This window comes from Flavobacterium circumlabens (assembly GCF_004345565.1).
In the GTDB taxonomy this organism is placed as follows: Bacteria; Bacteroidota; Bacteroidia; order Flavobacteriales; family Flavobacteriaceae; genus Flavobacterium; species Flavobacterium circumlabens.
In genome coordinates this window covers 1,018,632-1,076,302 of sequence record NZ_SLWA01000001.1, presented here as the reverse complement: position 1 = coordinate 1,076,302, position 57,671 = coordinate 1,018,632, and the positions used below count along the sequence as shown (strand labels likewise).

Below are 57,671 nucleotides of genomic sequence, written 5' to 3'. Positions count from 1 at the left end.
GAATTTATTAGCAATAAAAGCGTAACCTCTTGGAGAAGGATGAATCCCGTCTAAAGAAAAAGTCCCTCCAAAAATAAATGTTGAAGTAAGTGTATAGCCATTTGCAGGAATTCCACCATTATCTATTTCCCCCAGGAAGGCATTAGCATCAACAAATGCAAGTCCTTTTGAGTCTGCTAACGATCTTATAATTGCATTATAAGAATCTGTTGCTATTTTTAATTCAGCAACTTCCGTTGGAATCAAAACAAATTTATCCTGTAAAGGATAAGTAATTCCAAATTTATCTAAGGGAGCCGGCGGAGCAAATCCAACACCTGAATTGGCCGCAGTAGGCGCTTTACCAATTGCAGACTGAGTTGTTAAAAGAATCAAATCGGATGAAGTAGCCTGACGTGCCTGTCCAAAAACAGCACCGTAGAAAGCAGCTGTCTGAGCACCTAATGTGGGCGTAAAAGCCGCCGTAAGCTGTGCTGATAAATTAGTTAAAGACTCATCTTTTATCAATAATGGATTTGACGCAGTAGTTGATAATAAATTAATTCTGTCACCTGCTCCAAAAAACGTTAATGCATTTTTAAGCGGACCATACAATTGTGCATTAAGCGCATTGACTGTAGCTACGCCAACTGCCGTATTTCCAGCACCCAAAAGGGATACCGATAAAGGATTGTGAGGAACAGTTTTGAAAAACGGAATTGAAGTTACATAAGGAATATTAGCCACAACACCTTTTGCTCCCGAAGAAGTTAAAGTTGTAACTAATGCGCCATAAGTACCATCAAAACCAACACCCGGAGCTCCAGTTACAGGAGTAATTGGGTTGGAACCATCTCCCCCTGATGTAGCATATCCTAAAACATCATTATTTCCTATCCATAAAGAAAAAAATGTAGGTGTCTGGCTCATTGCATACGCCAATACCGAAGTAGTTCCGTTAGGAGCAAAACGCACATAATAAGGGTTTGCTGTTCCATTAGCTAAACCAGCCGCTGCACCATAAGTAGGTGACAACAAATGAAAACTTTTAGCACCTGGAACTCCGGTATTATTATAAGGCCCTCCACCCGCAACTGCCGCATTAAACACTTCTGTCGTTGATACTCCCGAAACAGGATCAACAGTTGGACTTGGATGAGTTGCAGACACTGAACTATTAAAATACAATCTAGGACCAAAAGCCGGATTTACCTGCCCTCCAAAAAGCAGTCCACCAACATTATCGTTTGTGTAAGGAATTTTAAAATCTCCTCCACCCACTAATTTAAATTGTTGCGCCATAATATTAGTATAAGCCCCTTCCTGCCCTCTTTTAAAAAGAGCCCCATCACTAAAACCGGAAGTCAGAGAATTCCCCAAAGCAACATATTTAGAAAAATTTGCTGTACCGGCAGTCAAAGGTGCTCCATCTGATGAATCTGCAACTACAGCTTCATCATCGCTATTACAGGCCATAAAGGTCAATGAAACCAGTAAAAGCCATTTTAAATTCTTTTTCATAATTTATATATTTTAAAATTATTCTTTTCTAATTTCTTCTTTTAGAAAAGTAAATAATGTAATTGTTTTATTTAAAATCGTTCGATTAAGGATTGATTGTCCAGGAAGCAAAATATTGCTGACCAATTAATCCGGCACCAATTACCTGAGCATATTCTTTTCCTCCAATGTTTGAAGCTCCTAATTTAAAAACTGATTTTAATTTTGGAATTCCATAATTGATCTGGGCATCGATTACCGTAGCTGACTCAATTATACCATCAGCAAAACTTGATTCCCAAGTATATTCACTATTCCATCTTCCGCTAATATTAAATCCGAAATTTTCAAATAATCTCTCATTACCAAGAGACACCTTAACTCTGTGTTTTGGTGTATTAAATCCAGCTTCAAAACTTGGGTCTTTTGCTTTATCAAAATCAAATTGAGCGTAATTATAATTTACTCCTAATTCAAAATTTGCAATTATTTTCTTAGAGAGACCTGCTCCGAATCCAAATGATTTAATTTCAACATCTGTATTGGTGTACAACTGATAGGCTCTGTAATTTCCGTTTTGAAGTGCATGCAATGTTGTCGCACCAGCATTTGTTGGACTAGGCGCATCTTGTGCTGTACCGTAATACGGCGCAACTACATTCAGATTACCAATAAAATTATTATATACATTGTAATAAGCGTTAAGATCTATAGAAACATCTTTAACAAAAGAACGGTACCCAAGTTCAAATGCCTTAACCTCTTCCGGTTTCACATAATTTACGTTGGTCTTTTTAAGCAATGCAGCACCGGCCACAGGGTTACTTCCTGCCAATGCACTAAAAGCATTCACGGAACTTGCCGTATATGAATTACCATAGGCTTTTAAACCGTCCATTACCACTGTTGTACCGCCTGCAAAACCCTGACCGGCAGCTGTAGAAACAGGCAATGTCTCTCTGTAGCGTGCTAAGTTATCAGGTGCAGAACCTAACAATACAGCACTCCCTACATTAAATCCTATATATTGATCCTGAGTGGATGGGTTTCTAAAACCAGTTTGGAACGAACCTCTGAAATTATGATTCTTTCTTTCTCCTGCAGAATAAACAAGAGATAATCTAGGAGAAAAATTTCCATCGAAATTTTTTGATTTATCATAACGAATAGACCCGGTAAACTTCAGTCTTTCGTCCATAAATTTTTTCGCCAATTGCGTATAGGCTCCATATTCATTATAATTAATAGGACCATCGGCATCAGTATAGATTCTGCCGTGAGAATTTAACTCATACAATCTAAAAGATCCCCCTACCTGAATTTCAGCAAATTTTATGATGTCTTTAAAATTATAATTTGCATCTGAATGATAGATTCTCGAATTATCAACCAGCTTTGAACCTGTTAGCACACTTTCATCAGCAATTACCTGACTGAAAGCATTTTTAAAAGCCATTGTTCCAGGTAAAAACCGACCCGTATCTGCCGTTGCTCTCGCGGCAGCATGAGCATTTTCCGGCGTCATTCCGGCTAAAGTAGACTGAACATAGGCTCCAGCATATTGACCAAACCAGGTTTTATCGTCTTTCCATTTTCTATTGACATTGATCCCTGTAAAAACCATATCATAAGAATGTCCGCCGTCTTCTGAAGTGGTATATCCTCTCACGAAAAAATTCTTTCCTTTAAGTTCTATTTTATGCTGCTGCATAAAAAAGTCATTTAAATAATATCTGTTGGCTCCCTGGTAAACAGCATTTCCGGTACCGAATTTACTTTGCCAGATAATTTCTAATCTTTCATCACCAAAAGGTCTTCCATGCAATGAAAAATCAATTTTAGTATTTCCTGCTTTGTTATTGGTAAGATCAACTTCATTATAACCTGTTCTGCTGACATTGGTATTAGGCAATAAATTTACAGCAGCAGCAGGAATCAAACCTAAAGTAGCCAGAGACTGACCAACTCCTTTTATATTTGTCGAAACTTCATCTCCATATACATTTATTCCATCGTAATTGATATTACTTCTATCGATTCCGCTAATTGTTTTGTCATTATAATTTGTGGCATACCAATCTGTAGCCTGCATATACGTAAAGTTTGCTTTAGCCGCAAAATACTTATTAAAAGCATGCGAAAATCTCACCCCTAAATCATAGTAATTATTGGTACCTGCAGCTTCTTGCGACGTCACTCCATATTTAAAATAAGCAGATACACCCTGATAAATGAATGGACTTTTACTATTCATAAATAAAATTCCGTTAAAAGCATTCGCCCCATACAAAGCAGAAGATGCACCTGGCAGCAACTCAACACTTTGAACATCTATTTCCGAAACACCAATCAAGTTTCCTAAAACAAAATTCAGAAGTGGAGACGAATTATCCATTCCATCAACCAATTGCATAAAACGAGTATTGGCTACGGTAGCAAAACCTCTTGTATTGATTGATTTAAAAGACATACTACTGGTATTCATCTGTACCTCTTTCAGGTTTTCCAAACCATCATAAAAAGTAGGTGAAGCGGTCTTTTTAATATCCTGAATTCCCATTCTTTCAATAGTAACCGGAGATTCCAGTACTCGTTCAGGAGTTCTGGATGCCGAAACGACAATTTCATCTAATTTAGTTTCTTCACTTTTTAAGACAACATCCAGATTTTGATTTAACGATGTAACATTAATCGTTTTTGTTTCAAAACCCACAGCCGATACTTTAATAGCAAAAGGCGGTTTGGCAGATGTGCTTAGTTTAAAAGTACCGTCAAAATCAGTAGAAGCTCCGGTGGAACTTCCGACAACATTAACATTGGCACCTGGAATAGATTGTTTGTTACTATCGGTAACAGAACCAGTAATTGTATTCTGCGCAAAGGAAATTCCGCAGAAAAACAACATAATTAGCAAATAGACTCTCATTTGGTTGGTTTTTTTGTTAGTTTATCCTACCAAAATACAAATAATTTTAATATGTATAAAAAAACGTTAAATAAAATTCATATTTACCAAGTTTTTAAGTTATATTTTAACTATTCCTCAATGAGTTTTATTAAATTAAAATCAAATATCAAACCTTCCCTATCTCAATTACTATGCATACATATTATTTTTGAAGGAAAAATTGCGGATTTACTAAAAATACAGGCCTAAGAAAAAAAATCTGATAATAAAAAAAAGCGAGACCTAAATCTCACTTTTTTAACATTCGCTGCAACTCACCTATTTCCTTATTGGAGGCAATATATAATACTAATAATTACTCTTTTGGATAAATCATTAAAGACTAATAAATTAGCTTAAAATTCAATTTTAAGACCAATTTGATTGGCACTTGCCACCAAAGTGGTTTTAGGCCCCGGTTTATATTGTTCCGCCAAACCGTCATTATATTTCGCAATAGCTGATTTAATCTTTTTTGGATAACCAATTTTAATTGGAATCGAGGCGATAATCATTGCACCTCCAATAATTGCAGCTGTAAAACTGGTTGGCTTAGACTGAATCGAAGGATTGTATCCGTTTCCGGGATAGGTGACTGTAGTGTCATCTTTGGTTAAACCGACAATCAAATTGGCAATCACAAGACTGGTTCCACCATAAAAAAGGACATTCCCCCATGTTTTTTTGTTTCGCCCGGCATTGTAAAGAGATAATGCTTCCCTGTTACTATTCAAAACGGATCTCACCTGATCGGATGATAATTTGTTCTCTCCTTCATAAACAGTTCCACCACTTCTATAGGTTAATTGCTGAGAAAAACCAGCTATAGTCATTACTAAAAATAATGCCGTAATCATTCCTTTCATCTTTTTACAATTTATTGTTTTAAGCGGCGAAATTAACCATTAAATGAATCCTTACAAGAAAAATGTTAACAAAAAAAACGGTCATAAAAAAAGCGAGACTAAATCTCGCTTTTTCTAAAACTATTATATTTTAAGTATGTTATTCTACAGTAACCGATTTCGCCAAATTACGTGGCTGATCTACATTACAACCTCTCATGACAGCTATGTGATAAGAAAGCAACTGTAAAGGTATAGTTGTAATTAACGGTGACAATGCATCTGAGGTCTCCGGGATCTCAATTACATAATCGGCTAATTCTCTAACCTGAGTATCGCCTTTGGTCACAACAGCGATAATTTTACCGCTTCTTGATTTTATCTCCTGAATGTTACTTACAATTTTATCATAATGACCTTGTTTAGGTGCAATAACAATAACCGGCATGTGTTCATCAATAAGAGCAATCGGCCCGTGTTTCATTTCAGCTGCAGGATATCCTTCAGCATGAATATAAGAGATCTCTTTAAGTTTCAGCGCCCCTTCAAGAGCAACCGGGAAATTATAACCACGTCCTAAATACAAACAGTTTGGAGCATCTTTAAAGGCCGCAGCGATTTCTTTTGCTCTGTCATTTGTTTCCAGTGCCTCAGCTACTTTTTCAGGAATTATTTCTAATTCTTGCAAGTATGTGTGATAATCTGTATTTGATAATGTCCCCTTAGCCTTACCTAATCTCAAAGCGATCATTGTTAAGACTGTAATTTGTGTTGTAAATGCTTTTGTTGAAGCTACCCCAATTTCAGGACCTGCATGGGTGTAAGCACCTGCATGACTTTCTCTTGAAATAGAAGAACCCACGACATTACAAACTCCAAATACAAAGGCTCCATTTTCTTTTGCCAATTTAATAGCTGCCATAGTATCGGCTGTTTCTCCGGATTGAGAAATAGCAATAACTATATCATCTTTATTTATAATTGGATTACGGTACCTGAATTCAGACGCGTATTCTACTTCTACCGGAATACGTGTAAACTCTTCAAAAACATATTCAGCTACCAAACCTGCATGCCATGAAGTTCCACAGGCAACAATCAGAATCCGTTTAGCATTCAGGAATTTTTCAATATTATCCTCAACACCGGCCATCTGAACAATTCCTTTATTGGCATTAAGTCTTCCTCTGTAAGTATCCTTAATTACACTTGGCTGCTCATATATTTCTTTAAGCATAAAATGATCATAACCCCCTTTTTCGATTTGCTCCAAATTCATTTGAAGTTCCTGAATATAAGGGTCTACCAAAGAATCATCTTTTATTTTTCTAACTTTAAGAGGCTTGTGCAATCTGATATTTGCCATCTCACCATCTTCCAGGTAAATAGCATTTGAAGTATATTCAATAAAAGGCGAAGCATCAGAAGCAATAAAAAATTCTCCTTCTCCAACACCAATAGCCAAAGGGCTGCCTAATCTTGCAGCAACAATTTCATTTGGATTTTTCTTATCGAATACTGCAATTGCGTATGCGCCTACAACCTGATTTAAAGCAATCTGAACTGCTTTACCTAACTTAATTCCTTCTTTCTTTTGAACTTCTTCGATTAAATTTATCAGTACTTCTGTATCTGTATCAGATTTAAAAGTATATCCTCTTTTAATCAACTCTTCTTTAAGAGGAGCATAATTTTCAATAATTCCATTATGAATAATTACCAGTTCTCCCGAATTCGAAAGATGAGGATGAGAATTCACATCATTCGGAACCCCGTGAGTTGCCCAACGTGTATGACCAATCCCTATAGATCCATTTATAGTTAAATCATTATCTGCCTTAGCTTCAAGATCTGAAACTTTTCCTTTTGTCTTACAAAGTTTTATACCTGATTCTGTATCATATAACATGACACCCGCACTATCATATCCTCTGTATTCAAGACGCTTTAATCCCTTTATAATAATGGGATAAGCCTCTCTGTGACCTATATATCCAACAATTCCACACATATATATTTATTAATTTGGTTTCGTGTAGTAAACTTCAAGCTTCAGTCTTTTATTTTCCGGAACTGTAGATTTCCCTCCAAATAATATGGTTCCTAACGGACTCAAAACTGATGCTCTTGGTGCATCTGTAATAACGGTGTTTTTCAATTGTAATTTATTTGAAGCCACCGTGTTTATATCTCCTGAAACAACTAAACCTAATTTAACATTAACTGCTGTAGTGGTTTTTATAATATTTCGAATATGATCTGTTAATCTAATTTTATAAGTTGTACCTCTTTTACTTGTAGCGTCGATATTAATTATACCGCTATAAATCACTTTTCCAAGTGCCGCTCCACTACCGGTTCCATCTGTCAAATAATCTAAAACAGGAACATTATTGGTTAAATCATACAAATAAACCCTCTTAGATTCGTAAACGCCGGCCATTTTATCGGTATCAATATGAAAAACTAAATTAGCCTCATTAACCAGCCATTTATTATTTCTGATTTCTGTCAGTTTCGAACCAAAAGCATTAAGCTCAATAACAGCAAGTGATCCCTGACCGCCTTTCAAATAAAGAGACTCATCACCATCTGTTTTATTTTGATCTGTAAGCGCAGTTTGATAGGCAGGTGTCTTAACATCATCCAGTAAACTGGCCGTTGTACCTGTTAGGTTAATCACTAAAGACCTATCCTCTCTTACTGTCTCTGCATCGGTTGTAATATCAGTTTTAGCTGTATATTTTATGGTAATCTTACCTTTAGAAAAATCCATTAAAGCCATATTACCTGCACTGGATCCTGATTTTTCGACCTTAAAATACAACCCTTTAAAATATTGCTGAAAAACATCGCTTGCAGAAAGCACTGAAGCAGACGCATTTAATATTTTAGTTTGAAAAAACGTCTTATCCAGATTTAAACGCATTTGCGGAGCAAATCGGGTTGTCGTTTCAACACCCGTCTTTTCATCTTTAGTTACATCCTTAAGTTCCGTTGGGTTAAAATAAAACTCATCATTCTCTGCTTTAACATTCTTACTATTATTCAAACGTTTAATACCACCATCCGGCGTTGGGTTTTCTATTTTAAATTTGTCAAAATCGGCATTTTGATTCGTATAATATAACTGCGGAAACTGAGACCCATTATCAAAATAAGAAGATCGCATCTGAACTCCCGATTCATAAACACTCAATTTAATAAGCTTATCTTCAGGCTTTCCGTAAATAGAATCCAATACATATGTAGTATCTCCCTTATCATTTGTACTTATGGCATGACTAAAATAAGGTATAGTAAGCTGAACACTTACTATTTGCGGTTCCGCACCAATAGACGGGGCGTAACTTTCAAGTGAAACCTGAGTAGCAAAACTTGCGGTTCTGGCTCCAAAAACCTTATCATCATAAATACCCAAAGCATTATTTACCAATCCGTTTGACTGAATTGGGGAAATTTCCTGATCGTAAGCCACAACATCATATTTCTCAGGTTCTAATCCGAAATGGTCATCACCAATCAAATTATCACCAATGGCGTTAAAATCTTTGTCACAAGAATATAAAAGAACAACCGTTGCTATTAATAGAATTTTCTTAAAAAAAGAAGTATTATACATGTTTTATAATAATGTTAAAATTTAAAGACCCATACTTTTGTAGAAATTTGTATACGCTTCTGCGAATGCATCTTTCGTGGCGAAAGGTAAAAAAGGTTTTCCTGAAGATTCTATAAATTTTGTTAAACTTGAAGATACGTTTGGTGATGCGATAATTACGGCATCAGAATGCAAGATGCTCGCCTTTAGCACGTTTTCGTAATTTGGCACTTCCAAATCCGCTATAGCGTCATGCGGAACACCATCAAACTTCACTTTATTAATCATTTCTAAATCCAGATTTTCATCAAAAGACTGACCGTAAACAGAGGTCACAATTTTGGTTTCAGAAAACAAAGCTTCATTTTTGTAATAATGCTTCATGTAAATCGGAAGCATAGCTGCTAACCACCCATGAACGTGAATAATATCAGGAACCCAATTGAGTTTTTTTACTGTTTCTACAACTCCTTTAGCAAAAAAGATAGCTCTCTCGTCGTTGTCAGAATACAAAACCCCTTCTTCGTCGGCAAAAGTTGCCTTACGTTTAAAATATTCATCATTATCGATAAAATATACCTGAATTCTTTCTTTCGGAATTGAAGCTACCTTAATAATCAATGGCATATCTAAATCATTCACTACCAAATTCATTCCTGAAAGTCTAATTACTTCGTGGAGCTGATGTCTTCTTTCGTTGATATTCCCATATCTTGGCATGAAAATTCTTATCTGTCCTCCCTGATCATTAATCATTTTCGGAACGTCATAAGACATTAAGGAAACCTCATTTTCAGCCAAATAAGGCACGACTTCAGATGATACATATAATATCCTCTTATCTTTCATAATAGTATTTTACTTAATTTTTGGTAATAAAAACGTTGCAAAATTACAAAAATTTATGCAGTTATTAACTAATATATTATGTTTGCACTAAATTTTAATAATACCGCCATGCATATTTTCTACGGTAAAGTAGCTTTGATAGCTTATTTGAAAACTATCAAAACCACAAATTCGACCATCGGGTTTGTACCAACAATGGGCGCTTTACACCAAGGGCATCTGGCTTTAATGCAAAGATCCCTTAAAGAAAACGACGATACCGTAGTGAGTATTTTCGTCAATCCTACTCAGTTTAACAACCCTGAAGACCTGGCAAAATATCCCAGAACCATTGAAGAAGACATCAAGAAAATGCGCGTTCTGAGCGACAAAATGATTTTATATGCACCCTCTGTAGAAGATATATATGAAGGAAATACTGTTTCCCAGAATTTTGATTTCGACGGATTAGAAAATCAAATGGAAGGAAAATTCAGACCCGGACATTTTAATGGTGTCGGGACAATTGTAAAACGTTTATTTGAAATTGTAACTCCGACAAATGCCTATTTTGGAGAGAAAGATTTCCAGCAATTGCAAATTGTCAAAAAAATGGTCGAAAAGAACCATATGCCTGTTAATGTCATAGGCTGCCCTATTTTCAGAGAAGAAAATCAACTGGCGATGAGTTCCCGTAATGAGCGCTTAACTGCTGAGGAAAGAAAAGAAGCGGCCATCATTTATAAAACGTTAACAAAAGCAAAGGAAATATTCCAGACCAGTACGCCGCAGGAAACAATAGAATTTGTTGAAAATTCTTTCAAAAACAATGAAAGATTTGAATTAGAATATTTTGTCATTGCTGATGAATCCACATTATTATCTGTCGATCATAAAAGTAAAGACAAAAAGTACCGTGCATTTATAGCGGTATTTGTTAATTCTATAAGACTCATTGATACCATTTCATTAAATTAATTTACCTTTGCACCATGCAAATTCAAGTTATAAAATCAAAAATTCATCGTGTAAAAGTAACGGGAGCCGATTTAAATTATATTGGCAGTATTACTATTGACGAAACATTACTGGAAGCTTCAAACATTATTGAAGGAGAGAAAGTAGCTATTGTGAACATTAATAATGGCGAGCGCTTTGAAACTTATGCTATTAAAGGAGAAAAAAATTCAGGAGAAATTACCCTGAATGGCCCTGCAGCAAGAAAAGTTCAAAAAGACGATATTATTATCATTATATCCTATGCAACCCTGGAATTTGAAGAGGCCAAAACCTTCAAGCCATGGATCATTTTCCCTAATGAAAACGACAATTCGTTAACCTAAATTTTTCTTTTACACCTTATTTCTTCAGCGATTGACAAAATTATTTTTGCCAGTGAAGACTTCTTTTGCCCTTTGTCAAAGTAAACTTTAAGCAAAATACTGTATTGCTATTTTTAGAATCCCAAAATAATAAAAAAGCAAATAAAGTGTTATATTGCTACACTATTTCAATACTTTTAAATCACTGAAATATCCCAAATCATGAAAAAAGTTTACTTATTACTTACTTTAATTTCTGTTTCTGTTTTTTCACAGAAAAAATTTGACAACATTACATCCGAAAAACTAGGAGAGGAAAGAAGAATAACTATTGGACTTCCTGCCTCTTACGAAGCCAATCCTGAAAAAAAATATCCGGTTTTATATCTGTTAGATGGCGATTATTTATTTGATCCCTTCTCCGGAGCATTAAGTTATGGTTCCTATTGGGGAGATTTACCCGAAGTGATTATAATTGGTATTCATCAAAATAAAAATGACGAACGCGAAGACGATACCACAATTGACCAAAACACCGGACTTCCCTTTGAAAAAGGAGCTGATTTTTTTGAATTTGTCGGTGCCGAACTGGTTCCGTACATCGAAAAAAAATATCGTACATCCCCTTTCCGAATTATTGCCGGGCATGATGTAACGGCAAGTTTTATCAATTTTTATCTCTATAAGGAACAGCCTCTTTTTAATGCTTACATTGCTTTTAGTCCGGAACTTGCCAATAAAATGGAAGTTCGAATCCCTGAAAAATTTGCTAAAGTAACGGAACCCTTATTTTACTACCTATCTGCAGCAGACGGAGACAATAAAAAAATCAAGGAACCTATCGAAAAGTTAGACAGTAATATTAAAATTGCCAATAATCCGCTAGTGAATTATAAATACGATTTATTTAAAGGCACAACACATTATACAGAGGTTTTACACGCAATCCCGAGCGCTTTATATCAAATATTTGAAGTCTACAGACCTATAGATTCTGCTGAATACAACAACAAAATTGCTATTCTTGAAACAGGTTACGCTGATTATCTGGAGAATAAGTACAATGTAATGTCTAAAGTTCTGGGAGTTCAGATTCCGGTAAGAATGAGCGATTTCAAAATCATAGAAACACTTATTCTAAAAAAGAATGCCTATGATGAATTGGGTAAAATGGCCGAAATCGGAAATGTAAATTATCCGAAAGCCATGTTGGGCGAATATGAACTGGGATTGATGTATGAAAAAATGGGCGATCCGAAAAGAGCTTCTAAAAAATACCAAAATGCTTCTCAGATGGAGCCAATCGGAGATTTGAATAAAGATGTAATGTACGAGAAAATCGACGAGATGAATACGCTTTCAAAAACAACTAAATAATGTCGAAAGTTAAAACTTCTTTTTTTTGTCAGAATTGCGGAACTCAGTATGCCAAATGGCAGGGACAATGCAATGCCTGCAAAGAATGGAACACTATTGCTGAAGAAATTATCCAGAAACAGGAAAAAGTGGCCTGGAAAAGCGAACCCAGTTCAGGCGGCAAAGCTCCGCGTCCGTTAAAAATTAACGAAATTGACTCGACTCAGGAAATTCGAATGGATACTACTGACGGCGAATTGAATCGTGTTCTGGGTGGCGGAATTGTTCCCGGCTCATTAATCCTTCTGGGCGGAGAACCCGGAATTGGGAAAAGTACCCTTTTACTGCAAATCTCCTTAAAATTACCTTATAAAACGCTTTATGTTTCCGGTGAAGAAAGTCAGAAACAAATAAAAATGCGCGCCGAAAGAATTACTCCCAACAGCGACAATTGTTATATCCTGACCGAAACAAAAACGCAAAATATATTCAAACAAATTGAAGCTATTGAGCCTGAAATTGTAATTATTGACTCTATTCAGACTTTGCATACGGATTATATCGAGTCCACTGCCGGAAGTATTTCGCAGATTCGGGAAACTACCGCTGAGCTCATCAAGTTTGCCAAAGAAACCAATATCCCGGTGATCTTAATCGGACATATTACGAAAGACGGAAACATTGCCGGACCAAAAATCCTGGAACATATGGTCGATACCGTTTTACAGTTTGAAGGCGACCGAAATCATGTCTACCGAATCTTACGTGCGTTAAAAAACCGTTTCGGATCAACTGCCGAGCTGGGAATTTACGAAATGCTGGGAAGCGGTTTGCGGGAAGTAAGTAATCCGTCGGAAATTTTAATATCGCACAAAGACGAAGAAATGTCGGGAACTGCTATTGCCACCACTATGGAAGGCATGCGTCCGCTGATGATCGAAATCCAATCGCTTGTAAGTACCGCTGTTTACGGAACCCCACAGCGAAGCACAACAGGTTACAACGCTAAAAGACTTAACATGATTCTGGCCGTTTTAGAAAAAAGAGCCGGATTTCGTTTAGGCGCAAAAGACGTTTTTCTAAATGTAACCGGTGGAATTTCTGTTGACGATCCTGCTATAGACTTAGCCGTTGTGGCTGCCATTTTATCTTCCAACGAGGACATTCCGGTCACCAAAGGTTTCTGCTTTGCAGGTGAAGTGGGTTTGTCAGGAGAAATTCGCCCGGTAAACCGGGTGGACCAAAGAATTCAGGAAGCCGAAAAATTAGGATTCAACACTATATTTGTTTCCAAGTACAATAAAATTGCTTTAAAAAACGCAGGAATCAAAATTGAACTGGTGGCTAAAATCGAAGATGTAGCCAGTATTCTTTTTGGTTAATTTTTTATAAAACCTACTTTATGAAATTCCCCAAACAAAAAATAATAAAAGCACTCTTAATACTTGCCCTGGTATTAGCAGTGCTTTTTTCAGGATTTTACTTTTTTCGCGATTCACTGCTAAAACAGGCAATTGCTAAAGTAACGCACAAAATGAATGTCGAATACAACAGTACTTTTTCTGTAAAATCGGCTACGTTTGACGGATTATCGGGGATCAGGCTGACGGATGTGATTTTGGTTCCTAAAAATGCTGATACTCTTTTTAATATTCAAAAAATTGAAACCAGCATCAGTCTGTCCAATTTATTAATTGGTGATGTTCAGGTTGGGACATTAAAAGTCAATAACGGGTATATTCAATTAGTCAAAAAAGGAAAAATCCGCAATTTTGATGCTTTTTTAAAAAGAGATCAATCCGACACTGATAAAAATGAGAAACGCAAATATGCTGCTTTTGCCTATCGCATTATTTCAAAACTACTGAATCTGGTTCCGACAGATATGAAGCTGGAGAATTTAAATTTCAGAATTGATGATAACGGCAAAAAAACGTCTATTGCCGTAAATAAGCTTGTATTAAACAACAAGCAACTCGAAACGAGCCTTCATGTCCAAAGCAAAGATTTCGATCAGCGCTGGAACATAAAAGGATTTGCAGATCCGAGAAACAAAAAAGCAGATATCCGTTTTTTCAATCTGGATACCGGTGCCATAAAAGTTCCGTATCTGGACGAGCGCTACAACCTGAAAGCCAGCTTTGACTCGATACGCCTCAACGTGGCAAATATCGAAAAAGACGGCAGCGAATTGCATATTGACGGCTATACTTCTATTTCAAATTTAAAAATCAGCCACCCGAAAATTGCCAGCAAAGATGTTGTGATTAAAAATGCACGTTTTGATTACCGCTTTTTATTAGGAGATGATTTTATCTCGATCGACAGCACTTCAACCATGCAGCTGAATAAAATAAAAGTCCGTCCTTACGTTTCTTACAATACTGAAAAAGATACCGTTTACACTTTAAAAGTTGACATTCCGAAGATGAAAGCGCAGGATTTTATCGTTTCTCTGCCTGATGGATTGTTTACGCATTTCCAGGGAATGGAAGCTACCGGAAATTTTGATTACAAACTGGATTTCAAATTCAATAAAAACAAACCAAATGCACTTGTTTTTGACAGTAAACTAAACAAAGAAGATTTAAGAATCACAAAATACGGCGAGGCCGATCTTAACAAACTGAACGGAGAATTTGTGTATCGCGCGATCATTCAAAATGTATTACAGCGGCCTGTTTTGGTTGGAAATGCAAATCCGAATTACACCCCTCTGGATCAGATTTCACCTTATTTGCGAAAATGTGTACTGACGACAGAGGATCCTTCTTTCTTTTCGCATCGTGGCTTTATTAATGAAGCTTTCAAGCAATCGATCTTAAAGAACATCAGAACCAAAAAATTCTCCCGCGGTGCCAGCACCATCAGCATGCAATTGATTAAAAATGTTTTCCTGACCCGCGAAAAAACAGTTTCGCGCAAACTGGAAGAAATTTTACTGGTTTATATTTTAGAAAACAACCGAATTGTAAGCAAAGAACGAATGCTGGAAGTGTATTTCAATATTATCGAATGGGGACCAAATGTATACGGAATTGGCGAAGCAAGTCATTTTTATTTCCAGAAAAGCCCATCGGCATTGAGTTTAAATGAATGTCTCTTTCTGGCAACGATTATTCCGAAACCCAGAAAATTCATGTATCAGTTTAACGATCAGGGAAATTTAAGAGACTACGCGGTTAAAAATCAGAAATTCCTAAGCAACTTAATGTTACGTCGTGGCGTTTTAATTTCCGAAGATACAATTGGCGGACTTTCTCCGGTTTATATTTCAGGAAATGCACGTTCTTTGCTACGCATTAAAGCCCCGGATTCAACAGCAGTTCCGGTTGATTCTTTAGCTATTGGAGATGAATTTGATTTGTAAACACGGATTATCACGAATTACTGCAATTACTTAAATGTAAAAATTCCACAAATTATCACAGATTAACCCGTGACAATTTGTGGAATTCTTGTTTATTTTAAAACAGTACTTATGGAGCCGGATCAGGAATAATTGCCTGAACGGCTGCAATTTCAGTCAAAATTTCTTTTGACAAAAACACATCTATCGTATCGATGTTTTCTTTTAATTGCTCCATAGTGGTCGCACCAATAATGGCACTTGTCAAAAAGGGCTGTTGCAACACAAATCCCATGGCAAGTTCCGTTAGGGTTAATCCGTGTTTATGAGCGATTTCCTGATATAATCTTGTCGCTTGCGTACATTGATCGCTATTGTAACGCGTGTACTGCGGAAAAAGATTGATTCTTGCCTTTGGATGGGCTTCTCCGGTTAAAAATTTACCGGTTAAAACACCAAACGCTAAAGGAGAATAAGCCAATAATCCCACGTTCTCATATTTGGAAACTTCGGAAGAACCTACTTCAAAAAGACGATTTAATAAATTATACGGATTTTGAACTGTTTTGATTCGTGGAAGATTGTGGTACTTGCTTTCTTCCAGGAAACGCATGATTCCCCATGCATTTTCGTTAGAAACGCCAATATGTTTTATTTTTCCTTCTTTGATTAAGCCATCAAAAGTTTCCAAGACTTCCCTGAAATTATCTTCCCACACGGCATCATGATCTTTGAAGTTGCGTTGTCCGAAATAATTGGTTGGTCTTTCCGGCCAATGCATCTGATACAAATCGATATAATCTGTCTGAAGGCGTTTTAAGCTGTTTTCTAAAGCATATTTAATACTTTCCGGAGAGAAATCTATTTTATCACGCATGTAGGTGAAATTCGGGTTCGGACCCGCAATTTTGGATGCCAAAACCACTTTATCGCGATTTCCTGATTTTTTAAACCACGTTCCAATGATCTTCTCTGTACTTCCGTACGTTTCCTGACGTGCCGGAATCGAATACATTTCGGCTGTATCAAAAAAGTTAACGCCTCTTTCGAGTGCATAATCCATTTGGGCATGTCCTTCGGCTTCTGTATTTTGCTGGCCAAAAGTCATTGTACCAAGGTTGATTTTACTAACTTTTATATCGGTATTGGGTAACGTTGTGTATTTCATTTGTTTTAAGGTTCAAAGTTGCAGAGGTTCAAAGGTACAAAGGGAATAACCAAATGAAAATATGACAAAAGTTAAAAAAGTTACAAAGTTCGCTGTATTGCTTCAAGGAGAATAAGGCTATTCTGATGTTTTAAATAAAAAGGTACAAAGTTGCAGAGGCCCAAAGGTACAAAGGAAATCACAAAACAAAATATGACAAAACTTAAAAGCTAACTGTTAGATTTTAAGAGTGAGGCTCTTCGATATTTTTAAATAAAAAAAGGCCCAAAGTTAAAACTCTGAGCCTTTGTTCCTTTGAACCTTTGTTCCTAAAAAGAACCTTAGTTGATGCTATTCAACATCTCCGCAATTTCATCTAATCTTGGCGTTAATATAATCTCGATTCTGCGGTTTTTGGCTTTTCCTTCCGGAGTTTCGTTGCTGGCCAGTGGTGAAAATTCACTGCGCCCTGCTGCCGTTAGTTTTTGTTTGTTGATTTTAGTGTTTTCGCTTAGGATATTTACAATGGCAGTGGCTCTTTTGGTAGACAGATCCCAGTTGTTTGCAATTGGTCCTGAACCTGCGTACGGATCATCGTCTGTATGGCCTTCGATCAAAACAGAAAGATCAGGATTATCTCCTAATACTTTTCCTAACTCGACTACTGCTTTTCTTCCTTCGGTTCCAACCGCCCAGCTTCCTGAATTGAAAAGCAATTTGTTTTCCATGGAAACATATACTTTTCCATTTTTTTGTTCCACTGTCAAACCTTTTCCTTCAAAACCATTTAAGGCTTTTGATAAGGTTTCTTTCAGTTTTTTCATGGCTGCTTCTTTGGCGGCAATCATAGCTTCCAGCTCGTTTAAGCGACTTGCTGTCTTATCTAAACGTGCTTGCTCTTCGGCTAATTTTTTAGATTTTGCTTCTAATTGCGCCAGCAATTCACGGTTTTTATTCATGTTGCTTTCCAGGGCATCGTTGCTGTTTTTTTCGAGAGCATTGTAGGAATCCTGAAGCACTTTGTACTTTTTCTGTTCCGCAGCCAGATCGGCTTTTTGTTTTTCAAGATCTGATTTTGTGCTGGCCAGATCTTTGGTTAACTTATCACGATCCAATTCCAATTGATTTTTTGATTTCTTTAAATCGGAATTTTCGTCAGCAATAGAGCGGTTTTCTTTTTTCAGATCTGAATATTTCGATTCAAGATCATTGTAAATTTTCTTAGAAACACAAGAAGTAGTGGATAAAGCTAAAACTAACAATCCGATTGAGGCTTTTTTAATCATTTTATTTACTTTTTATTTGAGGCGTTTACTAATTTAAAATTTCCTGTCTGCGAAATAGCTTGGTATGAGCATTTAACGATGCTGTTTTCTTAACAAGAACAATACCAAAATTACTCGATTTCGACTAAAACCGGACAATGGTCAGAATGAATGGCATCCGGTAAAATAACAGCGCGTTTCAGTCGGTGTTGCAAAGAATCGCTTACCAGATTGTAATCGATACGCCATCCTTTGTTATTTCCGCGTGCTCCGGCGCGATAGCTCCACCAGGAATAATGATGTGCCTCTTTGTTGAAATGGCGGAAACTGTCAATAAAACCGGATTTCATAAAACCATCTAACCACGCGCGTTCTGACGGCAAAAACCCGGAAACGGTTTTATTACGAACCGGATCATGAATGTCTATCGCTTCATGGCAAATATTGTAATCTCCGCAAATTACCAAATTTGGAATGGTAAGTTTCAGCTCATTGACATACGTCTGAAAATCATCCATAAACATAAATTTATGATCCAGTCTTTCGATATTTGTTCCGGACGGAAGGTACAGACTCATTACAGAACAGTCGTCAAAATCGGCACGAAGGTTACGTCCTTCAAAATCCATATGATGAATTCCGGTTCCGTAAACGACATTGTTGGGTTTTATTTTAGATAAAATTGCCACACCGCTATATCCTTTTTTTGTTGCCGGGTAGTAGTACTGATACGGATAACCCGCTGCCGTAATGTCATCTACGGGAATCTGCTCCTGGGTGGCTTTTATTTCCTGAAGACAAATAACATCCGGATTGGCATGTTGCAGCCAATCGATAAATCCTTTTGAAATTGCGGCTCTGATTCCGTTTACATTATAAGAAATAATTTTCATTACAGTTTTTTTTTAGGATTTCAAATGTAATAAAAAAGTGGAAAGTTTGTGTTTGAAACAGCAAAAAGTAGAGTTTTTTGTTATCTTTGTTCGCTGCTCTAATAAATTAAAAATAGTACATGGGTTTAGTTACCGCGAAAGAAGTTGCAAAGGCAATAAATGTTGACAAGTACGGAGTACTGGGTACTTTTTCAGGCTGGATGCTTATGAAGGTTCTTAAGATATCTACCCTGAACAAGATTTACGACCATAATAAACATTTAGAGGATGTTCCGTTTTTAAACGGGATTTTGGATGAAATGGAAATTAAATTCGAAATTCCTGAAGAAGATTTAAAGCGTTTACCAAAAGATGGCGCCTACATTACCATTTCAAATCATCCTCTGGGAGGGATTGATGGTATTTTATTATTGAAATTAATGCTTGAAAGAGAGCCTAATTTTAAGATTATTGCCAACTTTTTACTACACCGAATTGTTCCGCTTAAAAAATACATCATGCCGGTGAATCCTTTTGAAAATCACAAAGATGCCAAATCAAGTGTGGTTGGAATTAAGGAAACATTACGTCACTTAAGTGATGGGAAACCTCTTGGAATTTTCCCTGCCGGTGAAGTTTCAACTTATAAGGATGGAAAATTAGTCGTTGATAAACCCTGGGAAGAAGGAGCCCTGAAATTAATCAGAAAAGCAAAAGTTCCAGTTGTTCCCATTTATTTTCATGCTAAAAACAGCAGATTATTTTACTGGCTTTCTAAAATTGACGATACTTTACGTACCGCAAAATTACCGTCTGAATTGCTCACGCAAAGAGACCGCGTTATAAAAGTTCGTATTGGGAAACCGATCTCTGTAAACGAGCAAAACGAAATTGAATCGTTTGAAGAATACTCTGAATTTTTAAGAAAGAAAACCTATATGCTTGCCAATCCTTTTGAAAAGGACAGCAAACTGCTTGACACGGCAAGTTTAAAAATCCCGAAAGCACCCAAAAAAATCGTTACTCCGGCAAGTGAGTCAGCAATGATTGACGAAGTAAATGCATTGAGAAACAGCGATTGCCGTTTATTACAAAGTAAAAACTACGAAGTCTTTTTTGCAAGAGCCAAAGCGGTTCCGAATATTCTGCATGAGATTGGCCGTTTACGGGAAATCACTTTCCGTGAAGTGGGCGAAGGAACAAATGAATCTATAGATTTAGACAAATTCGATCAATATTATCACCATATGTTTTTATGGGATGATGAAACCAAAAAAATCGCAGGTGCCTACCGTATGGGATTGGGTTCTGAGATTTATCCGAAATTTGGAATTGAAGGTTTCTATCTGAATGATCTGTTCCGATTTGAGCCTGAATTACACGATATGATGCATAAATCGATCGAAATGGGACGTGCTTTTATCATCAAGGATTACCAGCAAAAACCAATGCCTTTATTCTTGTTGTGGAAGGGAATTATTCACACTACCCTTCGTTATCCGGAACACAAATATCTGTTGGGCGGCGTAAGTATCAGCAATCAGTTTTCTGATTTCTCAAAATCTTTGATGATTGAGTTTATGAAATCCAACTATTACGATCCTTATATTGCACAGTACATCCACCCTAAAAAAGCATACAAAGTAAAACTGAAAGATGCAGACAAAGACTTTATTTTTGACGAAGCCGAATCTGATCTGAATAAATTTGATAAAATTATTGACGAATTAGAGCCGGGAAATTTACGTTTGCCTGTTTTGATTAAAAAGTACATCAAGCAGAATGCACGCGTAGTGGCTTTTAACGTCGATCCTTTGTTTAATAATGCCATAGATGGCTTAATGTACATCAGAATCGCAGATATTCCTGAAAGCACCATGAAACCCGTTATTGAAGAGTTTCAAATAGAATTAGAGCGTAAACTATCTGAAAAAGAAGATTAACCCTTTAATCACCAAATAAAAAAACCCGTTTCAATATGAAACGGGTTTTTTTATTTTATAGAATGCAGGTTAGGCTACTTCCTTTCCAATGTCATCCATTTCATCAAACTCATCTTTGGGATCTGAACCATATTCATTTGTGCCATCATCTCCTTCGGTACAAAGTACTATAAAAAGCCAAATCACACCTACTAAAGGAATAATTAAAATAAATAAAAACCAGCCGCTTTTGCCAACATCATGTAATCTTCTGATCATTACGGCAAGTCCGGGAATAAAAACCGCCAGACTGTATAGACCCCTAAGGATTCCAAGTTCACCAATACCAGATGTTAATCCACAAAAATACTCCAGTATTCTTAAGATTACAGATATAAGTATAGTTGCCAGAGCATAGTACCAATATTCACTTCTTCTGGCTCTTCCGTTAAAATTTGCGTAATTTTCAAAAACTACTTTTTTGTACCATTCAATCATAATCGATATCTCTTAATTTTCCCTACTACTCAGGATTTTCAGTTAACTCCTTTTACTTTTGTTATTTCATCAAAAGTTCTTTTCTGAACAAAAAAAATACAAGTTCTCTCATTTGAAAGAACTTGCATTTTAGTAAAGAAAAAATCCCATTTAGTAAATGGGATTTATATGTTTTAGAACCAGCCTTTTTTACCAACCTGATACGTCTGGTAAAAATCTTCGTCTGATTTTGTAAGATAAATGATTCCTTCAACGAAACCAATTATTCCTGCAATACCACAGGTTACAATACTTAAAACGAGTTGAATTACTCCTTCCTGAGTGTACCCTAAAACGAATTTATGAATTCCTAAATATCCGAAAATTATCCCCAAAACTCCTGCAAGAACTTTTTTATTTTCCTGTCTTACAGTTGGGGGAGTATTCCATGATTCTGGTTTTGTCTCTTCCATGTTATATTTCTTTTAAAGATTATTAAAGTTCAACTTTTCCAATTTCATCAATAGTGTCACTATCGCTTTTAGGATCAGTACCATATTCGTTTGTTCCTTTATCTCCCTCAGTAGCCAACAATATAATATTATAAATAGGGATAAGAATGTACCAGCCACTTTTACCAACATCATGCATTCTTCTGATTGCAACTGCAATTGAAGGAATGAAAACCGCTAAACTATAAATATTTACCAGAGGAGCCAGGCTAGGAGATATCAATGCGAAAACCAAACCTAATACAAAACCTAACACAAAACTGATAATTAGATTTGCCAAAAAGAACATCCAGTATTCTTTTCTTCTCGCTCTGCCTTCAAAATTTGCGTAATTTTCAAAAACCACTTTTTTGTACCATTCAATCATAATAAACAATATTAGTTAAGTTAATTCCTACTCTTAAGGATTTTCGGTTACTCCGTAATTCTCAAAGACAACCTTTATTTAGATTAATTCTTCGAAAATAAGAAACAATATTATTAAAAATTACCTAATAAAACTAATTATGAATGGAATATTTAGAAGAAAACGCTCGTTATTTAAATCTAAAATTAAAGTTAATTAATCCTGTAAACTGCCTTTATTTTATCTACAATTACCTGTGCAAGTCGCTCATGGCTCTCAAATGTCCATCCGGCTATGTGTGGTGTTAACAAAACGTTTTTAGCGTCCAGTAAATACTGATAGGCTTCCGGTGTATTATTATCCTGAAAAAGGGTTTCAAAAGACAACTTTTCATATTCCAGAACATCAAGACCTGCTCCCAGAACTTTTCTTGCTTTCATGGCTTCTACTAAATCTGCCGTAACAATATTTTTACCACGGGAAGTATTTATAATCCAGAAGGGCTTTGCAAAGGCGTTTATGAAATCGGTGTTTACCATTTTATCCGTTTCCGGAGTCCACGGAAGATGTAAACTCAGCACATCTGCTTTTTGCTGTAATTCGTGCAATGAAACCTGTGCAGCGTTTTCGTCACCGACATTTTCTAAAATATCATAACAAAGAACATTAACCTCAAATCCGCGAAGTTTTTTGGCAAATGCTTTTCCCATGTTTCCATAACCGATAATACCTACTGTTTTACCGTCAAGTTCATGTCCGCGGTTGCTTTCCCTGTTCCAGTGTCCGGCTTTTATTTCTGCATCGGCCTGATTTAAATTATTAAACAAGGAAAGGATTACGCCCAAAGAATGTTCTGCAACAGCGTTGCGATTACCTTCCGGCGCAGCTATTAAATGAATTCCGCTGGCTTCGGCATATTCACAATCAATGCTTTCTAAACCCGCACCCACTCTGGCAATAAACTGTAAGTTGGCTGCTTTATCGAGAAAAGTTTTATCGATTTTAAAACGACTCCGAATGACGATTCCGTTATAATCCTGAATTTTGCTTTCTATTTCTTCTTTAGAAGATTTAAAATCAGCATGGTTTTCAAAACCGGCTTCTTCCAGTTGATTCCAAAGAATCGGATTATTACTGTCGATATGTAGAATTTTTGCGCTCATAAATTAAAACTTTATTAGGAAAACAAAGTAACAAAAAAATTGCCGTTTATTATTTTGACAAAATTAATTCCCTAAAAAATGCGTAAATTCGCATAAAAGTGAATATGAAAACAATTGGTTTAATTGGAGGTATGTCCTGGGAAAGCTCTTCTTTATATTATCAAATCATAAATCGAACGATTCAGGAAAAATTAGGAGGTGTTCATTCTGGTAAATCGCTGCTGTATTCTGTAGATTTTAATGAAATTGCAGTATTGCAAAAAGAAGGAAACTGGGAGAAATTAGCAGAGTTGATGATTGAAGCGGCACAAAAACTCGAAAAAGGCGGTGCCGATTTTATTGTTTTATGCACCAACACGATGCATAAAGTATCGGATGAAATAGAAAAAAGCGTATCCATTCCGTTAGTGCATATCGTTGACGCCACTGCCGAAAAGATTCAGGAGAAAAATATAAAAAAAATAGGCTTGTTAGGCACGTCGTTTACAATGGAACAGGATTTTTTTAAACTTCGTTTACTTGAAAAACATAATATCGAAACCATAATCCCGAACGAGAAACAAAGAGCAGATATACACCGCATTATATATGAAGAATTAGTAAAAGGAATTATAAACGTTGATTCGAGAAATCTCTTTCTGGAAATAATTACCGATTTAATTCACAAAGGGGCCGAAGGAATCATATTGGGCTGCACAGAAATCGAATTATTAATTACCAATGAATACACTGACGCTGAATTGTTTAATACTGCTGCAATTCATGCCAAGAAAGCTGTCGAATTTTCATTAGAATAAAATATTAAAACTCAACAATGAAATTAACCAAAACTTTTAACGCTTTTTTTGAAAACGAAAAATCCGGAGGACTTCTTTTACTTTTTGTGACGATTGCCTCGCTTATTCTTGCCAATTCTTCTTTTCAAACGGAGTACATTTCTTTCTGGGAAAAAGACCTGGGACATCATTCCATAACCCATTGGATAAATGATGGCCTGATGACTATTTTCTTTTTACTCATTGGTTTAGAACTGGAACGCGAAATTTATCACGGTGAATTATCGAATATCAAAAATGCTTCCTTACCCATAATGGCAGCATTTGGAGGAATGTTAATTCCTGCCGCAATCTTTCTGGCTTTGAATTTTGGCACTGCGACCCAAAACGGAGCAGGAATTCCGATGGCTACCGATATTGCCTTTGCTATTGGAATTTTATCTCTTTTAGGAAGCAAAGTTCCTGCATCACTAAAAATATTTTTAACTGCCCTTGCGGTCATCGATGATTTGGGTGCTATAATTGTAATAGCTGTTTTTTATACGAAATCAATTTCTTTCTTAAATCTTGCCATTGCGTTAGGAATTTGGGGAGTTCTTTTTATTCTGAACCGCAAAAAAGTGCACTATATTCTTCCTTATTTAATCGGAGGAGCTGCAATGTGGTATTTTATGCTGAATTCCGGCGTTCATGCCACCATAACCGGAGTCATATTGGCTTTTGTTATTCCGTTTGGAGATGGCGGAGAAAACTCGATATCGTATAAACTACAACACTATTTACACAAACCGGTAGCGTTTTTTATATTGCCATTGTTTGCTGTTGCCAATACCTGCATCGCCATAAAACCGGACTGGCACGAAGGTTTAAATCACCCCAATACCTTTGGAATCGTTTTGGGTCTTGTTCTCGGGAAACCATTAGGAATTCTGCTTTTCTCCTTTGTTGGAGTTACTGCAGGAATTTGTTCGTTGCCAAAAGACTTGAAATGGCCGCATATTTTAGGTGCCGGAATGCTGGGCGGAATTGGTTTCACCATGTCAATTTTCATTACCATTTTAGCTTTCAAAGACCCGGAAACTATCATTTTTTCTAAAATTGCCATTTTAATTGCGTCAATCCTTTCTGGCTTTTTTGGTTATTGCTGTTTAAAATACACCCTGAAACAAAAGAAAAGAAAGCGTGATTTATGAATATAAAAAACAAGTTCCTTACCGTAATAATTACCATTTTGTTTATTACAGCCTGCAGTGATAAACAGAAAACAGCGACTACGCCGCAAGAACAAACTAAAAATACTGCCAATCTTCCTGTTCAAAAAAGTTCTGAATCGATTGAAGGGATTTATAGTTCTGATGAATGTGCTCTTTCTGTAAAAATCACAAAAACGAAAGATGGTTACGCCTATTTTCTAGAGACAAGCGCAAGAAAAGTAAAAGGCAATGCTACTGTAACCAAAAATGAATCCGGTGAAAAGTATGTGACGCTAGAAGGAATACAGTGGGATGATTACGAGGGAGACATCAGTAACGAAGATGAAACGGATTCTGTTTCAAATCAGGAAAAGACCGCTAAAGAAATAGAAATTCCTGTGGGGATTGATGCCAGTTATGTAAAAGATACGCTGACGATTCAGAATTATGGTAATTCTATGAATTCGTACAGCAAGCTTTCGGAGTGTGGTGCAAAGTATATTCGACTGATTAGAAAATAAAACTCCAAAAAACAAAATTCCAATTCTGATTATCGAATTGGAATTTGGAATTTTTATATATTGGAATTTCACTAAAAGCTATCCCTTGATCTGTTTCAGAGAAGTTTTGATTCCTTTGATTAAAGATGAACTGAAACCATTGTGTTCCATTTCATTCAAACCGACAATTGTACAGCCCTGAGGCGTTGTAACACGATCGATTAATTGTTCCGGATGTACTTTTTCTTCCAATAACATTTTAGCGGCTCCTTTTACCGTTTGTGCGGCAATTGCCAAAGCAGTATTCGAATCGAATCCAATCTCGATTCCGGCCTGCATAGAGGCACGAATGTAACGCAAAGCATATGCAGTACCACAAGCACCTAAAACAGTCGCTGCATCCATCAATTTTTCATCGATTACCGGAGCCGTTCCCAGGTCCTGAAACAAATCAACTATTGGTAATGCTTTTTCCCTGTCTTTTTCAGGAAAAGAGATACAGGTTGCTGATTCTCCAAACTGGGCTGCGATGTTGGGCATAATCCGGATTACAGGATATTCATTGTTTGTTTTGGACTGGAGTACATCAAGAGACAAACCGCTTACTGCCGAAGCAATCGTTTTATTTTTTATTACCGGTAAAATCTCTGCCAGGACCGTATCCACCTGATAGGGCTTTATGGTTAGAATCACCAAATCGGCCTCCTGAATTTGATGTTTGTTATCGGATGAAACCGTAATTCCGTGTTCTGATAAATATTGAATACTGGCTGTGTTTCGCCTTGTAACGGTTACCTGATTGTTTTTAGAGAATTTTGCAATTCCCAAGGCTATAGAAACCCCAAGATTTCCCCCTCCTATAATGTGTACTTTCATTGCTTGTTTTTTGGCTGGTTAATAGCTTATTTTTCAGCCACAAATTACACAGATTTTATAGATTTTTAATCACTGTAATCCATTAATTTGTTGCAAAAACTTAAAACCCAAGAATCAGTTTGGCCACTCCGAAATAGAGCATAATTCCAAAAACGTCATTGGTTGTCGTGATAAAAGGTCCCGTCGCAATCGCGGGATCAATTTTGTTTTTATGCAGGAAAAGCGGCACTAAGGTTCCTAGGGTTGCAGCAAATAAAATGACTACAATCATCGAAATTGAAATTGCCATTCCTACCAGATACTGCTGGTACATGATCGAATGGTATCCTAACAAAAGCAACGATATGATACTTCCGGAAATCATCGATACTGAAATCTCCTTGCTGAAATATCCGCGACTGAATTCTTTCAGTGTTCCGTTCGCCAGACCCTGAACGACAATTGCGGAAGCCTGAACACCAATATTTCCTGCCGTTGCCGAAAGCAATGGTACGAAAATAATTAAAGTTGAATATTTTTGAAAAGTAGCTTCGTTTCCTTTCAGGACAAAAGACGCCACAATCTCGATCACCATTCCGATTAAAAGCCAGGGTAAACGTGCTTTGGTCAACTCCAAAACACTATCGTTGGACTCTACGTCTTGTGTAATACCCGCTGCCAATTGGTAATCTTTGTCTGCCTCGTCCTTGATTACGTCAACGATATCATCAATCGTAATTCTGCCCACGAGGCGCCCCAGTTCATCTACAACCGGAATCGCCTCTAAATCGTATTTTTGCATGATACGGGCTACCTCAACATCTTCGGTATCTACGTTTACGAAATTTAACTTTCGAATATAAATGTCACCGATTTGTGTTTTGGTAGAAGTAGTCAGTAAATCTTTAAGTGATAATCTTCCTTTTAAGCGGTTTTCATCATCAACCACATAAATAGAATGTACCCTGGATACATTTTCAGCCTGAATACGCATTTCTTTCACACAGGTCAGCACATTCCAGTTTTCATTGACTTTTACGAGCTCTTTTCCCATCAGACCACCCGCGGAATTTTCGTCGTAACGCAATAAATCGACAATGTCTTTTGCGTGTTCTACGTCAATTAATTCTGAGATTACTTCTGCTTTGATTTGTTGTGAAAGCTCTGCGATAATATCTGCCGCATCATTCGTCTCCAGCTCATCAAGTTCTTCGGCAATCTCCTTAGGTGAAAGTCGGCTTAAGATATTTTCACGCAAATCATCTTCTAATTCCAGAAGGATCTCTGCTGTTTTATCACTATCTAAAACCTTAAAAATATACGTTGCTTCGTCAAAATCCAGTTCATCAAGGATTTCAGCAATATCAGCGTGGTGCATATCATTAAGCAAAACTTCAAGTTCCTTGTCGTTTTTGTTAACAATGTGCTCTTCTAATTGTTGGATTAATTCTTTGCTAACTTTGAACTCCATCGGCTTCTATTTTTTGAGTCAAAACAATAAATTCGTCTACGCTAAGCTGCTCCGGACGTTTATCAAAGATAACGTCTAATCGCAGAGAATCTGATAAATTTAATGTTTTCAAACTGTTACGTAATGTTTTTCGTCTTTGCTGAAAAGCCGTTTTTACCACTGTAAAAAATAGCTTTTCGCTACAAGGAAGACTGTAATCTTCCTTTCGGGTCATTTTCATCACACCCGATTTCACCTTGGGCGGAGGAATAAAAACATTTTCGTCAACAGTAAATAAATACTCTGTAACATAGAAAGCCTGAGCCAGAACGGATAAGATTCCGTAAGCCTTTGAACCTTTTTTCTCGCAGATTCGTTCTGCAACTTCTTTTTGAAACATTCCCGAAAATTCAGGAATCTGATGTTTAAGTTCTAAAGTCCTGAAAACAATCTGAGTCGAAATATTATACGGAAAGTTTCCGATAATAGCGAACTGCTTGTCTTCATACACTTCTTTTATATTGTATTTCAGGAAATCCTGAGAGATAATTTTATCTTTTAATTTTGGATAATTTTCACCCAAATACACCACGGATTCTGTGTCAATTTCGATGACATGTGTATTAATTGGTTTGTCAAGCAAATATTTAGTTAACACACCCATCCCCGGTCCTATTTCTAAAACCTCATCGTATCCTTTTAAACTTAAAGTATCTGCAATTGCTTTGGCGATACTTTCGTCTTTCAGGAAATGTTGTCCTAAATGTTTTTTGGCTTTTACTTTTTCCATTGTCTTTTTTTAGATTCTTAGATTGTCAGATCCTAAGATTGTTAGATTTTCGAAATATCGTTTAATCTAAATATCGAATAATCCGAAAATCTCTTTTAATGTTCCGAAATAACTTCCAGCTCTGTTCGGAAAGAAAGCATTTTATCTGCAAATAATCCCAAAGCTTCCCTTTGAAATTGGGGTTCATCTTCGATATAAAACTGCTCTAAAGTTGCTTTACTATCGGTAACATATTGAACGGAATACGTAATGCCGCCCATTTCTTCTTCCACCAAAACTTTTACAATTCGTGCCGAAGAGAATTTTTGTGTGGCTAAAATTTCGGGTATATGTTTTTCCTGCATCCACTTTAACCATTGGTCGTGCACGCTTTCGTGTATATTGGTCGTAACGTTGTAAATAATCATTTTCTGTTTAGATTTTAGACTTCTTAGATTTTTAGATTGTTAGATTTTTAGATTGTTAGATTTTCAGAAAAGTCTAAAGATCTAAGTCGTATAAAATCTAAGAATCTAATTTTATAAATTCTTTTTTTGGAATTTGGAATTTGTTTTTTAGAATTTACAAATTCTTGTCTCCTCTTAACTCCCGGTATTTTTTTCTCGCATCAACAAAGTAAATACTGTCCTGATGGTTAAAAATCACTTTTTCATATAAAGGTTTTGCCTTTTCTGTATCTTTCAATTCGTCGTTGTAAATTTCTGCTGAAAAGAACAACGCTTCATCTACATAAATTCCGTCACTGTGATTGTCAATTATTTGCTGATACTGACTCAGAGCAGCAGTATAATCTGCCTGACTTTCGTATATTTTTCCTAAACGCAACATTGTAACAGCTTCGATTTCCTGTCCTTTGAAATCCTTCAGAATGCGCTGAAACTGGGCAATAGCCTCGGGTTTCTTATTTTGATACATCAGGAAATCACCTTTTGCAAACTGTTTCAGTGCTGTTTGTGTCGAATCGGCAACGGTGTTGTCATTGATCAGTAAAAAATATTCAAGAGCATCATTGGCAATCAATTGTGTATTGGCCGATTTCAATTCCTTGAATTGTTTTAAGGCCCATTCAAAATCAGTTTTGTAATAACTGGTTTTGGCTGCTCTCAAACTCGCCTCATGCGACATCACATCATTCTTTAAATCCAATTGAATCTGGGAATAATAAATCAGCGCCTGATTGAACTTTTCTTCCAGCAGCAAAATATCCCCTAATTCCATTTTAGCATCAGCCTGCTGATACTCATTCAGATTAAGTTCTAATGCTTTTTTTATAATTTCTTTGCCTTCTTCCGGTTTTTTTAAATTAAAAGCCAGAAAGTGCGCCTGAATTATTTGCAAAGATACGGTAAAAGGAGTGATTTCATAGGTGGTCAGCAATTGTTGTAACTCGGTCTCGATTGCCGGATAGTCTTTTTCCTGTGCTTTTTCAATTTTAATTTCCATCAGACTGGCATTGGTCTGAATCAATAAATCTAAATCTTTGGTATTAAGCAGAATAAAATTCAAAATCTCAGTAGCAGTCTCGGTATCATTTTCATTCAGTGCAAACTGACTCAGGTTAACAATACTCATCAGGGATTCGGGTTCTCTTTTATAAATGGCTTTTTCCTGGATAAAAGCCTTTCCGAATTCTTTCTGCTGCACATAAAACCAGCTTAAATAATGGTTCCAGAATACATCCTGATCTTTTTGCGTTCTTAGGATTAATGCTTTTCTCATCGCATCTTTGAAAGCCGTATTATCGGTTTCCCCATTCATAAAACGGGAAAGCTGCGTCTGGATTAAATTGGCATTCTGTGGATTCTTAAAGGATTCAGTAAGTAAAAGATCAATCATGAGATCGGTCTTTCCCAGCTGGCCATACAACATTCCGATCTGAAAATTGAAATTGTAATTCGGCTGTACTTCCATAGCCGTCTGATAGGCTTTTAGAGCATATTCCAATAAAACCTTTTTCTCAAATGAATTTCCGATTCCGTAAACATCATTCGAATTGGTTCTGATTTTTTCAATAGCCTGATCGTAATAGTTTTTAGCTTTGGGTTCATTTTTCTGCAATTGAAAATTATATCCCAATTCAACCAGAAAAACACCTTGTTTGTATCGGCTGTATCTTTCCTGAATTGCTTTTTGGGCAATATCAAATTGCTGCAATTGCTGATAACAATCGACCGTTCTTAAAAAATACTGGGTATTGGATGGCGCCAGGCTTAAAAGCTGTTCGTAACTGACCTTTGCTTTTTCGAAATCGCCTTTATCGTAGTAATATTGAGCCAGTTGCTCATTTTGTGCAAACGCAAAACCAGACCACAACAAAAGAATATAGATAAAAATGTTTTTCATATTTCTGGTTTTTGTTGAAAATCTTTTTCAGTCGCAGTTATTAGTTTTCAGTCGCAGTTGACAGTCGCAGTTTGCTAACTGAATACTGCGACTGTAAACTGTAAACTGAATTAATCTATAATATCAAATCCGCAGTACGGACGTAAAACTTCCGGAATTACGATTCCTTCCGGCGTTTGGTAATTTTCCAAAATTCCTGCCAGAACCCTTGGCAAAGCCAGTGAACTTCCGTTAAGCGTGTGTGCCAGCTGGTTTTTTCCGTCTTTGTCTTTAAAACGCAATTTCAGACGGTTCGCCTGAAAAGTTTCAAAGTTAGAAACAGAACTGATTTCCAGCCAACGATCCTGCGCGGTAGAAAACACCTCAAAATCATACGTCAAGGCAGAAGTAAAACCCATATCGCCACCACACAAACGTAAGATTCGGTAAGGCAATTTCAATTCCTGTAAAATGTTTTTTACATGCTCGACCATTCCATCAAGCGCTTTGTATGAATTGTCCGGGTGCTCGATTCGTACAATTTCTACTTTGTCAAATTGGTGCAGACGGTTCAGTCCGCGAACGTGTGCTCCGTAAGAACCCGCTTCACGACGGAAACATGGTGTGTAAGCCGTATGTAAAACCGGTAATTCACTTTCGCTCAAAAGAACATCACGAAACAAGTTCGTCACCGGAACCTCAGCGGTTGGAATCAGGTATAAATCATCAATTGTAGAGTGATACATTTGTCCCTCTTTGTCCGGCAATTGTCCTGTTCCGTAACCTGAAGCTTCGTTTACCAAATGCGGCACCTGCACTTCATTGTATCCTGCAGCTGTATTTTTATCTAAAAAGTAATTGATCAGTGCACGTTGCAGACGGGCTCCTTTTCCTTTGTAAACCGGAAATCCCGCACCGGCAATTTTTACACCCAATTCAAAATCGATGATATCGTATTTTTTTACCAGCTCCCAGTGCGGCTGTGCACCTTCGTGCAGCACCGGAATATCGCCTTCTTCAAAGACGTTTAAATTGTCGTCCGGAGTTTTTCCTTCGGGAACAATATCAGCCGGAAGATTGGGCAAAGTGTATAATTTGTTCGTTAATTCGATCGCCAAAGCTTCCGCTTTTTCGCCTAATTCTTTACTTTTTTCTTTTAATGAAACGGTTTTTTCTTTTAAAATTGCTGCTTTCGATTTCTCTCCGGCTTTCATCAGTTCACCAATATCTTTGGATAATTTATTAGATTCAGATAAAACATTGTCTAATTCTACCTGCGCAGCACGACGGTTTTCATCTAATTGAACCACTTCTTCAACAACACTTTTGGCATCGATATTTCGTTTTGCCAAAGCCTTGATTACTTTCTCCTGATTTTCTCTAATAAATGCGATTTGTAACATAGCTTGATTTTTGTAACTATTTTATTTTTATATAAAGGAAGCAAATTTAAGGAAATGTTTGTTAAGAATAAGGACAAAGTTGCCCGTAAAAGCGAATTTCACAGCGCAATATAAAACTAACATAACATTTCTTTAGAATTTAGATTCAATTCTGTGCTGCTTTGTAATTTTCTTTGTGTATTTCCTTGACAGAAAAACTATTCCCTCTTAATCTCATGCCCCACAAATTCCTCTAAAGCAGCAAACATTTCATCCACCGAAAGTACTTCGGTATCGGGATGGGATTTTAGGAAGCCGGCGTTAAGTGTCACCAGGTTTTCCTCTAATTCAAAGAAAGTATCGTTGTTCAGCAAATCTCTTGTTGGGTTTACGCCTTCAAGTTTGCCTTTCAGGAATTTATCAATCTTAACACTGCTCAACAATCGGACTCTTTTGGCCTGTGTCTGAAACAATTCTAAATGTTTCTCGGCGCCAATAAGAGCGAGGCCTTCTTCTATCAATTCATTCAGTTCCTTATTCCAGCGCGAGTTGTATACGAATTGCGAAAAATTACCTTCTGTATATTGCGAAGTATAATAATCTAAGTAGTAACTCATCAATGCATCTTCGTGAATCAGGTCGTCGTCAATTTTTTCCTCACGCATCAGGTTGATCACCGAAATATTTGAGTTGATAATATCCTGTGGATTTTCGCTGTTTGCTGCGGTTTCTGAAATAATGATTCTGCCGAATTCCATTTGAGTTTGTTTTTAAGGAGTTTGATGCAAATTTCGGGTAAAATAACAGACGAAAGAAATCCTAAATTGCTTTTATGCGCAATTTTGTCATTTCTGTAAAAAGGAAACTTAAAATTATTATCAGTAACTTTATAAAACAATTCGCTAACTCATTAATAATCAAAACAAATTATAGCATTAAAAAGTGACACAACGCAACCTTTTATAAAAAAATACATCTGCAAACTAAGGAAATACCACCAATATTTCCATAACCAAAAAACCAAAAACCATGAAAAAGATTGTTTTAATTTGCAGTTTTCTTTTTTTATTAACGGGTTGCGGTAGCGATGAATCGAGTAAATTCAATGAATCAGCCGTACAATATTCCTTAATTGCACAAAATGATTTTTCCGTAAGCACTACAGAAAGTTTTATTGAATCAAAATTAGTGATCAAAGACATCAAAAGCTGGACTACTTTTCTAGCCACAATCAATGGCCAGTCTCAGCTTACTGCTACATTTACTGAAACCGAAATCGATTTTACAAAATATCAGATTATTGCTGTTTTTGATGAGATACGCCATTACGGAGGATATTCCGTAGATATTACCCGAATAGTTGAAAACGGAAACAAGATCGTTATTCAGGTAGAACATTTGAAAAAAGGAAATATTGCCACCGTAGTAACACATCCGTTTCACATTATTAAAATGCCCAGATCAAATAAAAAAGTGATTTTTAAAGAGATAAAAACCTAGCTAAATGAATACACTGCTAAAAAAACCGACCCTGTTTTTTGTGCTGGGAATACTTTCTATTCTGGCCGGTACTGTTTACGCCATAATGCTGATTGCCGGAAATTCTGCGCAGGACGGATTACTGGGAATTTATATTTTATTCAGTCTGATACTGGTTTTATTCGCAGTCATAGTCGACAGGTTTCTGGTTCGGGAATTTGGAAGCCAAAAGGTGAATAAAGTTCAGTTTTCTTTCCTGCTCTTTATAGTCCTTTTGTGGATTGTGAGAGCAATAGTAAATTGGTTTTAATTATTTCTGCTCGACCAATAATTCTTTCAGTTCCTTTGTTTTTACAAAAGCGGCAAAACGTCCCGCCAGCAATAACATTTCTTTTTCTTCGGGGGTTGTTTTGAGTTTTGTTTCAACGTGCGCTGTATATTCGTACAACATCAAGAGTTCGCTGGCGCCAAAATCCTTAAACTTTTCTTTGTCTAAACTGGACAGTATCACTTCGCTGTTTTTATCTTTTTTGAAACTGTCTGCACCAAAGTTTTTAATCAGCTTGGTTCTAAAATCAACATGGAGTTTCAGCCAGCTGCTATCTTCATCATCCGTATTTTTCAATTGCAGTACCAGGTCTTCATAATCCTTATCTTTTTTGAGCTTTAGAAGATAATCGCGTAAGGTTGTAAAACCAATTACCTGAAAATTGGAAATCGGAATTTTATACTTCTCCAACACATCTTCAACATCGTTTTCAAAAGTAATGTATCGGGTCTGAACAGTATATAAAGAAGCTGTTTCCAATAAGGAAATCAGTCTGATTTTGGCATCATTGATATAAGGTTCCTTCTTCCCTTGTCCTAAACAATCGATAAAAAGGGCCTTTTTGTTTTTATTATCAACTTTATCATCGTTGTGCAGCAGTTCAATTAAGGTCTGATAGCCCATATTATCTGAAGCACCGCCATCAATCACACACAATATTTTGTCCTGACCTTTGATTCCGAATTTGGTTTTTGGCAGCACGCCCGGAAAAGCAGAACTTGCGGTAATCGCATACGTCAGCGGGAAATCGTAGCCATTACTAATCTCGTTTTTATCCAGAGGAAGAACCGACTTATTGGGAGCCAATGATGCATTTATTTTTAAACCTCGGATAATATGCGGCATAAAGGGAAATCGCTCTCCGTTGTTATACGCTGTTCCATTGGCAACAAGAATGGGCAATTCCGGATTTTTTTTGCTCTCTTTGGAGATAAAAAAATCAGACAGCAGCATTTGGGTTTTAAACTTATCGGAATTGTCAGGATTGGAACTGTCATATTGCAAAACCTCCAGATCTAAACGCTGCGTCATGGATATTTTTTCTCCTTTTTCATTCCTGCTATTATTCAGAAGCGAAAAAAGTGATGCCGATTTGTTTACATCTGATTTGTAAGCGTCTGCTTTAGAGAAATAAAATTCGTTGAAAGAACAATTATCGTGCTGCAGCTTATTTTTAAGAATCGTTAAATAATATCCCGCCGAATAGCAGCCTCCGGAAACGGTGGAATAATAATCGATTTCGTTTAAAAAATTACGATGGGAATCATTTTCTCCTATTTCTTCTAACCCCAAAAGCACACCCATACTAAAAAACTGTGCTCTCGATCCGCCACCTGAAATTCCGACACCCAGAGCAATATTGGGATTCTGGATTCTTTTGTCGCGTTCCTGAACCGATTTATATTCACTCAAATTTACTGCAGGAATAGAGTTATAGTTGATTTCCGAAAAAAGATTGATTTTATTTTGAGCTATCGTCTTACCTGCAAAAAGAAGCAAAAGAAAAACGACCTGAAGCCTTTTATATTCCATAAACCTCACAATTAAATTGTTTTTTATTCCACATTAAATAGTCTCAAAATACAGGATTTAAAATTAAATAATTAATTCAATATCATTTACCTGATAGCTGTTTTTTTAACATTTCACAGCATAAAAAAAGCTGCACCATTTAGTGCAGCTTTCTGTTTTTATTGTTTTATCCCCTTGTCTATTATTGGCTTTTGTTGCTGTTGTGGTGGAATTCGTTTTTTCAAAAACAAAATCTGTCCCAAATGACTCGACTGATGTTCCATAACGTGAAACCAGCAATATTGGTTACTGATGTCGTATTTCATCTGAACTTCGGCAAACCAGGCATCATCTCTTTTCTTTAATTCCGAAATCGTTTTGGCCCTTACTTCATTATAAATATCCAGATAATACTGAATGTCATGCCCTTTAAATTCATCTCGTCCACCCTGATCTAAGTTTAAAGCGGCCTCCCAAATTTTCTTTTCTTCTTCATTAAATTCCCTGTTTTCGAAAGTAAAAACCTGATAGTATTTTTCGGCTGCAGCCAAATGCATCACCAGGGCACCAATTCGGTTCGCCTGTTCATCGTGCAGGTAATCTATTTCATATTGATTCATGTTTTTAACGGCTCTTTCAACACGATCTTTAAGGTCTTCCAGCATCGAAATCATGTCGCCGATTTTTGGTGAAGCGCCTTCAACATTTCCTATTTTTCCGGTTTCTTTTATTATGATACCCGTTCCTTCCAGTACTAATGCGTTTTTTCCATCTGCGGCTGATTTATCGGAAGAAACCTTATATTCCTTCACCTTAACCAATTTTGCTTTCGAGGTTCCTAAATTCCATTTCGGGATATCTCCATTGTTTACAGGCGTTTCAAAACCTGAATTTAAAAGGGTTACCGGCTCAAAAACACCTTTTGCATTTTCAATAAATAACTGAAATTTATCAAAATAAAACTTTCCATTATATGAGCTTAATCCTCCAAAAGTCAAAGTTTTACTATTCTCATCAATTGTTCCTTCAACAGTATACGATTGCCAGTCTTTTGATTTGATTGGCCTGTCGCCCATATTATCAAAAAAACCGACTTCATCATTTTTATTATTCACTCTTGCCCAGATTCCCGCCCATGCTTTAGGCTCTGCGGTTTCTACTTTTGCAGAAGCGATCAGTTTAAACTTTTTCTTGGCCGGAGTCTGAATGTCTATGGTCTGGCTGAAACCCATCCAGTCACTCGAAATGACTCTTGGCGCCTGACCCTGAACCGAAACAAAACTTAAAAACAATAATAGCATAGTAAATTTTCTCATTCCCTATATTTTAAAAATTTCCGTAAATATAATATACTTTTTTAAGGAATTAACTTATTATTATTGAATAATCATTTCAAAAAAGAGAATAAAAAAAGCCACATTAAAAAATGCAGCTTTCATGATATTTCAGAAACGTCTCTTAGTTCGTTTTCATTGGCGGTAAATCGAATGCGATAGAATCGTGCTCGAAATTATTACGGTGTCCCCCGTCACAAAATGGTTTGTTGGCCGATAATCCGCAACGGCAAAGGCCTAATGCACTTCTGCCTTGTAGTCCGTAAACCGTTCCTTCTGAATCCATTATTTCGAAATCACCTTCAATTTTGATGGATCCGTTTTTATTGATGATTAATTTTGTCTTGCTCATAGCTTTGTTTTTTTCAACGCAAAGGTTGCAAAATATATTTTGAAGTTTTTAATGGGAGTGCTAGTTTAAACTCGTTCTATTTTATGGGTTTTACCACAGAGATACACAAAGAAAAAGCACAGAGATTCGTGAAGTTTGTCTGGCTGAGCGAAGTCGAAGCACCCGCAAAGATTTGACTAAGCTTTTGTTTCTCGCAGATTCTGCAGATTGAGCAGATTTAATTTAGAAAAAATCCATTTTAATCCTTCGTAATCTGTGGCTAAATAAAACTTTGTGCTCTGCTGCGGATAGCTATCGGGATTACGTGATTAATTCCTCCTTCTTAAAAAAAACTTCGTGAATCTCCGCGCTTTTTCTTTGTGAATCTCCGTGAAATAACAAATTCTCGATTCTATTGCTTATTTTTGCAGGCAATAAAATTGAGTTATGATACAAAATCCAAAGAGATATACTATTACGGCAGCATTGCCTTACACCAACGGACCTATACATATTGGCCATTTGGCGGGGGTTTACGTGCCTGCAGATATTTATTCGAGATATTTACGTTTACAGGGAAAAGACGTTGCATTTATTTGCGGAAGCGATGAACATGGCGTTGCGATTTCGATGAAAGCCAAAAAAGAAGGAATTACACCACAAGAAGTTATTGATAAATACGACGGAATTATTAGAAAATCATTTGCTGATTTCGGAATTTCGTTTGATAATTATTCCAGAACTTCGGCTAAAATTCATCATGATACGGCTCAGGAATTTTTTAGAAAACTGTATGATAATGGTGATTTTATTGAGGAAATTACGGAACAATTGTACGATGCCAAAGCAAATCAATTTTTGGCAGATCGTTTTGTGGTAGGAACTTGTCCAAGATGTGGTAACGACGGAGCTTATGGAGATCAGTGCGAAAATTGCGGATCGACTCTAAATGCTACGGATTTAATAAGCCCGAAATCGACGATTACCGGAGAAACTCCAATTTTAAAAGCAACAAAACACTGGTTTTTACCTTTAGACCGATATACTGATTTCTTAACAGAATGGATTTTGGTCGGACATAAAAACGACTGGAAACCGAATGTTTACGGGCAAGTAAAATCATGGGTTGACGGCGGACTCGAGCCTCGTGCCGTAACGCGTGACCTGGATTGGGGAATTGATGTTCCGGTAGAAGGTGCCGAAGGAAAAAAACTATACGTTTGGTTTGATGCGCCAATTGGGTACATTTCATCAACAAAAGAATGGGCTTTACGCGAAGGAAAAGACTGGGAACCTTACTGGAAAGACGAAGACACCAAACTGGTTCACTTTATCGGGAAAGACAATATTGTTTTTCACTGTATTATTTTCCCGGCGATGCTAAAAGCCGAAGGAAGCTATATTTTGCCGGACAACGTTCCAGCAAATGAGTTTTTGAATCTGGAAGGAAACAAACTTTCGACTTCTAAAAACTGGGCGGTCTGGTTACACGAATATTTAGAAGAATTTCCGGAGAAACAAGACGTTTTGCGTTATGCATTAACATCGAACGCGCCGGAAACTAAGGATAACGATTTTACCTGGAAAGATTTTCAGGCCAGAAACAACAACGAACTGGTAGCGATTTTTGGGAACTTCATCAACCGTGTGGTGGTGTTGACGAACAAATATTACGACGGATTTATTCCGACGCCAAATGAATTTTCGGAAGTTGACGAAGCTGCTTTGGCAGAATTGAAAGCATATCCGGCCGTGATTTCAAGTTCGGTAGAGCGTTACAGATTCCGTGAAGCTTTGGGCGAATTGATGAATGTAGCCCGTTTAGGAAATAAATATCTAGCTGACGAAGAGCCTTGGAAAGTAATGAAAGACAATCCGGAGCGAGTAAAAACGCAGATGTATGTGGCGTTGCAAATTGCCGCTGCGTTGAGCATATTGGCGGAACCGTTTTTACCTTTTACTGCTGCGAAATTATCCCGAATCCTTAAAAACGAAGGAAAATTGAAATGGAATGATGTTGCTGAAAATTCAGAATTAATTCCGGAAGGTCACCAAATTGGGGAAGCAGAATTACTTTTCGCAAAAATCGAAGACGAAGAAATACAAAAACAAATAGACAAATTGGAAGCTACAAAAACGGCCAATCTTGCCGAAAACAAACAAGTGGAACCTCAAAAAGAATTAATTCAGTTTGAAGATTTCGCTAAAATGGACATTCGTGTCGGAACTATTCTGGAAGCAGAAAAAATGCCAAAAGCAAACAAACTGCTGGTTCTGAAAGTAGATACCGGAATTGACGTTCGTACGATTGTTTCGGGAATTGCCGAAAGCTTTACACCGGAAGAAATCATCGGAAAACGTGTTTCTGTTCTCGCCAACTTAGCGCCAAGAGCCTTACGTGGTGTAGAAAGTCAGGGAATGATCCTGATGACGACAAATGCCGAAGGAAAACTGGTTTTCATCAATCCGGATGCTGATGCACCGAATGGTGAAACGGTGAACTAGGTTTTTAATTAGAAAATTTGAGAATGTGATAATTTGATAATTTTAAATGAAAGAATATTCTTGTGTTTTTGTTGTGGGTGGGGTTTATATTTTGTAAGTTTGTACCGACAAAACACTTTACTAGGAGAAATCCGAAAAACTTATCTTTAAGTTTAACATAAGCGAACCCTCGTTCACGTTGCTGGTGCTAGTGATAGCCCTAATCTCACTCCTAGGAGTGTTTTGTCACAACCGAAGACGAGGGTTTCGTGCGTTTAATATTTTCAGAAAATGACAAAAGAAAATCAAAAACCATCACATCATGATGTAATGCCATCCGTGGCCAATTTCCTTTCTAACCTTTGGTTTGAAGGAGAATTTAGAGAACAACCAGAACATTTGTCCGAAATTTTCGAGGCGCTACTGGAAACTGAAATGGGCGACAACCATGACCTGCGGGCCAAAATGCTGAACTGCATTAAAACCAGTAAAATGCTCGCCAAAGCACTCGAGCCGTTTTCAGACAAGCAAATCGAGAAGGCCTGTAAAAGTTTAACCGCCTAAAAAACAACAATTCGAAACGCGTGAACCACTTAATTGATTCACGCGTTTTGCTTTTGGAAAAATTATCTTATAATATTTTTAAAAAAATATGATATTTGTACAAAAATCATGAATACATGATACCACTCAAAAGCAGATTTAATACTCCCATAAATAAAGTGGGAACCTTTATTTCTTTTCTTTATTTTATTGAAAAAATAAAACATTTACCAAAAAACATGAAAAAATTACTCCTTCTGTTCTTATCATTTTCCTTCTATAACTGTAGTAGTGATCATAATATTGAAAATGAAATTGAAAAACCAACTATCAGTCTAACAACATCTATCATTCAACCTTTAAAAGACAGAGATTTCTCTTTTCACAATAATGGAGTTCATGGGGTTTTTGAAGACCCGACCGTTTCAAAAAAACTGAAAGCAAAAATAGAGTTGTCAGAAGTTAATAATTCCTCCAAAGGCACTCTAAATGTCAAATGGAAAAGTGATAAAGATGGACTACTTTATGAAGGAAAACCAGATGATAATTTAGAAAGTGTAATAAATATAAATTTGAGTAAAGGATTTCATAAAATCTTTTTCGAAGTATACACTGCTGATAATAGCTTAATTAAAAAAGATTCTATTACAATTTCAAATGTAATTAAATTAGAAGCATTAAGTGATACAGGAAGATCGATTAAATTGAACTGGTCAAAATACGAAGGCAATAACTTCATATCCTATCTTGTCTATGGTGAAAACTCAAAACCAATTGCTGAAATCACTGATATCAATATATTGACATATGAATATTTAGAAACCATATCACTAGTTAAAGAACAAAAGTTTCAAATTGTAGTCAAAACAACGGATTTAACTGATAGAATTCTTGGCAGTAACATTGTCTCGAAAATGTCTGGTAACTTTATTGAATTCCCATACTTTGTTCCAAAAATGATTAAAGATAATTTAAGATCTAAGATCTATGTACTTGTGGCACCTCGCAGTAAATGGGATGAAACTGACAAATATGGCATATTAATTATTGATACTAAAAATTTCAAAATTGAATCTCATATTTTAACGAGTGATCGCTTTTCTGATTTAGACATTTCTCCCGATGGACAATACTTATACCTAACCCAAAAATATGTTGAAAAGTTAACTAAGATAAATTTAGCTACAATGGAAGTAAAAACCTTTACAACATCTACTAATGATTGGGGGTTTCATAAAATTGAAGTAGGGAATAATAATATTCTTTTTTGTCATATTACTCCACCTACATCAGGATCAACAGGAATTATGGCAATTAATGGAATGACTGGTGAGACAATAAACATGAGCTATAATGCGTATTTACATGGAGATATCGAATATAATAGCAAAAACGGAAAACTTTACATGGGAGAAAGCAATACTTCAGCGGGGGTAATTTATTGCAATACATTTATAAATCAAAATTTAAGAATCGAAAACAATTATCCTATATTCCCAAATAGCGTTGTCTATCCAGATCCTTTTCTTTTCATTTCAGATGATTATAATTTCATTTTTTGGGAGAAATATCAACTTGATCTTAATCTTAATGTAAAAAGGGAATTTAACACCAAAATGATTGCTTGCAGCCCAAATAACTTTTATTTGTCTGATATGGATAAAATTTACAACTATAATAATCTTTCTGTTGTTTTTAATTATCCCCCATTTCCATCAAATGAAAGCACTAAGTCAACTTTATTTATTGATGATAATACCATTATTACATGCAAAACTTATCAGCCAAATACTGTAGGAGAACCTGCTCAGACCTATTTCTTTAAAATGAAAATCAATTAACCTGGTCAATAAAAAAACTATTACTTTATTGGAAATAATACTAATACATAAATTTTGAAAACGCATAGATAATGAAACTCACAAAACCAAGATTAGCTTTAATCTGCGGCATACTTTGTATTTCGATTTTTCCGATATTGATCAAATTGCGTTTAGCTTCGGGATTGATTTCTGCTTTTTACAGAATGTTTTTTGCCGTGACTTTGCTTTTGCCGTATGTGCTTTTGACTAAAAACTTTAAACTTCCAACCTTAAAATTTACACTTTTAGCGGCACTATGCGGAATTCTGTTTGCCTCAGATGTTGCGGTTTGGAATATCGCCATTCAGGATTCAAGTGCCACTCAGGCTTCTTTGTTAACTAACCTTTCTCCGCTTTGGGTTGGGCTGGGTTCTTTTTTCTTTTTGAAAGTAAGACCGGCAACTAATTTCTGGATCGGAACTATCGTTTCTTTATTAGGAATGGTGACTTTAGTTGGCTTTAGTTTTTTTCTGGAATTAAATTTTGATCAGGCGTTCCTGTTTGCTGTTTTGTCCGGAATCCTGTATTCGATTTATCTTTTGGTGAGTAAAAATGTACTTTCCCATGTTGATGTTCTATCATTTATGACCATTAGTTTATTGGCTTCCAGCGCTTATTTAGGAATTATTTGCTATGCATTGGATGAATCTTTTACGGGATTCTCCAATACGGGTTGGTTTGTGTTTGTACTTCAGGCGATAATCTGCCAGTTGTGTGCCTGGCTTTCGATCAGTTATGCCACACAACACATGCGTGCCACAAGAGTTTCGTTAAGTTTATTGAGTCAGGCTGTAATTACTTCGATATTAGCTTGGTTGTTTTTAGAAGAACAAATAACTTTACAAATGGTTTTCGGCGGAATCATTTTGCTTTTCGGAATCCGGATTACGTTTTACGATAAGACCATTTCTCTGGGCAGGTTCTTTTCTAAGAATTAAGATTGGGAATTGGTTCGCGGATTAGGCGGGTTTAAACGGGTTTACGCAGATTAATTTTAAAAATGCTTTCTCGCAGATTTGGCAGATGGAGCAGATTTTTTTAAATCCCAAAAATCTCGCTAATCTGTGGCAAAAAATTAGAGAAAATTCGTGAAATTCGTGGCAAAAAAACCTAAAACTTCAAACCTGAAACAAAAAACATCATGTTACATAAAAGCAAAATACCAAATTTAAAAGTAATCGCCTTCGATGCCGATGACACTTTGTTTGTAAACGAACCCTATTTTCAGGAAACGGAACATAAATTTTGTGCCTTAATGGAAGATTATCTTTCGCATCAGGGCATTTCGCAGGAACTGTTTAAAATCGAAATTCAGAATTTGCCTTTGTACGGTTACGGAATCAAAGGTTATATTTTATCGATGATTGAAGCGGCGATGAACATTTCGAACAACACCATTCCGGTTGAAGTGATTCAGAAAATCATTCAATACGGAAAAGAATTGCTCGAAAAACCAATCGAACTCCTTGACGGAATCGAAGAAACACTGCAGGCTTTACACGGCAAATACAAATTGGTCGTGGCTACAAAAGGCGATTTAAAAGACCAGCACAGCAAATTGCACCGTTCCGGACTAGGGCATTATTTTCATCATATCGAAGTAATGTCAGACAAACAGGAAATTGATTACCAGAAGTTACTGGGTCGTTTAGACATTCAGCCACAGGAATTTCTGATGATCGGGAATTCCTTAAAATCGGATGTTTTACCGGTTTTGGAAATTGGCGGTTATGCCGTTCATATTCCGTTTCACACTACCTGGGAACACGAGAAAATCAGCCATAAAGTAGAACACGAACATTTTAGTTCATTTGAAAAAATCACGGAAGTGGTTAATAATTTAGCCTAATGAAAACACTTTTAGATTTAGAAAACTGGAACAGAAGAGAGCATTTTGCCCATTTCAAACAGATGGAAGAACCTTTTTTTGGTGCCACTGTCGAGATTGACTGCACGAAAGCCTATCAGACCGCAAAAAGTCTCAATGCTTCCTTTTTTATTTATTATTTACACAAAACGTTGGTTGCCGTAAACGCGATTGAGAATTTCCGATACCGAATTGCAGAAGACCAGATTTACATCAACGATCGTATTGATGCATCAGCCACAATTGGCCGCGAAGACGGTACTTTCGGATTTTCACTAATCGAATACAATCCTGATTTTAAGGTTTTCGAACAAACTGCCTTAAAAGAAATCGAGCGTATTCAAAACACAACCGGGCTTTTCACACGGGAATTTAAAGACGACAATGTCATTCATTTTTCGGCAATACCGTGGTTAAATTTTACATCGCTTACGCATGCCCGCAGTTTCACGTATCCTGACAGCTGCCCTAAAGTTTCTTTTGGAAAAATGATGACTTCGGAAGCCGGAAAAAGAACTATTTCGATGGCTGTATATGTGCATCATGGTTTAATGGACGGTCTGCATCTGGGTCAGTTTGTAGATTATTTTCAGGAGTTGATGAATTCCTAAACAGAATTCAGGAGTTGATTTTGAATTGATTTTATTCTTAAAAAGTATGAGAAAAATTTTTCTGTTTTTAGCTGTATTGTACAATTCTATCCTGTTAAGCCAAACGGTATTGACGACTTATCCTTTGGACTTAAAAAGGATACGCGAAAACGATCAGATTTTAAATTTCGAAAACAACTCGACCCATGAAGTATTTGTTTTCGTGCTGTACCAGGGAAATTTTACGGTTTTAAAATACAATAGTGCCTTGTTCCTGACCGATCAGTTTACGGGTCCGGCGACCTATTTTGAAGACAGATCTTTGATGGGATATAGTTTTAGTGAAGACGGAAATCCAACTTTGTATTGGTTTTCAGAAGAAGCAAAAAACATTATAATCGTTAAATATTATTTCGAAAGCAAAACCTCGAAAGCGCTGAAATTTGAGTATCCGGTTAAGAATCAGTTTATCGTAACTCAATATCAGAAAGATAATTCCTTTAATTTCCTGACGCAGGATAAGACCGAACCAAAACTAATTCTGTATGTCTTCAAAAACGGAATCGTAGAAGAAAAGGTGCTTGATTTCTCCCCTTTTACCTTTTCAGACAGAAAAACACAACCCCAAACATTCAATCAGATCCTTACAGAAAATCCTATTGGAAAAATGGAACCCGGTGAATACAATCCGCTGCCTAAAACCATTAGTAAAACTAAGATGTATTTATTAAGCGATCGCATCCTGCTAACGCTGGACCAGAACGTTAAAAAAACACAACTCTTCGATATTAATTTAAACAATCTTGAGATCAAAGAGAAAGACTTTGTTCAATCGCTTGCCAAAAAAGGAGCCAGATCCTCCAACTCTTATTATCACGAAAACAAATTATATCAGATCAATGCCAACGAAGACGAGCTTTTATTTGATGTAAAAGATCTGGACTCGCAGGAAGTCCTAAAAAGTATCGCCGTTTCAAAAAATGACACTATTCTTTTTAAAAATTCGCCTTTATTGATACAAAGAGATAACTACAGTCCGAAAGAATTAAAAACCACAGCCAAATTCCTGCAGCATTTAGCGGGTTTAGATATGGGCATCTCTGTCTTTAAAAACAAAAAAAATCTGTTTATTACCATTGGGGGAATCAGTAAAGCAACCAACCAGAGTTTTGACGGATTTTACTATCCTGACATTCAAACCAAAACAGTATTTTTTGAAAGTATCTGGGATAAAAAACTAGGATTTACTACCGAAAAACAACAGCCCCTTGCAGTAGATAAAATTTACTCATTTATGGATAAACATAAAGAAGTTGCTTTAGAAAGTATCATGAAATTTAAGGATTATTCGATTTTAGGTTATTTCGATACCACAACCAAACAATATACTATGCTGAAGTTTACAGATGGATACAACTGAGAGAATACCAAAATACTTATACGCGGCTATGGTACAAAAAAAGGCTTTTAATTCAAATAAGTTAATTTCAGTGTATTTAGTCTGAATCTGAATTGTTTTCAATAGGACGGAATGAGGTTCTCAATTCCTTAAAATTATTTAACTTTACACAAAACTCAAGATTATGTTATCAAAAAATATAGAAACAGCACTGAACAAGCAAATCAGAATTGAAGCAGAGTCTTCGCAAACTTACCTTTCAATGGCTTGTTGGGCAGAAGTACACGGATTAGAAGGAATTGCTCAATTTATGTACACTCAATCAGACGAAGAGCGCGCACACATGCTTAAATTGGTTAAGTATATTAACGAACGTGGCGGACGTGCTACAATTACGGATTTAAAAGCGCCAAAAACATCATACACTACTTTTAAGGAAATGTTTGAAACACTTTACAATCATGAAATTTTCGTATCAGAATCTATCAATGAATTGGTACACATTACTTTTTCTGAAAAAGATTATGCTACACATAATTTCTTACAATGGTATGTGGCGGAACAAATCGAAGAAGAGGCTACGGCTAAATCTATCCTGGATAAAATCAACTTAATTGGTGATGACAAAGGCGGACTTTACTTGTTTGATCGTGATATTCAGCAATTAACGGTAACAAGCTCGATTGCAATCAATCCAAAATAAAAAAGTTAAAGTTTATTTAGAACACATAAAAATAACATTTATTCTTTTATATTTGTCTCGTTTTATAATTGAGATGAACTGTGAGCAAGAAAGATAAAGTTAAGGACAAAGACAAGAAAAAGGATAAAAAGAAAAAGCAGAATGCTGTTATCCTTGACAAGATTAAGAAGATCGAAAACTGCAAATCAAGCTGTTGTGAGAAATTCAAAAAGAGCGAAAAGAAACGTTGCTCCCGTTGTCCTATGTTTGACTTAATAAAGAAAACTGCTTAAAAAAATATAGAAAACCCATCAGAAATCTGGTGGGTTTTTAGTTTAAATGACATTCGTGTTCTACTTTTAGAAACGCAAATATTTTAATTATGAAACAACCAATTACGATACCCAAATCCAGTCTTGACTTTTTGCAGCGGCTTAAAGCAAACAACAACAAACCCTGGTTTGAGGCAAACAAAACAAACTATCTCACAGAATTAAACCATATTGAAACCTTTGCAGGGGCATTGCTGCAAGAACTTTCCAAAACCGACGTTTTAGAAACGGCTTCCGGCAAAAAAAGCGTCTATCGCATTTATCGTGATATTCGTTTTTCCAAAGACAAAACGCCTTTTAAAACCTTTTGGGGCGGCAGTTTTACCCGGGCAACAACTCAAAGACGTGGTGGGTATTATTTTCATCTCGAACAAGGAAACAGTTTTTTCGCAGGAGGCTTTTGGGGACCAGGTGCTGCCGATTTAAAACGCATCAGAAGTGAATTTGCGCACGATGCCGCACCTTTCCAAAAAATACTGCATTCAGAATCTTTTGTCAAAACTTTCGGAACGTTACAGGGTGAACAGCTTAAAACTGCACCAAAAGGATTTGATATCAATCATGAAGCCATCGACTTACTTCGCTACAAACAGTTTTTAATCATTAAACGTTTTACAGATACAGAAGTATTAAGTCCGCTTTTTTTAGAACAGGCCCTGGAAACCTGCCAAAATATGAGACCTTTTTTCGATTATATGAGCGAAATACTGACTACTGATGTCAATGGCGCTTCTGTTTTGTAATACCTTGTTAAAAAATAAACCCGACAGTCCAGAAGCTTCGGAACTGTCGGGTTTGAATTATTTACTTCAACAGTAAAATTTCATTGACCACTACTTCTGTAATAAACTTTTTCTCTCCGTTTTTGTCGTCATAACTTCTGTGGGTTAGTTTGCCCTCAACTGCCACTTCTTTTCCTTTTACTACAAATTTTTCGATAATCTCAGCTGTTTTCCCCCAGGCCGTCACACGGTGCCATTCTGTTTGTTCCACTTTCTCGCCTTTCTCATTCTTGTAGTACTCATTTGTAGCGATACTCATATGCGCTAACTTTTTTCCGTTTTCCAATGTTTTAATTTCCGGATCGTTACCTACGTTCCCAATTAACTGTACTCTGTTTTTCATTGCATTCATGGCGTATAAATTTTTAATGTTACTATAAATGAATTTGTTAGTCAAATTCAACAAAACAAATATAATGTATTTTCTTACAATTATGCAATTGTATATTATTTACTTTCGGTTGTAATTATTTGTAAGCGTTTGTAAATGGTAATATTTTCGTATATTCGAGAAAAACATTTAAGACATGCAGAAACAAATCAACAAAGTTGAATTGCGAAATTTACAATTAGTCGATTACAAACAATTGAAAAACTCAATGATAGAATCCTATCCCGAAATGGCTAATTCGTATTGGGAATCTAAAGACATAAAAAAATTACTCTCCATATTTCCTGAAGGTCAACTGGTTATTTTAGTAGATGGTGTGGTTGTAGGATCAGCACTTTCTTTAATACTGGATGAAAAATTGGTCGACAAAAGACATAATTACAAACAAATTATCGGGGATTACACTTTCTCTACCCATAATAAGGATGGCGAAATTTTATACGGAATTGATGTTTTTATCCACCCCAATTACCGTGGCTTACGTTTAGGCCGTCGTTTGTATGATGCCCGTAAAGAACTTTGTGAGCAATTGAACCTAAAAGCGATTGTCTTTGCAGGAAGAATTCCAAACTATGGTCAGTATGCCAGTAAAATGACTCCCAAGAATTATATCGAAAAAGTAAAACACAAAGAATTACACGATCCTGTACTTTCGTTTCAGCTGAGTAATGATTTTCACGTTTTAAGAATCATCAAAAATTACTTGGAAGGCGACGAAGAATCCAAAGAATTTGCCGTGCTTTTAGAATGGAACAATGTCTATTACGATGAAAGTCCAAGATTAATTAACCTTGAAAAAAGTGTGATTCGATTGGGATTAATCCAATGGCAGATGCGTCAGCTTAACAATGTTGAAGCTTTATTTGAACAAGCGGAGTTTTTTATTGATGTCGTTTCGGGTTACGGGAGTGATTTTGCTTTATTTCCGGAACTTTTTATTGCGCCTTTAATGGCCGATTATAATCATCTTTCGGAAGCAGAAGCCATCAGGGAATTGGCCCGACATTCTGATCCGATTCGAAAACGCTTTCAGGAATTCGCCATTTCATACAATATCAATATCATCACCGGAAGTATGCCTCATTTAGAAAACGGCAATTTATACAATGTCGGTTTTTTATGCAAAAGAGACGGAACTTCGGAAATGTATACCAAAATTCACATTACTCCCAACGAAGTACAGCATTGGGGAATGAAAGGCGGATCTCAATTTAAAACCTTTGATACCGATTGCGGTAAAATCGGAATCCTGATTTGCTATGATGTCGAATTCCCGGAACTCTCCAGAATTATGGCCAATGAAGGAATGAATATTTTGTTCGTTCCATTCTTAACCGATACTCAGAATGCTTACACCCGTGTAAAACATTGCTCACAGGCCAGAGCGATAGAAAATGAATGTTATGTAGCCATTGCAGGCTGCGTCGGTAATTTACCGAAAGTAAATAATATGGATATTCAATATGCGCAGGCATCGGTATTTACACCGTCTGATTTTGCTTTTCCGAGTAATGGTATAAAAGCAGAAGCTACTCCGAATACAGAAATGACTCTGATCGTAGACGTTGATCTGAATTTGCTAAAACAGCTCCACGAGCATGGAAGTGTCCGCATTCTAAAGGACAGAAGGAATGACCTGTATGAAATTAGAAAAATAGAACAGCCATGAAAACATGTCTCGAATGCTCTGAAAAAATTGTAGGCCGGGAAGATAAAAAATTCTGTTCCGACAGTTGTCGCAATGCATACAATAATAAAATAAATAAGGATACGAATAATTTTATGCGGAATGTAAACAATAAATTACGCAAAAATTACCGTATTTTGTCTGAACTCAATTCAGAAGGAAAATCAAAAGCAACAAGAGATAAAATGTTGAATAAAGGCTTTGATTTTGATTTTTTTACTAATATTTTGCAGACGAAAACAGGCGATACCTATTATTTCCTGTATGACCAGGGATATTGCTTCCTGGACAATGATTATTTTATGCTCGTAAAAAAAGAAATTTAGTATATTCAACATGAAAAAAAATCCTACTTCAATACTAGCCTTTCTCTGCGTCATAGCCATTTTAGCTATCATATACGCCACAATGATGCCCCAGTGGGTTTCTAAAAACGAAGAAGCCCTTGCAGAATTCTCTACAGAACGAGCACTAAACCAAGTTAAAATCATAGCCCAAAAACCCCATTATGTAGGCTCGACAAATCATGAATTAGTTGCCAATTATCTTAAACTTGAACTAAACAGAATCGGTTTAGAGACAACTGTCCAGGAAGGATTCACCCTTAACAACAAAGGACTTCTGGTAAAATCTAAGAATATTCTTGCCCGCATTAAAGGAACAGACAATTCAAAAGCGCTTTTATTACTTTCCCATTACGACAGTGCCCCACACTCGTTTTCTAAAGGAGCAAGTGATGATGCTTCCGGAGTTGCCACAATCCTGGAAGGTATCCGTGCCTTTTTATACGCAAAACAACCTCATAAAAATGATATTATTATTCTCTTTTCCGATGCCGAAGAATTAGGCTTAAACGGTGCGGCACTTTTTGTAAATCAGCATCCGTGGGCAAAAGACGTAGGACTGGTTTTAAATTTTGAAGCCAGAGGTTCTTCAGGACCAAGTTATATGCTAATGGAGACCAACAAAGGAAATGAAGCGCTTGTAAAAGAATTCTCAAATGCCAAAACAAAATTTCCGGTTTCAAATTCACTCATGTACAGCATTTACAAAATGCTTCCGAATGATACTGATCTGACCGTTTTTAGAGAGCAGGGAAACATTCAGGGATTTAATTTTGCTTTTATCGATGGTCATTTCAATTACCACACTCAACAAGATGACATTCAGCATCTCAATACAACCACACTGACACATCAGGGAACGTATCTAATGCCTTTATTGAAATATTTTTCGAATATTGATTTAAATACAACAGCTTCAACTCAGGATAATGTTTATTTTAATGTTCCCTTCGGATTTTTTATAAGTTATCCTTTTAGCTGGGTAGCACCCATGACAATCGTAGCTTTAGGTCTGTTAATCCTTTTTATATTTATAGGAAAAGCGAAACGCGTCATTAGCTTCAGGGAGATTTTCAGAGGATTTGTTCCGTTGTTAGGTTCCCTGATTATATCCGGACTGGTTACTTTTTTAGGATGGAAAATTCTTCTGGAGGCCTATCCGCAATACAATGATTTGCTCAACGGATTTACGTACAACGGACATGCTTACATCGGTGCTTTTGTAACACTAAGTATTGCCATTTGTTTTGCCTTCTATCATCACTTTTCTGAAGGAAAGATAACTATGAATCATTTCGTAGCCCCTTTACTCCTTTGGATCGTAATCAATGCCTTTCTGGCCAACAGCCTGACGGGAGCCGGTTTCTTAATTATTCCGGTATATTTCGGAATTATTTTATTTGGAATTTTTGTCATCACCCAACATTACAGTTTAGGCCTGAACTTATTATTTTGTATTCCGGCCTTAGCCATTGTAGCTCCTTTTATAATCATGTTTCCGGTTGGTTTAGGATTAAAAATACTTTACGGAAGTGCAATTCTCACCGTTTTGGTCTTTGGACTATTGCTCCCTATATTTGGCGCTTTTTCTAAAAAAGGAATATGGACAATGCTCTTTTTTAGTATTTCCATTGGGTTTTTCGTTTACGCAGGTATTCACTCCGGTTATGAACACGGGAAAGCAAAATCAAACAGTTTATTGTATGTCTATAACGCCAACACCAATTCGGCACTATGGACTACTTATGACGTCAACTTAGACGACTGGACCAAAAGCTATCTGGGACAGACCAATCAAAAAGCAGTGGGTTTAAATTCACTTCCGATTACCAGCAAATACAATTCAACATTTACCTACAGTGCAATTGCTCCTAATGTAGCAGTGCCAAAACCAACAGTAACATTCATAAAAGACAGTGTAGTTGGAAACAACAGGTATTTAAAAATAAAAATCTCCCCCAACAGAAAAGTAAATCGTTATGACATTTATGCCAACACAAAAATGACGTTTTACAACTTTAAGGCCAATGGAGTTTCGACTTCAGGACAGATCGGAAATCGTTTAGAACGCAATGACAGCAAGATTTTATGTTATTATGTGGTAGGCAACGAACCGCTTGTATTGGAATTTTACATCAATAAATCCTCTATTTTCGATATGGATCTTATTGAAAGTTCGTTTGATTTAATGACCAATCCACTGTTTAATATCAAACCAAGAAATGACTGGATGATGCCGACACCTTTTGTGCTGAATGATGCCGTTTTGATTCAGCAGAAAATAAAAAGATATACTGCTCCTTTGAAACCGATTGAAACTGCTCCTGTAAAAGACAGTATCATTGTTGCAAAAGATACTTTAACACCGGTTGTTACCCCTAAATAAGAAAGCTTTTCAATATAATTCCCAAAAAAGCAAAAGGACAAACTTTAAAATTAAAGTTTGTCCTTTTTGTTTAACACGCGCATTCGATTTTCAATCCGGCTTTTTTACCGTTTGTCCCTTCGGTGGCATAACCGTCAAACTTCCACCATTCGATTCCACCGATCAGTTCTTTTACCTTAAAACCCAGTTTTGTCATATTCAGCGCTCCTTTTGTGGAGGCATTACAACCAATTCCGTCGCAATAGGTTACATACAAAATTTCCCTGTCTAGGTGCCTGGTGTTTTCAGCGTTCATTTCACGGTGTGGAATATTAATCGCAGTCGGAATATGTTCTGCTTCGAAACCAAATGCTTTTCTGGCATCAATTACCATAACTTTTTCGCCATTATTTAAGGCATCAAACAAATCGGAAGGATCCATTTCGAAGGCCAGTTTATTTTCATAATGTTTAAGTTGTGCTTCCATTTTTAGTAGATTTTAATGATTTCTTTTTTCAAAAGTAGCGGAACTCCGGACACCATAAAAACGAAAAGAATTCATCCATTTGATTACTTTTTTTCATGGAAAACCCATCGTAAAATTTTGTTCCTTTGTGTAAATTCTCTAAAAATGGAAATACGTCATTTACGACTGATCAAAGCAATTGTAGAAGAAGGGAGCATCACCAAAGCAATTGATAAACTTCATTTGACACAATCAGCCCTGAGCCACCAGCTCAAAGAAGCCGAGTATCAGTTGGGCACTCCCATATTTTTCAGGATGAATAAAAAACTGGTGCTGACCAAAGCCGGTGAAAAGATGTATCAGATTGCCAATGAAATACTGGATAAACTATTGCAAACCGAAACCCAGATCAAACAAATGGTTTTTGGTGAATACGGTGAAATCAGAATTAGTACCGAATGTTTTTCAAGTTATCACTGGCTGCCATCGGTTTTAAAACAGTTTCATCTGTTATACCCGAATGTCGAATTGAAAATCGTGACCGAAGCGACTCATATTCCACTCCAGAATTTACTGGCCAATACCATTGACATAGCGATTATCAGCGATCAGATCAAAGACAATAACATCAGATACCTGGAACTTTTTCAGGATGAAGTGGTAATGGCAGTTTCCGAAAACCATCCGTGGGCCCATAAAAAATATGTGGTTCCCGAAGATTTTGTCAACGAACATCTTTTGATTCACTCCCTTCCGATGGAAACGGTGACGATACACCAGTTTTTCTTGGCTCCGGCCAAAGTAACACCCAGAAAAATTACGCCTTTGCCTCTGACCGAAGCTTCTCTCGAAATGGTAAAAGCCGATATGGGCGTCATGTCGATGGCAAAGTGGGCCTTGTTGCCCCATCTTAAGACCAGTCCGATAAAAGCCATTAAAATTGGTAAAAACGGTTTAAAAAGAAAACATTTTATTGCGATTCGCGAAAACGAAAAGTATCCGGATTACTTTCATCATTTTATTACCTTTTTACAAACCGAAATCAACCTGCAATGGAATATTCAATAAGGAATTGCGAACGTACGGATTTGTCCCAATTAGTCGTTTTATGTCAAAAGCATGCGGAATTTGAAAAAGCGGAATTTGTTCCGGAGGGAAAAGCAACAAGTTTAGAAAAAGCAATATTCGCAGAAAACCCTAAACTTTATTGCCTGGTTGTTGCCACTAAAGAAACAATCATTGGTTACGTTTCCTATACAATTGATTATTCCACCTGGGATGCCGCTGAATTTATACATATGGATTGTTTGTTTCTGGAAGAACAAGCCAGAAGTTTCGGGATCGGGGCAATTTTAATTGGAAAGCTGCAACAAATTGGCAGGGAGAAAAACTGCATCAATATACAATGGCAAACCCCACAATTTAATGAGAGGGCCATTAAATTCTATCATAGAATTGGCGGAAAAGGAAAGGACAAAGTTCGTTTTACCTTAAATTTGTAAAAATTAATTTCGCAAAGCGAAGACGTAAAGAAAGAAACTATCCGGTTTAGCTTTCCATTTGCCCCTCTGAACCTTTGCCTCTTTGTACCTTATAAAAAAATGACACAAATTAGTATTTTAGGATGTGGTTGGCTGGGTTTGCCCCTAGCGAAAAAATTAATCGAAAGAGGAAATTCAGTAAACGGATCCACAACTTCAGAAAACAAGTTGTCGATCTTGAAAGAAGTTGGAATAAATTCTTTTCTGGTTACACTCGAAAGCGAAAGTATTTCTGAAAGCATCACTGATTTTTTAACCAAAAGCGAAATTCTGATTATAGACATTCCACCGAAATTAAGAGGAAATAATCCGGATACTGAAAAGAAGGTTTTTGTGGCGAAAATCGAAAACCTGATTCCGTTTATCGAACAATCGACCGCAAAAAAAGTGCTTTTTGTGAGTTCAACTTCTGTTTATGGGAATGAAAACAACATAATCACAGAACAAACAACCCCAAATCCGGATACCGAAAGCGGCAAACAATTGCTTTCAGCGGAAGCTCTTTTACAAAAAAATAAACAGTTCGAAACTACAATTCTCCGTTTTGGAGGCTTAATCGGTGAAGACCGTCATCCGGTGAAAACCTTATCGGGAAAAGAAAATCTTGAAAATCCGGATGCTCCTGTCAATTTAATCCATCAAACCGATTGTATTGGTTTGATTTACGAAATCCTCTACCAGTCAAAATGGGGAGAAATTTTTAATGCTGTCGCTCCCTTCCATCCTACCCGCGAAATGTATTACACCGAAAAAGCAACAGCTTTAAATTTACCGTTGCCGAAATTCAGCCCGGAGCAATCTCAGATTAAGAGAATCGTTTCAAGTGAAAAAATTGAAACTAGTTTAAAATATCAATTTGATCTGAAAAATTATTAGGATCACTTATAGGATTCCAAACAAAAACTTTGCGAACTTTGTGAAAGACCTGATACTTTAGGTTACTATAAAAATGGAACAGACAGCTTACATAGAATCCCCGCTCGGAATCACAACAATCATTGGTGATGAAGAGGGCGTATCGGTTATTTCGGTAACAAAAGAAGGCGAACTTTCTACTGAAATCCCGGAAGTGCTGCAGGAAGCTGTTCAACAATTACAAGAATACTTTGAAGGCAAAAGAACTGATTTTACTTTCAAATTGAATCCAAAAGGAACGGAATTCCAGCAAAAAGTATGGAAATCGCTGCTCGAAATTCCATATGGAAAAACGGTCAGCTACATGGACCAGACGAAAAAACTTGGTGATATCAAAGCCATTCGTGCAGTTGCATCGGCCAATGGTAAAAATCCGCTTTGGATTGTAGTTCCATGCCATAGGGTCATTGGGACAAATGGCTCACTTACGGGTTACGCCGGAGGAATCTGGCGCAAAAAATGGCTTTTGGAACATGAAAATCCAACGCAGCAACAAAGTCTGTTTTAAAAATATTATTTCATAAATTAGCCAAACCGATTTAAATTGTAATACATTTCTTTCTTTAAGTCGAATTTATGTATATTCACAAAAAAAATCAATTCGTAGAATTAGTGGTTAACAAGTATGATTGAAAAAATAAACCTCAACAATATTTTATTCCTGGATATAGAAACGGTTCCGGAAGAAGAGCATTTTAATTCGCTTGATGCTGAAATGCAATCCCTTTGGGATCATAAAACGCAATATCAGCGAAAAGAGGAATTCACTCCGGAAGAATTTTACGAGCGCGCCGGCATCTGGGCGGAGTTTGGTAAAATCGTCTGCATTTCTGTGGGCTATTTCACCATCAAAGGAGATATCCGGAATTTTAGGGTCACTTCCTTTTTTGGCGAGGAAAAAAAGATCCTTCATGATTTCAATAATCTGCTGAACAATCATTTTAACCAGCCGCAACATTTATTGTGCGGTCATAATGCCAAAGAGTTTGATCTTCCGTTCATAGCACGCCGCATGATTATAAACCAGATTGCGATTCCGAACAAGCTCAATTTATTTGGAAAAAAGCCCTGGGAAGTTCCGCATCTGGACACTTTAGAATTATGGAAGTTTGGTGATTACAAGCATTTTACTTCTTTAAAACTACTGACCAAAATATTGGGCATCCCTTCCCCAAAAGGCGATATCGACGGCAGTCAGGTGGCTCATGTGTTTTATGTAGAAAAAGACATTGACCGAATTGTAACCTATTGTGAAAAAGATACCATTGCCGTTGCTCAGATTTTCCTGCGTTTACGCCGGGAAGATTTATTGATTGCCGATGAAATTATTCATGTTTAGGTTTTTTTTAAAGGTACTAAGCTGCTGAGACGCTAAGGTTCTAAAGCGCAAGGGAACAGAGGTGCAAAGGGACAAAGCTTAAATGAACTTTAATAACTTATATGGTTTAAAAGGTATAACGTGCTGAGGAACTACGATGTCAACGCACAAAGCTTAAATGAACTTCAATAACTTATAGGGTTTAAAACAATGACACATCAGGAAATATCACATTACAGGCTTGCTTCTCAAAAGCTTTTAGAAACGAGCTCAAGCACTCCACAAGAAATTGTGCATCATTTGGGTGCCATGCAGGCGCAGGATTATGCCATGGCGAAATGGGCCATAGGTTCGCGATGTAATGCCACTGAAAAAGAAATTGAAGAAGCAATTAATTCCGGTAAAATCATCCGGACACAC

At 36.6% G+C, this 57,671-nt stretch carries 54 protein-coding genes (2 of these 54 cut by a window edge); 29 read left to right on the top strand and 25 right to left on the bottom strand.

Going from position 1 to position 57,671, the window contains the following annotated elements; all coding sequences use genetic code 11:
• The 6 genes from EV142_RS04570 to EV142_RS04545 all read right to left on the bottom strand — a co-directional run.
• Positions 1–1,500, bottom strand: partial view of an SGNH/GDSL hydrolase family protein gene (locus tag EV142_RS04570; protein ID WP_132033131.1) — the 5' portion only. Its footprint begins 90 nt before the window's first position; only the first 1,500 of its 1,590 coding nucleotides appear in the window; the start codon lies at positions 1,498–1,500; its stop codon lies beyond the left edge, outside the window.
• Positions 1,501–1,585: 85 nt separating this feature from the next.
• Complete coding sequence (locus EV142_RS04565) at positions 1,586–4,405, bottom strand: TonB-dependent receptor (protein WP_132033129.1); 2,820 nt, start codon at positions 4,403–4,405, stop codon at positions 1,586–1,588.
• Positions 4,406–4,782: 377 nt separating this feature from the next.
• Entirely contained in the window at positions 4,783–5,283 is a 501-nt protein-coding gene (locus EV142_RS04560) for a hypothetical protein (RefSeq protein ID WP_238698780.1), read from the bottom strand.
• A gap of 148 nt (positions 5,284–5,431) precedes the next feature.
• Positions 5,432–7,282 carry a glutamine--fructose-6-phosphate transaminase (isomerizing) gene (gene glmS, locus EV142_RS04555; RefSeq protein WP_132033125.1) on the bottom strand — a complete coding sequence of 617 codons (1,851 nt, stop codon included), beginning with the start codon at positions 7,280–7,282 and terminating at the stop codon, positions 5,432–5,434.
• 9 nt (positions 7,283–7,291) lie between these two features.
• Positions 7,292–8,893: a DUF4270 domain-containing protein gene (locus EV142_RS04550; protein WP_132033123.1), complete on the bottom strand. Its 1,602-nt coding sequence runs from the start codon at positions 8,891–8,893 to the stop codon at positions 7,292–7,294.
• A gap of 21 nt (positions 8,894–8,914) precedes the next feature.
• Positions 8,915–9,721, bottom strand: a complete 807-nt coding sequence (locus EV142_RS04545) for a glycogen/starch synthase (RefSeq protein WP_132033121.1) — start codon at positions 9,719–9,721, stop codon at positions 8,915–8,917.
• Between the two features lie 78 nt (positions 9,722–9,799).
• On the opposite strand from EV142_RS04545, the gene panC reads away from it, so the two are divergent.
• The 5 genes from panC to EV142_RS04520 all read left to right on the top strand — a co-directional run bounded on the left by panC (position 9,800) and on the right by EV142_RS04520 (position 15,748).
• A complete protein-coding gene (gene panC / locus EV142_RS04540; protein ID WP_132033119.1) occupies positions 9,800–10,678 on the top strand; it encodes a pantoate--beta-alanine ligase in 879 nt (292 codons plus the stop codon).
• Positions 10,679–10,692: 14 nt separating this feature from the next.
• The gene (gene panD, locus EV142_RS04535) at positions 10,693–11,043 is read left to right on the top strand and encodes an aspartate 1-decarboxylase (RefSeq protein WP_017495920.1); all 351 of its coding nucleotides are present in this window, start codon (positions 10,693–10,695) and stop codon (positions 11,041–11,043) included.
• A 201-nt stretch (positions 11,044–11,244) separates the two neighbouring features.
• A complete protein-coding gene (locus EV142_RS04530) occupies positions 11,245–12,399 on the top strand; it encodes an alpha/beta hydrolase (RefSeq protein WP_132033117.1) in 1,155 nt (384 codons plus the stop codon).
• Positions 12,399–13,760, top strand: a complete 1,362-nt coding sequence (gene radA / locus EV142_RS04525; RefSeq protein ID WP_132033115.1) for a DNA repair protein RadA — start codon at positions 12,399–12,401, stop codon at positions 13,758–13,760. The genes EV142_RS04530 and radA overlap by 1 nt, the downstream gene beginning before the upstream one ends.
• 20 nt (positions 13,761–13,780) lie before the next feature.
• Positions 13,781–15,748 carry a transglycosylase domain-containing protein gene (locus tag EV142_RS04520; protein WP_132033113.1) on the top strand — a complete coding sequence of 656 codons (1,968 nt, stop codon included), beginning with the start codon at positions 13,781–13,783 and terminating at the stop codon, positions 15,746–15,748.
• Positions 15,749–15,857: 109 nt separating this feature from the next.
• Here the strand turns inward: EV142_RS04520 and EV142_RS04515 are convergent, their stop codons facing one another.
• The 3 genes from EV142_RS04515 to EV142_RS04505 form a co-directional block, all read right to left on the bottom strand.
• Positions 15,858–16,895, bottom strand: a complete 1,038-nt coding sequence (locus EV142_RS04515; RefSeq protein WP_132033111.1) for an NADP(H)-dependent aldo-keto reductase — start codon at positions 16,893–16,895, stop codon at positions 15,858–15,860.
• A gap of 320 nt (positions 16,896–17,215) precedes the next feature.
• Positions 17,216–18,160: an OmpA family protein gene (locus EV142_RS04510; protein WP_132033109.1), complete on the bottom strand. Its 945-nt coding sequence runs from the start codon at positions 18,158–18,160 to the stop codon at positions 17,216–17,218.
• Between the two features lie 110 nt (positions 18,161–18,270).
• Positions 18,271–19,032, bottom strand: a complete 762-nt coding sequence (locus EV142_RS04505; protein ID WP_132033107.1) for an exodeoxyribonuclease III — start codon at positions 19,030–19,032, stop codon at positions 18,271–18,273.
• A gap of 119 nt (positions 19,033–19,151) precedes the next feature.
• Between EV142_RS04505 and EV142_RS04500 the strand changes: the two genes are divergently transcribed.
• Positions 19,152–20,954, top strand: a complete 1,803-nt coding sequence (locus EV142_RS04500) for a GNAT family N-acyltransferase (RefSeq protein WP_132033105.1) — start codon at positions 19,152–19,154, stop codon at positions 20,952–20,954.
• A 69-nt stretch (positions 20,955–21,023) separates the two neighbouring features.
• On the opposite strand, the gene EV142_RS04495 is transcribed toward EV142_RS04500, so the two are convergent.
• From EV142_RS04495 to EV142_RS04480, 4 genes are all read right to left on the bottom strand, one after another.
• The gene (locus tag EV142_RS04495) at positions 21,024–21,431 is read right to left on the bottom strand and encodes a DUF805 domain-containing protein (RefSeq protein WP_132033103.1); all 408 of its coding nucleotides are present in this window, start codon (positions 21,429–21,431) and stop codon (positions 21,024–21,026) included.
• A gap of 173 nt (positions 21,432–21,604) precedes the next feature.
• Complete coding sequence (locus EV142_RS04490; RefSeq protein WP_132033101.1) at positions 21,605–21,883, bottom strand: TM2 domain-containing protein; 279 nt, start codon at positions 21,881–21,883, stop codon at positions 21,605–21,607.
• A 22-nt stretch (positions 21,884–21,905) separates the two neighbouring features.
• Positions 21,906–22,289: a DUF805 domain-containing protein gene (locus tag EV142_RS04485; RefSeq protein ID WP_171568196.1), complete on the bottom strand. Its 384-nt coding sequence runs from the start codon at positions 22,287–22,289 to the stop codon at positions 21,906–21,908.
• Positions 22,290–22,480: 191 nt separating this feature from the next.
• Positions 22,481–23,431, bottom strand: coding sequence for a 2-hydroxyacid dehydrogenase (locus EV142_RS04480; RefSeq protein WP_132033099.1), 951 nt, complete (start codon positions 23,429–23,431; stop codon positions 22,481–22,483).
• 104 nt (positions 23,432–23,535) lie between these two features.
• Here EV142_RS04480 and EV142_RS04475 point away from each other — a divergent pair, with 104 nt between their 5' ends.
• The 3 genes from EV142_RS04475 to EV142_RS04465 are packed head-to-tail and all read left to right on the top strand — an operon-like array spanning position 23,536 to position 25,921.
• Positions 23,536–24,228, top strand: a complete 693-nt coding sequence (locus EV142_RS04475; protein WP_132033097.1) for an aspartate/glutamate racemase family protein — start codon at positions 23,536–23,538, stop codon at positions 24,226–24,228.
• A 17-nt stretch (positions 24,229–24,245) separates the two neighbouring features.
• Positions 24,246–25,400 carry a Na+/H+ antiporter NhaA gene (nhaA, locus tag EV142_RS04470; protein ID WP_132033095.1) on the top strand — a complete coding sequence of 385 codons (1,155 nt, stop codon included), beginning with the start codon at positions 24,246–24,248 and terminating at the stop codon, positions 25,398–25,400.
• Entirely contained in the window at positions 25,397–25,921 is a 525-nt protein-coding gene (locus tag EV142_RS04465; RefSeq protein WP_132033093.1) for a hypothetical protein, read from the top strand. Before nhaA ends, EV142_RS04465 begins: the two co-directional genes overlap by 4 nt.
• 78 nt (positions 25,922–25,999) lie before the next feature.
• Here EV142_RS04465 and proC read toward each other — a convergent pair whose 3' ends face one another.
• From proC to EV142_RS04430, 7 genes are all read right to left on the bottom strand, one after another.
• A complete protein-coding gene (gene proC, locus EV142_RS04460; protein WP_132033091.1) occupies positions 26,000–26,776 on the bottom strand; it encodes a pyrroline-5-carboxylate reductase in 777 nt (258 codons plus the stop codon).
• Between the two features lie 100 nt (positions 26,777–26,876).
• Positions 26,877–28,226, bottom strand: coding sequence for a magnesium transporter (mgtE, locus tag EV142_RS04455; protein ID WP_132033089.1), 1,350 nt, complete (start codon positions 28,224–28,226; stop codon positions 26,877–26,879).
• Positions 28,210–28,995 (bottom strand): 16S rRNA (adenine(1518)-N(6)/adenine(1519)-N(6))-dimethyltransferase RsmA, encoded by a 786-nt coding sequence (rsmA, locus tag EV142_RS04450; protein WP_132033087.1) that lies wholly within the window; start codon positions 28,993–28,995, stop codon positions 28,210–28,212. Before rsmA ends, mgtE begins: the two co-directional genes overlap by 17 nt.
• Positions 28,996–29,090: 95 nt before the next feature.
• On the bottom strand, positions 29,091–29,402 hold the full coding sequence (locus EV142_RS04445; protein ID WP_132033085.1) for a DUF4286 family protein: 312 nt from the start codon (positions 29,400–29,402) through the stop codon (positions 29,091–29,093).
• Positions 29,403–29,556: 154 nt separating this feature from the next.
• Positions 29,557–31,338 carry a tetratricopeptide repeat protein gene (locus EV142_RS04440; protein WP_132033083.1) on the bottom strand — a complete coding sequence of 594 codons (1,782 nt, stop codon included), beginning with the start codon at positions 31,336–31,338 and terminating at the stop codon, positions 29,557–29,559.
• 110 nt (positions 31,339–31,448) lie between these two features.
• Positions 31,449–32,720 (bottom strand): serine--tRNA ligase, encoded by a 1,272-nt coding sequence (gene serS, locus EV142_RS04435; protein ID WP_132033081.1) that lies wholly within the window; start codon positions 32,718–32,720, stop codon positions 31,449–31,451.
• Between the two features lie 197 nt (positions 32,721–32,917).
• Positions 32,918–33,457, bottom strand: coding sequence for a DMP19 family protein (locus tag EV142_RS04430; RefSeq protein WP_132033079.1), 540 nt, complete (start codon positions 33,455–33,457; stop codon positions 32,918–32,920).
• A 271-nt stretch (positions 33,458–33,728) separates the two neighbouring features.
• Here EV142_RS04430 and EV142_RS04425 point away from each other — a divergent pair, with 271 nt between their 5' ends.
• Complete coding sequence (locus EV142_RS04425) at positions 33,729–34,199, top strand: protease complex subunit PrcB family protein (RefSeq protein ID WP_132033077.1); 471 nt, start codon at positions 33,729–33,731, stop codon at positions 34,197–34,199.
• A 4-nt stretch (positions 34,200–34,203) separates the two neighbouring features.
• The gene (locus EV142_RS04420) at positions 34,204–34,488 is read left to right on the top strand and encodes a hypothetical protein (RefSeq protein ID WP_132033075.1); all 285 of its coding nucleotides are present in this window, start codon (positions 34,204–34,206) and stop codon (positions 34,486–34,488) included.
• Here the strand turns inward: EV142_RS04420 and EV142_RS04415 are convergent, their stop codons facing one another.
• The 3 genes from EV142_RS04415 to EV142_RS04405 all read right to left on the bottom strand — a co-directional run bounded on the left by EV142_RS04415 (position 34,489) and on the right by EV142_RS04405 (position 37,704).
• Positions 34,489–36,039, bottom strand: coding sequence for a patatin-like phospholipase family protein (locus tag EV142_RS04415; protein WP_132033073.1), 1,551 nt, complete (start codon positions 36,037–36,039; stop codon positions 34,489–34,491).
• Between the two features lie 158 nt (positions 36,040–36,197).
• Positions 36,198–37,334, bottom strand: coding sequence for a DinB family protein (locus tag EV142_RS04410; RefSeq protein WP_132033071.1), 1,137 nt, complete (start codon positions 37,332–37,334; stop codon positions 36,198–36,200).
• 142 nt (positions 37,335–37,476) lie between these two features.
• Complete coding sequence (locus tag EV142_RS04405; RefSeq protein ID WP_042563543.1) at positions 37,477–37,704, bottom strand: CDGSH iron-sulfur domain-containing protein; 228 nt, start codon at positions 37,702–37,704, stop codon at positions 37,477–37,479.
• Between the two features lie 426 nt (positions 37,705–38,130).
• Between EV142_RS04405 and metG the strand changes: the two genes are divergently transcribed.
• The 9 genes from metG to EV142_RS04355 all read left to right on the top strand — a co-directional run bounded on the left by metG (position 38,131) and on the right by EV142_RS04355 (position 48,185).
• Positions 38,131–40,188: a methionine--tRNA ligase gene (metG, locus tag EV142_RS04400; protein WP_132033069.1), complete on the top strand. Its 2,058-nt coding sequence runs from the start codon at positions 38,131–38,133 to the stop codon at positions 40,186–40,188.
• 270 nt (positions 40,189–40,458) lie between these two features.
• A complete protein-coding gene (locus EV142_RS04395) occupies positions 40,459–40,731 on the top strand; it encodes a hypothetical protein (RefSeq protein ID WP_132033067.1) in 273 nt (90 codons plus the stop codon).
• A 116-nt stretch (positions 40,732–40,847) separates the two neighbouring features.
• Positions 40,848–42,551, top strand: a complete 1,704-nt coding sequence (locus tag EV142_RS04390; RefSeq protein ID WP_132033065.1) for a YncE family protein — start codon at positions 40,848–40,850, stop codon at positions 42,549–42,551.
• A 71-nt stretch (positions 42,552–42,622) separates the two neighbouring features.
• Positions 42,623–43,510, top strand: a complete 888-nt coding sequence (locus tag EV142_RS04385) for a DMT family transporter (RefSeq protein ID WP_132033063.1) — start codon at positions 42,623–42,625, stop codon at positions 43,508–43,510.
• 203 nt (positions 43,511–43,713) lie between these two features.
• Positions 43,714–44,421, top strand: a complete 708-nt coding sequence (locus EV142_RS04380; RefSeq protein ID WP_132033061.1) for an HAD family hydrolase — start codon at positions 43,714–43,716, stop codon at positions 44,419–44,421.
• Positions 44,421–45,050 carry a chloramphenicol acetyltransferase gene (locus tag EV142_RS04375; protein WP_132033059.1) on the top strand — a complete coding sequence of 210 codons (630 nt, stop codon included), beginning with the start codon at positions 44,421–44,423 and terminating at the stop codon, positions 45,048–45,050. The genes EV142_RS04380 and EV142_RS04375 overlap by 1 nt, the downstream gene beginning before the upstream one ends.
• 46 nt (positions 45,051–45,096) lie before the next feature.
• Entirely contained in the window at positions 45,097–46,449 is a 1,353-nt protein-coding gene (locus EV142_RS04370; RefSeq protein ID WP_132033057.1) for a hypothetical protein, read from the top strand.
• A gap of 163 nt (positions 46,450–46,612) precedes the next feature.
• On the top strand, positions 46,613–47,131 hold the full coding sequence (locus tag EV142_RS04365) for a ferritin (RefSeq protein WP_132033055.1): 519 nt from the start codon (positions 46,613–46,615) through the stop codon (positions 47,129–47,131).
• A 361-nt stretch (positions 47,132–47,492) separates the two neighbouring features.
• Positions 47,493–48,185, top strand: coding sequence for a DUF2461 domain-containing protein (locus EV142_RS04355; RefSeq protein WP_132033051.1), 693 nt, complete (start codon positions 47,493–47,495; stop codon positions 48,183–48,185).
• A 61-nt stretch (positions 48,186–48,246) separates the two neighbouring features.
• On the opposite strand, the gene EV142_RS04350 is transcribed toward EV142_RS04355, so the two are convergent.
• Positions 48,247–48,576, bottom strand: a complete 330-nt coding sequence (locus EV142_RS04350; RefSeq protein WP_132033049.1) for a single-stranded DNA-binding protein — start codon at positions 48,574–48,576, stop codon at positions 48,247–48,249.
• 175 nt (positions 48,577–48,751) lie between these two features.
• Between EV142_RS04350 and EV142_RS04345 the strand changes: the two genes are divergently transcribed.
• From EV142_RS04345 to EV142_RS04335, 3 genes are read left to right on the top strand one after another with little or no spacing between them, the layout of a single operon-like run.
• Complete coding sequence (locus tag EV142_RS04345; protein ID WP_132033047.1) at positions 48,752–50,284, top strand: carbon-nitrogen hydrolase family protein; 1,533 nt, start codon at positions 48,752–48,754, stop codon at positions 50,282–50,284.
• A complete protein-coding gene (locus tag EV142_RS04340; protein WP_132033045.1) occupies positions 50,281–50,628 on the top strand; it encodes a hypothetical protein in 348 nt (115 codons plus the stop codon). Before EV142_RS04345 ends, EV142_RS04340 begins: the two co-directional genes overlap by 4 nt.
• 10 nt (positions 50,629–50,638) lie before the next feature.
• Positions 50,639–53,032, top strand: a complete 2,394-nt coding sequence (locus tag EV142_RS04335; RefSeq protein ID WP_132033043.1) for a M28 family peptidase — start codon at positions 50,639–50,641, stop codon at positions 53,030–53,032.
• 70 nt (positions 53,033–53,102) lie between these two features.
• Here the strand turns inward: EV142_RS04335 and EV142_RS04330 are convergent, their stop codons facing one another.
• Entirely contained in the window at positions 53,103–53,498 is a 396-nt protein-coding gene (locus EV142_RS04330) for a rhodanese-like domain-containing protein (protein WP_132033041.1), read from the bottom strand.
• Positions 53,499–53,642: 144 nt separating this feature from the next.
• On the opposite strand from EV142_RS04330, the gene EV142_RS04325 reads away from it, so the two are divergent.
• The 6 genes from EV142_RS04325 to EV142_RS04300 form a co-directional block, all read left to right on the top strand.
• Entirely contained in the window at positions 53,643–54,545 is a 903-nt protein-coding gene (locus EV142_RS04325) for a LysR family transcriptional regulator (protein WP_132033039.1), read from the top strand.
• Positions 54,530–54,979: a GNAT family N-acetyltransferase gene (locus EV142_RS04320; protein WP_132033037.1), complete on the top strand. Its 450-nt coding sequence runs from the start codon at positions 54,530–54,532 to the stop codon at positions 54,977–54,979. The genes EV142_RS04325 and EV142_RS04320 overlap by 16 nt, the downstream gene beginning before the upstream one ends.
• A gap of 99 nt (positions 54,980–55,078) precedes the next feature.
• Entirely contained in the window at positions 55,079–55,894 is an 816-nt protein-coding gene (locus EV142_RS04315) for an SDR family oxidoreductase (protein ID WP_132033035.1), read from the top strand.
• A 73-nt stretch (positions 55,895–55,967) separates the two neighbouring features.
• Entirely contained in the window at positions 55,968–56,441 is a 474-nt protein-coding gene (locus tag EV142_RS04310) for a methylated-DNA--[protein]-cysteine S-methyltransferase (protein ID WP_132033033.1), read from the top strand.
• 117 nt (positions 56,442–56,558) lie between these two features.
• Positions 56,559–57,272: a 3'-5' exonuclease gene (locus EV142_RS04305; RefSeq protein ID WP_132033031.1), complete on the top strand. Its 714-nt coding sequence runs from the start codon at positions 56,559–56,561 to the stop codon at positions 57,270–57,272.
• A gap of 189 nt (positions 57,273–57,461) precedes the next feature.
• A protein-coding gene (locus tag EV142_RS04300) for a winged helix DNA-binding domain-containing protein (protein WP_132033029.1) crosses the window boundary here: on the top strand, positions 57,462–57,671 show its beginning. Its footprint extends 867 nt past the window's final position; only the first 210 of its 1,077 coding nucleotides appear in the window; its start codon is at positions 57,462–57,464; its stop codon lies beyond the right edge, outside the window.

Excerpts from the sequence above, each read along its gene's own strand:
- EV142_RS04355 (WP_132033051.1), top strand. The coding sequence starts at position 47,493 with ATGAAACAACCAATTACGATACCCAAATCCAGTCTTGACTTTTTGCAG.
- radA (WP_132033115.1), top strand. The coding sequence starts at position 12,399 with ATGTCGAAAGTTAAAACTTCTTTTTTTTGTCAGAATTGCGGAACTCAG.
- EV142_RS04445 (WP_132033085.1), bottom strand. The coding sequence starts at position 29,402 with ATGATTATTTACAACGTTACGACCAATATACACGAAAGCGTGCACGAC.
- EV142_RS04545 (WP_132033121.1), bottom strand. The coding sequence starts at position 9,721 with ATGAAAGATAAGAGGATATTATATGTATCATCTGAAGTCGTGCCTTAT.
- EV142_RS04405 (WP_042563543.1), bottom strand. The coding sequence starts at position 37,704 with ATGAGCAAGACAAAATTAATCATCAATAAAAACGGATCCATCAAAATT.
- EV142_RS04375 (WP_132033059.1), top strand. The coding sequence starts at position 44,421 with ATGAAAACACTTTTAGATTTAGAAAACTGGAACAGAAGAGAGCATTTT.
- EV142_RS04440 (WP_132033083.1), bottom strand. The coding sequence starts at position 31,338 with ATGAAAAACATTTTTATCTATATTCTTTTGTTGTGGTCTGGTTTTGCG.
- EV142_RS04520 (WP_132033113.1), top strand. The coding sequence starts at position 13,781 with ATGAAATTCCCCAAACAAAAAATAATAAAAGCACTCTTAATACTTGCC.
- EV142_RS04410 (WP_132033071.1), bottom strand. The coding sequence starts at position 37,334 with ATGAGAAAATTTACTATGCTATTATTGTTTTTAAGTTTTGTTTCGGTT.
- EV142_RS04320 (WP_132033037.1), top strand. The coding sequence starts at position 54,530 with ATGGAATATTCAATAAGGAATTGCGAACGTACGGATTTGTCCCAATTA.
- EV142_RS04380 (WP_132033061.1), top strand. The coding sequence starts at position 43,714 with ATGTTACATAAAAGCAAAATACCAAATTTAAAAGTAATCGCCTTCGAT.
- EV142_RS04350 (WP_132033049.1), bottom strand. The coding sequence starts at position 48,576 with ATGAATGCAATGAAAAACAGAGTACAGTTAATTGGGAACGTAGGTAAC.
- metG (WP_132033069.1), top strand. The coding sequence starts at position 38,131 with ATGATACAAAATCCAAAGAGATATACTATTACGGCAGCATTGCCTTAC.
- serS (WP_132033081.1), bottom strand. The coding sequence starts at position 32,720 with ATGTTACAAATCGCATTTATTAGAGAAAATCAGGAGAAAGTAATCAAG.
- EV142_RS04530 (WP_132033117.1), top strand. The coding sequence starts at position 11,245 with ATGAAAAAAGTTTACTTATTACTTACTTTAATTTCTGTTTCTGTTTTT.
- EV142_RS04340 (WP_132033045.1), top strand. The coding sequence starts at position 50,281 with ATGAAAACATGTCTCGAATGCTCTGAAAAAATTGTAGGCCGGGAAGAT.
- EV142_RS04480 (WP_132033099.1), bottom strand. The coding sequence starts at position 23,431 with ATGAGCGCAAAAATTCTACATATCGACAGTAATAATCCGATTCTTTGG.
- EV142_RS04345 (WP_132033047.1), top strand. The coding sequence starts at position 48,752 with ATGCAGAAACAAATCAACAAAGTTGAATTGCGAAATTTACAATTAGTC.
- EV142_RS04505 (WP_132033107.1), bottom strand. The coding sequence starts at position 19,032 with ATGAAAATTATTTCTTATAATGTAAACGGAATCAGAGCCGCAATTTCA.
- EV142_RS04315 (WP_132033035.1), top strand. The coding sequence starts at position 55,079 with ATGACACAAATTAGTATTTTAGGATGTGGTTGGCTGGGTTTGCCCCTA.
- EV142_RS04515 (WP_132033111.1), bottom strand. The coding sequence starts at position 16,895 with ATGAAATACACAACGTTACCCAATACCGATATAAAAGTTAGTAAAATC.
- EV142_RS04335 (WP_132033043.1), top strand. The coding sequence starts at position 50,639 with ATGAAAAAAAATCCTACTTCAATACTAGCCTTTCTCTGCGTCATAGCC.
- EV142_RS04395 (WP_132033067.1), top strand. The coding sequence starts at position 40,459 with ATGACAAAAGAAAATCAAAAACCATCACATCATGATGTAATGCCATCC.
- EV142_RS04385 (WP_132033063.1), top strand. The coding sequence starts at position 42,623 with ATGAAACTCACAAAACCAAGATTAGCTTTAATCTGCGGCATACTTTGT.
- EV142_RS04565 (WP_132033129.1), bottom strand. The coding sequence starts at position 4,405 with ATGAGAGTCTATTTGCTAATTATGTTGTTTTTCTGCGGAATTTCCTTT.
- EV142_RS04370 (WP_132033057.1), top strand. The coding sequence starts at position 45,097 with ATGAGAAAAATTTTTCTGTTTTTAGCTGTATTGTACAATTCTATCCTG.
- EV142_RS04550 (WP_132033123.1), bottom strand. The coding sequence starts at position 8,893 with ATGTATAATACTTCTTTTTTTAAGAAAATTCTATTAATAGCAACGGTT.
- EV142_RS04425 (WP_132033077.1), top strand. The coding sequence starts at position 33,729 with ATGAAAAAGATTGTTTTAATTTGCAGTTTTCTTTTTTTATTAACGGGT.
- EV142_RS04490 (WP_132033101.1), bottom strand. The coding sequence starts at position 21,883 with ATGGAAGAGACAAAACCAGAATCATGGAATACTCCCCCAACTGTAAGA.
- mgtE (WP_132033089.1), bottom strand. The coding sequence starts at position 28,226 with ATGGAGTTCAAAGTTAGCAAAGAATTAATCCAACAATTAGAAGAGCAC.
- proC (WP_132033091.1), bottom strand. The coding sequence starts at position 26,776 with ATGAAAGTACACATTATAGGAGGGGGAAATCTTGGGGTTTCTATAGCC.
- EV142_RS04310 (WP_132033033.1), top strand. The coding sequence starts at position 55,968 with ATGGAACAGACAGCTTACATAGAATCCCCGCTCGGAATCACAACAATC.
- EV142_RS04305 (WP_132033031.1), top strand. The coding sequence starts at position 56,559 with ATGATTGAAAAAATAAACCTCAACAATATTTTATTCCTGGATATAGAA.
- EV142_RS04485 (WP_171568196.1), bottom strand. The coding sequence starts at position 22,289 with ATGATTGAATGGTACAAAAAAGTGGTTTTTGAAAATTACGCAAATTTT.
- panC (WP_132033119.1), top strand. The coding sequence starts at position 9,800 with ATGTTTGCACTAAATTTTAATAATACCGCCATGCATATTTTCTACGGT.
- EV142_RS04330 (WP_132033041.1), bottom strand. The coding sequence starts at position 53,498 with ATGGAAGCACAACTTAAACATTATGAAAATAAACTGGCCTTCGAAATG.
- EV142_RS04475 (WP_132033097.1), top strand. The coding sequence starts at position 23,536 with ATGAAAACAATTGGTTTAATTGGAGGTATGTCCTGGGAAAGCTCTTCT.
- EV142_RS04390 (WP_132033065.1), top strand. The coding sequence starts at position 40,848 with ATGATACCACTCAAAAGCAGATTTAATACTCCCATAAATAAAGTGGGA.
- EV142_RS04325 (WP_132033039.1), top strand. The coding sequence starts at position 53,643 with ATGGAAATACGTCATTTACGACTGATCAAAGCAATTGTAGAAGAAGGG.
- EV142_RS04420 (WP_132033075.1), top strand. The coding sequence starts at position 34,204 with ATGAATACACTGCTAAAAAAACCGACCCTGTTTTTTGTGCTGGGAATA.
- EV142_RS04500 (WP_132033105.1), top strand. The coding sequence starts at position 19,152 with ATGGGTTTAGTTACCGCGAAAGAAGTTGCAAAGGCAATAAATGTTGAC.
- rsmA (WP_132033087.1), bottom strand. The coding sequence starts at position 28,995 with ATGGAAAAAGTAAAAGCCAAAAAACATTTAGGACAACATTTCCTGAAA.
- EV142_RS04430 (WP_132033079.1), bottom strand. The coding sequence starts at position 33,457 with ATGGAATTCGGCAGAATCATTATTTCAGAAACCGCAGCAAACAGCGAA.
- EV142_RS04465 (WP_132033093.1), top strand. The coding sequence starts at position 25,397 with ATGAATATAAAAAACAAGTTCCTTACCGTAATAATTACCATTTTGTTT.
- nhaA (WP_132033095.1), top strand. The coding sequence starts at position 24,246 with ATGAAATTAACCAAAACTTTTAACGCTTTTTTTGAAAACGAAAAATCC.
- EV142_RS04415 (WP_132033073.1), bottom strand. The coding sequence starts at position 36,039 with ATGGAATATAAAAGGCTTCAGGTCGTTTTTCTTTTGCTTCTTTTTGCA.
- EV142_RS04495 (WP_132033103.1), bottom strand. The coding sequence starts at position 21,431 with ATGATTGAATGGTACAAAAAAGTAGTTTTTGAAAATTACGCAAATTTT.
- panD (WP_017495920.1), top strand. The coding sequence starts at position 10,693 with ATGCAAATTCAAGTTATAAAATCAAAAATTCATCGTGTAAAAGTAACG.
- EV142_RS04560 (WP_238698780.1), bottom strand. The coding sequence starts at position 5,283 with ATGATTACGGCATTATTTTTAGTAATGACTATAGCTGGTTTTTCTCAG.
- EV142_RS04510 (WP_132033109.1), bottom strand. The coding sequence starts at position 18,160 with ATGATTAAAAAAGCCTCAATCGGATTGTTAGTTTTAGCTTTATCCACT.
- EV142_RS04365 (WP_132033055.1), top strand. The coding sequence starts at position 46,613 with ATGTTATCAAAAAATATAGAAACAGCACTGAACAAGCAAATCAGAATT.
- glmS (WP_132033125.1), bottom strand. The coding sequence starts at position 7,282 with ATGTGTGGAATTGTTGGATATATAGGTCACAGAGAGGCTTATCCCATT.